The organism is Hymenobacter glacieicola (assembly GCF_014640315.1).
Lineage (GTDB): Bacteria > Bacteroidota > Bacteroidia > Cytophagales > Hymenobacteraceae > Hymenobacter > Hymenobacter glacieicola.
In genome coordinates, this window is record NZ_BMGS01000008.1 from 228,824 (window position 1) to 286,494 (window position 57,671).

46 protein-coding genes, 1 tRNA gene and 1 pseudogene (2 of these 48 running past the window's edge) are annotated in these 57,671 nt (G+C 58.0%); 29 read left to right on the plus strand and 19 right to left on the minus strand.

Going from position 1 to position 57,671, the window contains the following annotated elements; translation table 11 throughout:
• Together IEW18_RS15850 and IEW18_RS15855 are read right to left on the minus strand one after the other, a co-directional pair.
• Positions 1 to 1,253, minus strand: the 5' portion of a protein-coding gene (locus tag IEW18_RS15850) for a DUF3858 domain-containing protein (RefSeq protein ID WP_188558842.1). It extends 784 nt beyond the left edge of the window; 1,253 of the gene's 2,037 nt are visible here — the first part of the coding sequence; the start codon lies at positions 1,251 to 1,253; its stop codon lies beyond the left edge, outside the window.
• 92 nt (positions 1,254 to 1,345) lie between these two features.
• Entirely contained in the window at positions 1,346 to 2,548 is a 1,203-nt protein-coding gene (locus IEW18_RS15855) for an MFS transporter (RefSeq protein ID WP_188558843.1), read from the minus strand.
• A gap of 207 nt (positions 2,549 to 2,755) precedes the next feature.
• Between IEW18_RS15855 and IEW18_RS15860 the strand changes: the two genes are divergently transcribed.
• The gene (locus tag IEW18_RS15860; RefSeq protein WP_188558844.1) at positions 2,756 to 4,429 is read left to right on the plus strand and encodes a catalase; all 1,674 of its coding nucleotides are present in this window, start codon (positions 2,756 to 2,758) and stop codon (positions 4,427 to 4,429) included.
• Positions 4,430 to 4,529: 100 nt separating this feature from the next.
• Here the strand turns inward: IEW18_RS15860 and IEW18_RS15865 are convergent, their stop codons facing one another.
• The gene (locus IEW18_RS15865; protein WP_188558845.1) at positions 4,530 to 6,092 is read right to left on the minus strand and encodes a hypothetical protein; all 1,563 of its coding nucleotides are present in this window, start codon (positions 6,090 to 6,092) and stop codon (positions 4,530 to 4,532) included.
• Between the two features lie 197 nt (positions 6,093 to 6,289).
• Between IEW18_RS15865 and IEW18_RS15870 the strand changes: the two genes are divergently transcribed.
• From IEW18_RS15870 to IEW18_RS15890, 5 genes and pseudogenes are all read left to right on the plus strand, one after another.
• Entirely contained in the window at positions 6,290 to 6,550 is a 261-nt protein-coding gene (locus IEW18_RS15870) for a hypothetical protein (RefSeq protein ID WP_188558846.1), read from the plus strand.
• A gap of 212 nt (positions 6,551 to 6,762) precedes the next feature.
• Positions 6,763 to 8,640, plus strand: a pseudogene (locus tag IEW18_RS15875) (ABC transporter ATP-binding protein).
• A gap of 174 nt (positions 8,641 to 8,814) precedes the next feature.
• On the plus strand, positions 8,815 to 9,207 hold the full coding sequence (locus tag IEW18_RS15880; RefSeq protein WP_229728780.1) for a putative quinol monooxygenase: 393 nt from the start codon (positions 8,815 to 8,817) through the stop codon (positions 9,205 to 9,207).
• 326 nt (positions 9,208 to 9,533) lie between these two features.
• A complete protein-coding gene (locus IEW18_RS15885) occupies positions 9,534 to 10,010 on the plus strand; it encodes a GNAT family N-acetyltransferase (RefSeq protein ID WP_188558847.1) in 477 nt (158 codons plus the stop codon).
• A 108-nt stretch (positions 10,011 to 10,118) separates the two neighbouring features.
• Positions 10,119 to 10,721, plus strand: coding sequence for a DUF4136 domain-containing protein (locus tag IEW18_RS15890; protein ID WP_188558848.1), 603 nt, complete (start codon positions 10,119 to 10,121; stop codon positions 10,719 to 10,721).
• A 70-nt stretch (positions 10,722 to 10,791) separates the two neighbouring features.
• Here the strand turns inward: IEW18_RS15890 and IEW18_RS15895 are convergent, their stop codons facing one another.
• The 4 genes from IEW18_RS15895 to IEW18_RS15910 form a co-directional block, all read right to left on the minus strand.
• Positions 10,792 to 11,787: an XdhC family protein gene (locus IEW18_RS15895; protein WP_188558849.1), complete on the minus strand. Its 996-nt coding sequence runs from the start codon at positions 11,785 to 11,787 to the stop codon at positions 10,792 to 10,794.
• A gap of 48 nt (positions 11,788 to 11,835) precedes the next feature.
• Positions 11,836 to 12,333 (minus strand): hypothetical protein, encoded by a 498-nt coding sequence (locus IEW18_RS15900; RefSeq protein ID WP_188558850.1) that lies wholly within the window; start codon positions 12,331 to 12,333, stop codon positions 11,836 to 11,838.
• Positions 12,282 to 14,603, minus strand: coding sequence for a xanthine dehydrogenase molybdopterin binding subunit (locus IEW18_RS15905; RefSeq protein ID WP_188558851.1), 2,322 nt, complete (start codon positions 14,601 to 14,603; stop codon positions 12,282 to 12,284). The genes IEW18_RS15900 and IEW18_RS15905 overlap by 52 nt, the downstream gene beginning before the upstream one ends.
• 188 nt (positions 14,604 to 14,791) lie before the next feature.
• Positions 14,792 to 16,234 carry an FAD binding domain-containing protein gene (locus tag IEW18_RS15910; protein WP_188558852.1) on the minus strand — a complete coding sequence of 481 codons (1,443 nt, stop codon included), beginning with the start codon at positions 16,232 to 16,234 and terminating at the stop codon, positions 14,792 to 14,794.
• A gap of 318 nt (positions 16,235 to 16,552) precedes the next feature.
• Between IEW18_RS15910 and IEW18_RS15915 the strand changes: the two genes are divergently transcribed.
• From IEW18_RS15915 to IEW18_RS15925, 3 genes are all read left to right on the plus strand, one after another.
• The gene (locus tag IEW18_RS15915; protein WP_188558853.1) at positions 16,553 to 17,503 is read left to right on the plus strand and encodes a hypothetical protein; all 951 of its coding nucleotides are present in this window, start codon (positions 16,553 to 16,555) and stop codon (positions 17,501 to 17,503) included.
• A 127-nt stretch (positions 17,504 to 17,630) separates the two neighbouring features.
• Complete coding sequence (locus IEW18_RS15920) at positions 17,631 to 18,695, plus strand: MJ1255/VC2487 family glycosyltransferase (protein WP_188558854.1); 1,065 nt, start codon at positions 17,631 to 17,633, stop codon at positions 18,693 to 18,695.
• Between the two features lie 284 nt (positions 18,696 to 18,979).
• Entirely contained in the window at positions 18,980 to 21,667 is a 2,688-nt protein-coding gene (locus IEW18_RS15925) for a cyclic nucleotide-binding domain-containing protein (RefSeq protein ID WP_188558855.1), read from the plus strand.
• A 12-nt stretch (positions 21,668 to 21,679) separates the two neighbouring features.
• Here IEW18_RS15925 and IEW18_RS15930 read toward each other — a convergent pair whose 3' ends face one another.
• The 6 genes from IEW18_RS15930 to IEW18_RS15955 form a co-directional block, all read right to left on the minus strand.
• A complete protein-coding gene (locus IEW18_RS15930; RefSeq protein ID WP_188558856.1) occupies positions 21,680 to 22,048 on the minus strand; it encodes a hypothetical protein in 369 nt (122 codons plus the stop codon).
• 127 nt (positions 22,049 to 22,175) lie between these two features.
• On the minus strand, positions 22,176 to 22,496 hold the full coding sequence (locus IEW18_RS15935) for a hypothetical protein (protein ID WP_188558857.1): 321 nt from the start codon (positions 22,494 to 22,496) through the stop codon (positions 22,176 to 22,178).
• A 271-nt stretch (positions 22,497 to 22,767) separates the two neighbouring features.
• Positions 22,768 to 23,814 (minus strand): adenylate/guanylate cyclase domain-containing protein, encoded by a 1,047-nt coding sequence (locus IEW18_RS15940; protein ID WP_188558858.1) that lies wholly within the window; start codon positions 23,812 to 23,814, stop codon positions 22,768 to 22,770.
• Positions 23,804 to 24,202, minus strand: a complete 399-nt coding sequence (locus IEW18_RS15945; protein WP_188558859.1) for a response regulator — start codon at positions 24,200 to 24,202, stop codon at positions 23,804 to 23,806. The genes IEW18_RS15940 and IEW18_RS15945 overlap by 11 nt, the downstream gene beginning before the upstream one ends.
• Positions 24,203 to 24,255: 53 nt before the next feature.
• A complete protein-coding gene (locus IEW18_RS15950; protein WP_188558860.1) occupies positions 24,256 to 25,632 on the minus strand; it encodes an ATP-binding protein in 1,377 nt (458 codons plus the stop codon).
• A gap of 80 nt (positions 25,633 to 25,712) precedes the next feature.
• Positions 25,713 to 26,012 (minus strand): hypothetical protein, encoded by a 300-nt coding sequence (locus tag IEW18_RS15955; protein ID WP_188558861.1) that lies wholly within the window; start codon positions 26,010 to 26,012, stop codon positions 25,713 to 25,715.
• A 167-nt stretch (positions 26,013 to 26,179) separates the two neighbouring features.
• Between IEW18_RS15955 and IEW18_RS15960 the strand changes: the two genes are divergently transcribed.
• A complete protein-coding gene (locus IEW18_RS15960; protein ID WP_188558862.1) occupies positions 26,180 to 28,165 on the plus strand; it encodes a peptidylprolyl isomerase in 1,986 nt (661 codons plus the stop codon).
• 79 nt (positions 28,166 to 28,244) lie between these two features.
• Here the strand turns inward: IEW18_RS15960 and IEW18_RS15965 are convergent, their stop codons facing one another.
• Positions 28,245 to 28,586, minus strand: a complete 342-nt coding sequence (locus IEW18_RS15965) for a cupin domain-containing protein (protein WP_188558863.1) — start codon at positions 28,584 to 28,586, stop codon at positions 28,245 to 28,247.
• Positions 28,587 to 28,756: 170 nt separating this feature from the next.
• Between IEW18_RS15965 and IEW18_RS15970 the strand changes: the two genes are divergently transcribed.
• Positions 28,757 to 29,593 (plus strand): serine O-acetyltransferase, encoded by an 837-nt coding sequence (locus tag IEW18_RS15970; RefSeq protein ID WP_188558864.1) that lies wholly within the window; start codon positions 28,757 to 28,759, stop codon positions 29,591 to 29,593.
• A gap of 168 nt (positions 29,594 to 29,761) precedes the next feature.
• Complete coding sequence (gene cysK, locus IEW18_RS15975) at positions 29,762 to 30,682, plus strand: cysteine synthase A (protein WP_188558865.1); 921 nt, start codon at positions 29,762 to 29,764, stop codon at positions 30,680 to 30,682.
• Between the two features lie 136 nt (positions 30,683 to 30,818).
• Here cysK and IEW18_RS15980 read toward each other — a convergent pair.
• The 4 genes from IEW18_RS15980 to IEW18_RS15995 form a co-directional block, all read right to left on the minus strand.
• Positions 30,819 to 30,892 (minus strand) — tRNA-Ala (locus IEW18_RS15980).
• Between the two features lie 171 nt (positions 30,893 to 31,063).
• Positions 31,064 to 34,615, minus strand: a complete 3,552-nt coding sequence (locus IEW18_RS15985; RefSeq protein WP_188558866.1) for a TonB-dependent receptor — start codon at positions 34,613 to 34,615, stop codon at positions 31,064 to 31,066.
• Positions 34,616 to 34,828: 213 nt separating this feature from the next.
• On the minus strand, positions 34,829 to 38,014 hold the full coding sequence (locus IEW18_RS15990; protein WP_188558867.1) for a TonB-dependent receptor: 3,186 nt from the start codon (positions 38,012 to 38,014) through the stop codon (positions 34,829 to 34,831).
• A gap of 141 nt (positions 38,015 to 38,155) precedes the next feature.
• Positions 38,156 to 38,689 (minus strand): C40 family peptidase, encoded by a 534-nt coding sequence (locus IEW18_RS15995; RefSeq protein WP_229728781.1) that lies wholly within the window; start codon positions 38,687 to 38,689, stop codon positions 38,156 to 38,158.
• A 192-nt stretch (positions 38,690 to 38,881) separates the two neighbouring features.
• Here IEW18_RS15995 and IEW18_RS16000 point away from each other — a divergent pair, with 192 nt between their 5' ends.
• Positions 38,882 to 40,291 carry an FAD-binding oxidoreductase gene (locus tag IEW18_RS16000; protein WP_188558868.1) on the plus strand — a complete coding sequence of 470 codons (1,410 nt, stop codon included), beginning with the start codon at positions 38,882 to 38,884 and terminating at the stop codon, positions 40,289 to 40,291.
• A gap of 164 nt (positions 40,292 to 40,455) precedes the next feature.
• Here IEW18_RS16000 and IEW18_RS16005 read toward each other — a convergent pair whose 3' ends face one another.
• On the minus strand, positions 40,456 to 40,989 hold the full coding sequence (locus tag IEW18_RS16005) for an acyl-CoA-binding protein (RefSeq protein ID WP_188558869.1): 534 nt from the start codon (positions 40,987 to 40,989) through the stop codon (positions 40,456 to 40,458).
• 127 nt (positions 40,990 to 41,116) lie between these two features.
• On the opposite strand from IEW18_RS16005, the gene asnB reads away from it, so the two are divergent.
• The 16 genes from asnB to IEW18_RS16085 all read left to right on the plus strand — a co-directional run.
• Entirely contained in the window at positions 41,117 to 43,027 is a 1,911-nt protein-coding gene (gene asnB / locus IEW18_RS16010) for an asparagine synthase (glutamine-hydrolyzing) (RefSeq protein WP_188558870.1), read from the plus strand.
• A gap of 74 nt (positions 43,028 to 43,101) precedes the next feature.
• Positions 43,102 to 43,833, plus strand: coding sequence for a glycosyltransferase family 2 protein (locus IEW18_RS16015; protein WP_188558871.1), 732 nt, complete (start codon positions 43,102 to 43,104; stop codon positions 43,831 to 43,833).
• A 56-nt stretch (positions 43,834 to 43,889) separates the two neighbouring features.
• Positions 43,890 to 45,227 carry a UDP-glucose dehydrogenase family protein gene (locus IEW18_RS16020; RefSeq protein WP_188558872.1) on the plus strand — a complete coding sequence of 446 codons (1,338 nt, stop codon included), beginning with the start codon at positions 43,890 to 43,892 and terminating at the stop codon, positions 45,225 to 45,227.
• 70 nt (positions 45,228 to 45,297) lie between these two features.
• Positions 45,298 to 46,242 carry a UDP-glucuronic acid decarboxylase family protein gene (locus tag IEW18_RS16025; protein ID WP_188558873.1) on the plus strand — a complete coding sequence of 315 codons (945 nt, stop codon included), beginning with the start codon at positions 45,298 to 45,300 and terminating at the stop codon, positions 46,240 to 46,242.
• Between the two features lie 5 nt (positions 46,243 to 46,247).
• The gene (locus IEW18_RS16030) at positions 46,248 to 46,664 is read left to right on the plus strand and encodes a sugar 3,4-ketoisomerase (protein ID WP_188558874.1); all 417 of its coding nucleotides are present in this window, start codon (positions 46,248 to 46,250) and stop codon (positions 46,662 to 46,664) included.
• Positions 46,665 to 46,693: 29 nt separating this feature from the next.
• On the plus strand, positions 46,694 to 47,572 hold the full coding sequence (locus IEW18_RS16035) for a hypothetical protein (protein ID WP_188558875.1): 879 nt from the start codon (positions 46,694 to 46,696) through the stop codon (positions 47,570 to 47,572).
• Between the two features lie 387 nt (positions 47,573 to 47,959).
• Positions 47,960 to 48,907, plus strand: coding sequence for a glycosyltransferase family 2 protein (locus IEW18_RS16040; RefSeq protein WP_188558876.1), 948 nt, complete (start codon positions 47,960 to 47,962; stop codon positions 48,905 to 48,907).
• Between the two features lie 81 nt (positions 48,908 to 48,988).
• Positions 48,989 to 50,128 carry a DegT/DnrJ/EryC1/StrS family aminotransferase gene (locus IEW18_RS16045; protein ID WP_188558877.1) on the plus strand — a complete coding sequence of 380 codons (1,140 nt, stop codon included), beginning with the start codon at positions 48,989 to 48,991 and terminating at the stop codon, positions 50,126 to 50,128.
• 331 nt (positions 50,129 to 50,459) lie between these two features.
• Positions 50,460 to 52,142 (plus strand): ABC transporter ATP-binding protein, encoded by a 1,683-nt coding sequence (locus IEW18_RS16050; RefSeq protein WP_188558878.1) that lies wholly within the window; start codon positions 50,460 to 50,462, stop codon positions 52,140 to 52,142.
• A gap of 36 nt (positions 52,143 to 52,178) precedes the next feature.
• Complete coding sequence (locus IEW18_RS16055; RefSeq protein WP_188558879.1) at positions 52,179 to 53,255, plus strand: DegT/DnrJ/EryC1/StrS family aminotransferase; 1,077 nt, start codon at positions 52,179 to 52,181, stop codon at positions 53,253 to 53,255.
• Positions 53,256 to 53,410: 155 nt separating this feature from the next.
• Entirely contained in the window at positions 53,411 to 54,103 is a 693-nt protein-coding gene (locus IEW18_RS16060; RefSeq protein WP_229728783.1) for a WbqC family protein, read from the plus strand.
• A 13-nt stretch (positions 54,104 to 54,116) separates the two neighbouring features.
• Positions 54,117 to 55,112 carry an aspartate aminotransferase family protein gene (locus tag IEW18_RS16065; protein WP_188558881.1) on the plus strand — a complete coding sequence of 332 codons (996 nt, stop codon included), beginning with the start codon at positions 54,117 to 54,119 and terminating at the stop codon, positions 55,110 to 55,112.
• Positions 55,113 to 55,159: 47 nt separating this feature from the next.
• Positions 55,160 to 55,729: a GNAT family N-acetyltransferase gene (locus IEW18_RS16070; protein WP_188558882.1), complete on the plus strand. Its 570-nt coding sequence runs from the start codon at positions 55,160 to 55,162 to the stop codon at positions 55,727 to 55,729.
• Between the two features lie 10 nt (positions 55,730 to 55,739).
• Positions 55,740 to 56,651 (plus strand): glycosyltransferase, encoded by a 912-nt coding sequence (locus IEW18_RS16075; protein ID WP_188558883.1) that lies wholly within the window; start codon positions 55,740 to 55,742, stop codon positions 56,649 to 56,651.
• 117 nt (positions 56,652 to 56,768) lie between these two features.
• Positions 56,769 to 57,317 (plus strand): GNAT family N-acetyltransferase, encoded by a 549-nt coding sequence (locus IEW18_RS16080; protein WP_188558884.1) that lies wholly within the window; start codon positions 56,769 to 56,771, stop codon positions 57,315 to 57,317.
• Positions 57,318 to 57,348: 31 nt separating this feature from the next.
• Positions 57,349 to 57,671, plus strand: partial view of an SDR family NAD(P)-dependent oxidoreductase gene (locus IEW18_RS16085; protein ID WP_188558885.1) — the beginning only. The gene runs 379 nt beyond the window's last position; 323 of the gene's 702 nt are visible here — the first part of the coding sequence; it begins with the start codon at positions 57,349 to 57,351; its stop codon lies beyond the right edge, outside the window.

The window sequence follows — 57,671 nt, forward strand, 5'->3', positions numbered from 1 at the left end:
AGCACGGGCAGCTCCGTTTGAATGCGGCCGTGGTTGCGGGTGCTCAGCAGCAGGGGCTGGGCCTCCAGGCCGGCTTCGCGCAGCAGGCGCACCAGCAGCAGATTGATTTCAGCCGCGTTGCCCTGACGGGTTTCCAGCACTCGTTTGGGGGTAGCCCGCGCATAAAGTGAGGCCGAGCCGCTGTACCCCACGGCTTGCAGCACCAGTTGCCGGGCCGCGGCTGCGCGGGCCGCCGGGTCCGGGATGGAGCGCAAGGCTGCGGCAGCGGAAGCCAGCGGGGAGTTTTGCTGCAGGTACTGCCCGAACTCTTCTTTCTCCAACAGCTCCTTTTCAATCTGGGCCCAGGAGCTGACTACAAACTGCGGGTCCCGGTTGGGGTCAAACTGAATGCGTTCCAGCTCGAAGTCAACGCGGCTCAGATAATCGTGTTCGGTGGTCAGAAAGGGTTCGGGCCGGAACGCCGGAATGTCTTGCTGAACCCAGCGCCGGGTAAGGGCCTGGGTGCTGATCTGGTAGGCCTTGTCGGTGCTGCTGGCATTGGTGGCACCGTAGGAGTCCTGGGTTTTCTCGCGGTAAGTGGTGGTATACTGTGCCGCCCCGCTGGTATTTACGGCAAAAGGCCAGTAAGAGCGGGTCATTTCCTTGTAGCGGTAAAAGCTCGGAATCTGAACCCGGTATTCGCTCCAGCGCACCGGAATTGCCTGCTGAAACTGCCAGTCCTGCAAATTGAACAGAAACGGGGAGCGGATGGCGTAGGTGAATTCCAGAATAGAGCCCTCCCGCACGTTAGGCAGGGTAAAGGCATACTCATCGAGGCGGTCGTTGAGCTTGCGGCTGAACACGGCCTCCGTGCGCAGCAGGTCTTTGCTTAGCTCCTTGCCCGTGAGGTTGTAGGTGATGCCTTTTAGCTGCTGAATCTGCTCGCGGCTGCCGTTTTTAGGGTCGTGGTAGAGCACTACGCGCACGGTAGCATGCTCGTAGCCAGGCCGCCGCCGGATCAGTAGCCGGGCGGTGCGCTCAAAGCGCAATTCAAACCCATCTTGCCCGCCTTTGATGGTCGATTGCCCAAAGTCGCAGATAACTTCAGCCGCGGCCGAATCTGGGGCCGGGCGGGCCAGGAGCTGGGCCGCTTCCTGCGCATCCAGCTTACCAAAACGAACGGGAACCTCCTGGGCCCAGGCCAGGACCGGAAAACAAAGCACCAGGCCGGCCAACGCACCCCGCCAGCTGGCAGGAGCAACACGAGTAATCATGTAACTTTCGATAACTACTAAGGTGATAGAATAGCCGGGCAACCCGGTAGCGTAGTAAAACTATCGAAAAGCCGCCGAGCTGCCAACTCCGGCTATGCCTCCGTCGGAGCAGCAGTGCGGGGCTGCACCAGCAGGTAGAGCAGCGCGGCCGTTACGGTCAGGGCGCTCAGGCCGTGCACAAAGGGCAGGTGGGCGGGCTCGTTGGCGTACAGCCAGCCGGCCAGCAAGGCCCCCAGGCCAATACCGGCTTCCAGGGCAATGTACATGGTAGCCACGGCCCGGCCCCGGCGCTCCGGGTGGCTCAAGTCTACAGTCCAGGCGTAGAGGGTAGGCGAATTCAGGCCCGTGGCTAGTCCGAACAAGATGGCCGCGCCCAGAAACAGCGGCGTGGAGGTAGCCAGCGCCATCAGGGCCAAGGCCAGGGCCATCAGGGCGGAGGAGCCGATAAGCACCGGCACGCGGCCGTAGCGGTCAGAGGCCCGGCCCGCCAGCAAGCGCACTACCAGGGAGGCGCCGGTGTAGCAGGTATAGAACAGCCCTTTGCTGCCGTGCGTGAGGCCCAGCAGGCGGCTTTGGTCGGGAATGACAGTAAGCACGGCCCCGAACGGAAACAGGCACAGCAGCGTCACCAGGGCCGGTTTCAGCACCCGCGGCTCCAGCACCTCGCTCCAGTCGAGGCGCAGCAAGCCCCAGCGGAAGGGTTGGCGCTGTTCCCGGGGTAGGGTTTCCGTCATGGTGCCCTGCACCACCAGGCTTAGCAACGCCAGGCCCGAGGAGCAGTAGAACATGGTGTTCAGGGAAAACTGCTCGGCCAGGAAGGAGCCCAGCATGGGCCCGGCGGCCATGCCCAGGGAACCAGCTACCCCCAGCAACCCCATGGCCTCGCCGCGCCGGGCGTAGGGAATAATGTCGGCTATAAAGGCCGCGGTGCCGGTGGGCTTGAAGCCGGTGCTGAAGCCATGCAGCAGCCGCAGCCCCAGAAACGCCGCCACCGTAGCGGTAAAGGGGTAAAAAAAGCCGCACACAAAGCACACCAACGAGCCAAACACCATCACCGGAATGCGGCCCACGGTGTCGGCCAGCTTGCCGCTGAAGGGGCGCGAAAGACCCGCCGTGAGCGTGAATAAGGCAATGATGAAGCCCTTGTACTCGGCCCCGCCCAGGCGCGTGAGGTAGTCGGGCAGCTCGGGCAGCAGCATGTTGAAGCTCATGAAAAAGAGCAGCGACGAGAGGCACATCAGCCAGAAGCCGGGCGTGTACACGCGGGTGGGGGCGGTAGCAGAAGATACAGGCATTGGGCGGCAAAGGTAGTCCCGGGAGTTTGGCCGGGCTCTACCAACTGGGTAAATATGCTGGTAGTGGCCGAGTTGCGGGCTTTTACGGCGGGGCTAGACGAGGGGAAAGAGAGAAAGCCAAAATTCTTTCGGAGAAAAATTCTCCACTAGCACCAACCAACCATGTACCTTCGCGGTAGTACACCCATCACTTACACGTTACTAGGTATGGCACAAGAACAGCAGAATCAAGCCCAGAACGGCCTCTCCGGCGATGGTACCGGAACGGCCGTTACCGGCGCCGGCACCTCCCACGACCAGCGTACGGCCGCGGGTGAGAATGCCCAAACCCTTACCACCCGCCAGGGCCACCCGCTCACCAACAACCAAAACCTGCGCACCGTAGGCAACCGCGGGCCGGCTACGCTGGAGAACTACCAGTTCCTGGAGAAAATCAGCCACTTCGACCGGGAGCGGGTTCCCGAGCGGGTGGTACACGCCCGGGGCGCTGGAGCCCACGGCGTATTTGAAGCCTACGGCAAAGTAGGCGACGAGCCTATTGAGAAGTACACCCGCGCCAAGCTGTTTAACACGCCCGGCAAGCAAACGCCGGTGTTCGTACGCTTTAGCACGGTAGGCCACGGCGGCCACTCGCCAGAAACCCTGCGCGACCCCCGCGGCTTCGCGGTGAAATTCTACACCGAAGACGGCAACTGGGACCTGGTAGGCAACAACCTGAAGGTGTTCTTTATTCGGGACGCCATGAAGTTCCCGGACCTGATTCACTCCCAGAAGCCTGACCCGGTGCATAACCGCCAAACCGGTGAGCGTATCTTCGACTTCATCTCGAACACGCCGGAGGCCATGCACATGGTAGCCTTCCTGTTCTCGCCCTGGGGCATTCCGGCCAACTACCGCCAGATGCAAGGCTCGGGCGTAAACACCTATAAGTGGATTAATGCCCAAGGTGAGGCCGTGCTGGTAAAATACCACTGGGAGCCGCTGCAGGGCATCAAGAACCTGACAGCTCAGGAAGCCGAAGCCATTCAGGCCAAAAACTTCAACCACGCTACCCAGGATCTGTTCGACAACATCAAGGCCGGCAACTTCCCTGAGTGGGAGCTGTGCGTGCAGATTATGTCGGATGATGAGCACCCCGAGCTGGACTTCGACCCGCTGGATGACACCAAGATCTGGCCCCAGGATCAGTTCCCCTTCCTGCCCGTGGGCAAGATGACCCTGAACAAGAACCCCGAAAACTACTTCGCCGAGGTAGAACAGTCGGCGTTTGGCACCGGGGTGCTGGTCGACGGCCTGGACTTCTCCGACGACAAAATGCTGCAGGGCCGTACGTTCTCGTACTCGGATACCCAGCGCTACCGCGTGGGCACCAACTACTTGCAGCTGCCCATCAACGCGCCCAAAAAGCACGTGGCCACCAACCAGCGCGACGGTCAGATGACCTACCACGTCGATTCGGCTCCCGGCCAGAACGTGCACGTAAACTACGAGCCCAGCAGCCTGAACGGCCTGAAGGAAGCGCCGCGCACCGCTCCTGAGCATACGCCCCTGTACACGGGCCGTCTGGTGCGCCAGACCCTGGACCGCACCAACAACTTCAAGCAGGCCGGCGAGCGGTACCGTCTGCACGAAGATTGGGAACGTGACGACCTGATCAGCAACATGGTGGGTGCCCTGGCCGACGCTGACCGCAAGGTGAGCGACAAAATGGTGGAGCTGTGCACCAACTGCGACCCGGATTGGGGCCAGCGTCTGGCCGATGGCCTGCAGAAAGCCCGGAGCGGCAAAACGGCCGAAGGCGGCAACCAGTACAACGAAAGCAAAGCAGCCGACGCCGTGGCGCAAGCCGAAGCAGTAGGCCACGAAGCTAAACCGTACTAGGTAAGGCCCGTATTAAGTAGCATAAAAAAGGCTCCAACCACGGTGGTTGGAGCCTTTTTTATGGGTTTGCTACGTGCTTCAGGGATAGTAAAAGGTACGGTTACGGTAGGTCCGCGTCTGTGGAGTCAGGTACAGCAGGAACAGACGCGTCTACTGAGTCAGTTACATCTGTGTCCTCTTCAGGGGGCGTGGTGGCCACTCGGTCTAAAGAGTCAGCCATGCGTTGGGTTTCTTGGTCTTCTGTGTCCTCGTTCACCACTACCATATCGGGTTGAATGTCGGTAAGGGTAGGGGCCTGAACTTCGGAGGCTTGCTCATCGGCAGCTGAACGATCCGTGGTAGTTTGGGCAGTGCGCTCGGGCTCTGCGCGCCGGCTGGCTACGTGAACCAGGCCCCACACTCCGAGTCCACCACCCAAGACAACGGCTGCAACTATAGCCACGCGAGGCCACTGTACCCGCCAGGAAGGTCGGTCCAGCAAATTACGCCCCGTAGGCTGGGGCGCAGGCTTCGCGGGCGTAACGGAGGTAGGGGCCGGGCGAGAGGCGGCGCGAACTGCCGCAACGGGTGCCGTGGAGGCCGCAGGAGTGCTGGCCGCTACCGGAGCTGGTGGGGCAGGTTGGGTTTGCAGTTGCTGAATCAGGTGGCCCAACTGTTGGATCCGGGCGTCCATTTCCTGGTTGCGCGCCGCCGACTCCAGCTGCGCCGCCCGGATGGCTTCTTCCAGCAGGTTTTTCTCCCGGGTTTCGGTGGCTAAGCGTGCTTGCAAGGCGGCTACCTCGGCCGCCGCGTTGGGAGTCTGTGTTAGCTGGGCCCGGAGCTGCTCAATGCGCTGTTCCCGCTCGGCTTCGCGGGCTTCCATTTCCTGGCGCTGCTGGGTTAGCTCGGTGCGCACTTGCTGGCTGAGGTGCTCCAGGCGCCGCATTTCCTGCTGGCTGGCCGCCACGGCCTCGGCCGCCGAGCCATACGGCGCATCGTGCGGAATGTCCTCGGCCCCGAGCCAGCGCCACAGCTGCCGGGCCTTTTGCTCCCAGTAGTTGCCTTCGCCCGCGGGTAGCTCATTTTCCGAAGCTTCCGCCGAACCCGGAGAGATAGTCAGGGTCTGAACCCAGGTCAGCAGGTCGTCGGGCGCCAGGCTGATTTCCGGGTTGTGCAGCTGGCGCAACCGCCGCGGAAGTTGGGCCAGAGTGCTGAGCAACTGAAAGTTTTCGGCCCCGGGCTGGCGGCGCAGGTAGGTTTCGACGCCCGGCCCAAACTGCACGGAACCGGCAAACAGTACCAGCCCGGTAATTAGCTCCGGCAGCACGGCGGGCCTGGGAAGCTGCCCGTTCAGCCAAGTTGCTACGGCTTCCTGCTGACGCAAAAACTGCTCAAAGGGGTTGGCCGCGTGTTCGTCGCCCTGCAGCAGGTAGGGCCCCAGCTGCCAGGCGCTTTCCTGCGAATTGGCAATGTCCAGCAAACCGCCCTGGGGCACAAACAGCAGCACCGTCACGCTGTGCGGGCGCACCACCAGCGCATCCACTACCTCACCCTCCACCTCAAAGTTGCCGAGCAGAACGGTGGGAAAGGTGGTGGGCTCTGCTTCCAGGGCGGCCTGCACGGCCTCGTATTGCGCCTGGCGCGCCGCATCATCGAAAGAAGTAAACAGGAGGCTATGCAGCATGGCAGGTGCAACTAGGCCGCTGATAACGCAAGCCCGACCACTAAATACGCAAAGCAGGTGATTTGTGCCGTAAAGTAATGCTCCGTTGCTTCTGACGGCAACTTTGCGCTTGTCTAGTTCAGCCCGTCGGCTACCTCAACACTATACCGCTACCCAAAATTACCCGTACACTTTCCCGAAACCACCCACGCACTACCATGCCCCTCCACGAGCAACTCGACAAGAAACTAAGCAAGATCTACGAGCCCTCCGCCACCATAAATGACGTGTTCAAGGGCTATGACATCACCTTCCGGACCAACGAGAACGGTGAGCCGGTGGTGCTGTTCTTCGGCAAGCGCCGCCCCGACGGCAAAATTGTGGGCGAGCGGTTTACGCGCACCATCAAGCGGGAACCGGGCAGCATGGCCGTAAAACATAGCCACTGGGACAACCAAGGCAAAATTATGAATGCCTGAAGTCCGAGCCTGTTGAAGAAAGGCAGTTTACAGCCGCTGAGCCAGACCAGTCCCTGCGTCTACTATTCTTCATATCGACTGTCATTTTGAGCCTACCGCAGGGTAACGACCCTATTTCCGGGTTCTGATTCGCTTGCAGCAACTAAACCAAGTTGCCCTGCCAAAACGGCGGCTCTGGCACTTCGGCCCGGAGTGTGCCGTATAGCCCGCATATGGCTCGTTCTGATTCGTTTCTCTCCACTATATCGGCCAAAAAACCGCGCCCCGATGGCAAGCCCAGCCTGACGGTGAAAGAGCGGTTTTCGGCCCTCAAAAACCTGCCGGAGTTTCTGCGCCTGATTTGGCAGACCAGTCCGGCGCTTACCTTAGGCAATGTGGGGCTGCGCCTGCTGCGGGCAGCCCTGCCGGTGGCCATGCTTTACATCGGCCAGCTTATCCTCGATACGGTGGTGCAGCTGAGCCGCCAGCCGGCTACCGAGCGGGCCCTCACGCCCGTGCTGACGCTGGTGGCCCTGGAGTTTGGCCTGGCCATTCTGTCGGATGCGCTGGGGCGGGGCGTGGCCCTGCTGGATTCCTTGCTGGGCGACTTGTTTGCTAACCAAACCTCGGTGCGCCTTATGCAGCACGCCGCCGAGCTGGACCTGGACCAGTTTGAGGACAGCGCCTTTTACGACAAGCTGGAACGGGCCCGCCGCTAGACTCTGTCGCGCACGGTGCTCATGGCTCAGGTGCTCAGCCAGGCCCAGGACTTTATTACCATGGTGTTTCTGGCCGTGGGCCTCACGGCCTTCAACCCCTGGCTGCTGCTGCTGTTGCTGGTAGCGGTGGTGCCGGCCTTTCTGGGCGAGTCGCACTTTAATGAGCGCAGCTATTCCCTGGTGCACGGCTGGACGCCCGAGCGCCGCGAGCTGGACTACCTGCGCCAAACTGGCGCTTCCGATGAAACGGCCAAAGAGGTCAAGATTTTCGGCCTCTCAGGCTTTCTGATTGAGCGGTTCCGGACGTTGTCGGACCAGTTTTATCAGCAGAACAAGTCCCTGGTGATGCGGCGGGCGGGCTGGGGCGCCTTTTTTGCGGCGGTGGGCGCGGGCGGTTACTACGCCGCCTACGTCTACATCATCAGCCAAGCCGTGCGCGGGCAGATTTCCATTGGACAGCTCACGTTTCTGGCCGGCTCTTTCGGGCGGATGCGGGGGCTGCTGGAAGGCATTCTGAGCCGGTTCAGCTCGGTAGCCGAAGGGGCGCTCTACCTCCAGGACTTCTTCGACTTCTTCCACCTGCAGCCCCGCATCCGCCGCGACAAAACCCAGCCGGTGCGGCCGTTTCCGCATCCTATCCGGGAGGGATTCCGGTTTGAAAACATGGGCTTTAAGTACCGCAACGCCGAAAAATGGGCGTTACGTAACCTCAACTTCACCCTGCAAGCCGGCGAAAAGCTGGCCCTGGTAGGCGAAAACGGAGCCGGCAAAACCACCCTCGTTAAGCTGCTGTCCCGGCTCTACGACCCCACCGAAGGCCGCATCCTGCTCGATGGCTACGACCTACGCGAGTACGACCCGGCTGAGTTGCGCCAGGAAATCGGGGTGATATTTCAGGACTTTGTGCGCTTCCAGCTGCCGGCGGGCCAGAACCTGGCCGTGGGCCGCATCGAGCAGAAAGACAATCAGCCGCGCATTGAGCAAGCAGCCGCCCAGAGCCTGGCCGATTCCGTTATTGCCAAGCTACCCCAGGGCTACGACCAGATGATTGGCCGCCGCTTCAACGGCGGCGTGGACCTGAGCGGGGGCGAGTGGCAGAAAATTGCCCTGGGCCGCGCCTACATGCGCGACGCCCAACTGCTCATCCTCGACGAGCCCACCGCCGCCCTCGATGCCCGCGCCGAGTACGAGGTGTTCCAGCGCTTTAAGGACCTGACCCAGGGCAAAACGGCCGTGCTCATCAGTCACCGCTTCAGCACCGTGCGCATGGCCGACCGGATTCTGGTCATCGAGAACGGGCAATTCGTGGAAATTGGGAGCCACCAGGAACTGCTGGAGCGCGGCGGCCGCTACGCCGAGCTGTTCCAGCTGCAAGCTGCCGGATATCAATAAAAGCGGCTGCCGGAAACTGACGCAAGAAAACTAACTCCCGAGAGCATATCAGTATGCTCTCGGCCATGTTGATAGGCTCGTTTCCGACTATTTGGTTGATACCGTTTCTACTTTAAATAGCTGCTTTATTTTAGAATAGCAGGAGTTTTTAACTAAACCATAAAGCCCCATCACATGAAGAGTTGCCTAGTTACCCTAGTCGCCTTGCTGTCATGCGGCAGCGCGTTGGCCCAGAAAAGCAGCATGATAGTTCGTCTATCTGAAATAGAAATTCATCCAAATTATCTCCAGGAATATAAAGCCATTCTCAAGGATGAATCACGGGCATCGGTAAAGTTGGAGCCAGGTGTAATTTCAATTTATCCGATGTATCAGAAAAGTAATTCTACGCAGATAAGAATATTGGAAATATACGCTAATCAGGAGGCCTACCAGGCTCACTTAAAAACGCCGCATTTCCAGAAATACAAAACGACTACGCTCAAAATGGTCAAATCATTAAAGCTCGTCGATATGGAAGCGCTGGATTCAGAAACTATGGCTAACATATTTCGGAAGGTGAAATAGGTAAAGTGAATCAATTTCATTTCAACTGCATCTTAAACTATCCACATTAACCAATAAGTCCGTCATGCAGAGCGCAGCATCTTATAAGCTGATGCCTGCATAGCGTTGCAACCTCAGCACGCAAGACGTTTCGCTGCGCTTTGCCTGACAATATTTACTATATATCAATTGCTGCTGACCGTAAAGTCTATTTGTGTCCGGATAAATATGTGCGGGCTGTATTTAATGGTACTGCGAAAAAGAAAAATAGGTAGCAATAGTATTTGAATAGTAAGTAGCAACTTTTGTACGTAGCATATGAAGGTTACTGCCCTACCTTGCTGCGCATGAACCATACCTTTCGCCTGCTAGCCGATTTAGTTGCCGAATCAGACCGAGATGCGCTGGCGGAGCTACTGCACCAGATATTTCCGGATACGCTCGTTTCTGACTGGGCTGCCGAGCTGTGGTACCAGCAGCAGCGGCAACCCGTGCAGGCCTGGCTGGCCTGGGCCGATGCACAGCTGGTAGCGTGCAAGCTGGGTTACGAGCGAAAACCCGGGCACTACTATAGCTGGCTGGGCGGCGTGCATCCGGACTTCCGGCGGCGGGGGCTGGCCCAGGAACTCATGCGCCAGCAGCATGCCTGGGGCCAGCAGCAGGGCTACCGCTCAATTAGGACCCAGACGCTAAACCGCTGGCGGTCCATGCTGGTGCTCAACCTGCGGATGGGCTTCGATATTGTGGGGACGGTGCAGGGCGAGCGGGGCCTGACCCTCGTGTTGGAGAAAAGTATTCTGCCGGCTGAAAGTGCCGGATTATAACGGCTGCGGGGTTTCGAAGCCCGACCCGTAATTTTAAACTAACTAGCAGTAGGCAAGCGAACTAGGTTTCGTATTTTAGGGGTAGGATGCTTTAACCTTTCTGAGCCTATGAAACTGCTTGTTACGCTGCTGACCGGCGGCAGCCTACTACTGTCGGGGTGCCTTATGTCGCGGGAGGCGCGCGTGGAATCTGATTACAGCTATGCCGGCCAGTTTCGGCATTATCGGACCTACGAATTTATCAGCGGGGACGGAATCAACTCCGACTCCAGTCGGCTCGGCGAAGCCGTCCGCGACGCCATTCGTACGCGCATGAAAATTCAGGGCTACCGCCCCACCCGCCGCCGGCCCGACCTGCTGGTGAACTTTCGCTTGTTTGAGGGAGATATGCGCTTTCGGGGCTACAGCCAAGACGACTTCACTAAGTGGGTGCAGAACGGCGACACCGAAGACGAGGACACGCCCAAGGACGCCCGCAAAGGCTACCAGCCAGTGCGGCTGCTCTTATCAGAAGGCACCTTGCTGGTTACCCTGATTGATAACCGCACCAACCGGGCCGTGTGGAACGGCTATGCCTCGGGCGTGAGCGTGCCCTCCGGCCCCCAGGGCGAAATCGTGCTCCGGCGTTCCGTGCGCTCTATTTTCGACCAGTATCACGTCTTCACAGCCGGCTACCTGCAGGGCAACAATACGGCGGAAGAAGGTAACTAAACAACCCGGAGGCGGGACATTCGCGCTTGCTACGGCGCTGGGGTAGCGTCAGCTTCGGTAGAGGATAGTGCTACTTCAGCGGCCGGTTGCGTTCCTGAATCAGCTGGGCGGCAATGCTGATGGCAATTTCTTCGGGCGTGCGGCTGTGAATGGGCAAGCCGATGGGAGCGTGCACGCGCGCCAAAACGTCGTCTGGTACGCCTTCGGCCCGAAGTGTGGCCAGCAGCTCCTGAATTTTGGCCGCGCTGCCCATCACACCCACGTACCGCAGCCGCCGCTGCAGGAGCTGGCGCAGGGCTATCAGGTCGGTGCGGTAGCCGAAGGTCATCAGCACCACGTACTGCGCGGAGTTTTCCGGAATTTCCTGGGCCAGCTGCTCGTAGGCTACGGTGCGCTTATGATGAGCGAAGGGATTCTGCTGTTGCGTATTCAGGCCAGTTCGGTCGTCAAGAACGGTTAGCTCAAACTCCAGCGTGGCCAGCACCCTGGACAGCGCCAGACCCACGTGTCCGGCCCCCACAATAATGGCGTGGTCGCGGAAGCCGAGGCGCTCGGCGTAGTGCCAGTGGGCCCCGCGGGTAGTAAAGTCAAAGCCAGTACCGGACGTAGCCAAATTCAACTCTAACCCCCGCTCCCCTGAAAGCTGCACCTGCCCGCCCGCGTGGGTGCGCAAGGCCTGCACGATGCCTTCCAGCGTAGGTAAGTCGGCTGCCCGGAGCGGGAAAACGAGCACCCACTGCTCGCCGGAGCAGATGAGTCCGGAGCGGTCCGCGGGAGCCTCTTTTCGGTGAATCTGGTGGCGTAGTACCGGCGCAGCGTCAGGTCTGGGTAGCAGGGTACGGGCCAGCTCCACAAACTTGTGCTCCATAATGCCCCCGCCAATGGAGCCGACCAGTGTATCGGCCGTTACGGCCATTTTGAATCCCTGCCGGCCGGGGCTGCTGCCCTGGCTGTCGAGCACGCACAGCAAGGCTACCCCCACCTGCTCCCGCAAACAAGCGGCCGCGTACTCCCACACCGGCAAGTCGCGTGGAACGGAAGCAAAAGGCGAGGCAGCAGAAATCATGGAAATGAAAAGTGAACGAAACGTAAGGCGGCAACCGAAGCGGCTCCCTTACAGCCACGCGGCGCTTAGGGCATAGTACACGGCCATTACCCCCGAAAACACGGCGCTGACCACGAAGCGCCACTCCGCCGACACCCGGTTCTGAATGTAGTAGTTCACCAGCAGCGAAACCGGAATATTGAGCACGAACGAGCGGGTAGCCAGCGGCACCAGGTCCCAGGTAATTTGCTCCGGATGACCCGAGAAAAACCGCAGAAACACGTAGTGCCGGGCAATCCAGAGCGGATTGAAGTAGGCCAGCGACAAAGCCGCCCGCATCCACTTGGCACCCAGACTGGCGGTAGCGCTGGACGGAACGCGCTGGTCGAGCCAGCGGAAATAAGCGGGCACCTCCCAGGAGTAAAGCAGGCCGCCAACGAGGGCCATACCCAGCAAGCGGCCCCAGGAAAATTCGTGCAGTAAAAGCGCCGCGACGGTGTCGCCGGCGGCGTAAATCAGGAATCCACGGAAGTGGTTACGTAGTTGAGTTGAGCGGGTGAGGTCCAAGCGGTGGGGGTGGTAGGTGCGTCGGGGTACAGATTAAGCAGCACTTTCTCCGGCGTCATGGGGGCCGAGAAAGGCAGGGGAGCATCGGGGCGGAAAGCCCGCACGGCGTCGCGGAGCGCGAAATAGGTGCCAATGCCGTACATGAGCGGCGGCTCGCCCACGGCCTTGGAGCGCATAATGGCCCGCGGGTGGCCGGGTGTGTCCAGGAAATGCACGTCCAGCACCTTGGGGGCTGAGTACAGGTCCGGGATTTTATAGGAGTTCAGGGAATTGCTGAGCAGGCGGCCTTCTTCGTTGTACACCAACTCCTCCAGAGTCATCCAGCCAATGCCCTGCACGGCGCCGCCCTCAATCTGCCCCCGGTCGATGGCTGGGTTTAGGCTCTGGCCGAAATCGTGGGCAATGCGCACCGCTTCTACCTCATACGTACCGCGCAGACAATCTACGCGCACGGTGGTAAGAGCCGTGCCGTACACGTGGTAGGCAAAGGGGTAGCCCTGGTTGGTTTCGGCATCGAAATGCAGATCAGGCGTGGCATAGTGGGCGTTTTCCGAGAGGCTGATGCGCTGCCAGTACGCCGCCGAAACCAGCTTCTCCCAGGTTGAGCCGGCGGGCTTGCCGGCGGCCAGCACCTGCTCGTTTTCAATGTGCAAGCCCTCGTACTCCAGTTTCAGCTCGGTGGCCGCCAACCGGAGCAGCCGCTCGCGCAGGGCCCGGCAGGCCAGCTCCGTGGCTTTGCCGTTGAGGTCGGCGGTAGCGGAGGCGGCCGAGGGCGAGGTGTTGGCTACGCGGGTGGTATTGGTGCTTTCTACCTTGACGCGGCTAACCGAAATGCCCAGCGTTTGGGCGGCTACCTGCGCCATTTTGGTGTTCACGCCCTGGCCCATTTCCACCGCCCCGGTGCTCACGCCCACCGAGCCATCGGTATAGATGTGCACCAGCGCGCGGGCCTGGTTCATGGCCGTTTTGGTAAAGGAAATGCCAAAGCAGATGGGCATCACGGCCAGGCCCTTCTTCACCAGCTTATGCGCCTGGTTGAATTCTTCTACCTCGCGGCGCAGGGCAGGCAGGTTGTAGAGCGCGGCGGCCGTATCCCAGGCCTGCTCGGCGTGGCAGCCTTCGGTGGGCTGGCGGTATGGCAACAGGTCGCCCTCGCGCAGCAGGTTGCGGCGCTGAATCTCGCTGGCGGACAGGCCCAGCCGCTCGGCGGCGCAGGCAATGGCCGACTCTATCACGAACATGCCCTGCGGCCCGCCGAAGCCCCGGAAGGCCGTGTTGGGCGGCAGATTGGTACGGCAGCTGTAGGCCGTGGCCGTTACGTTTGGAATAAAGTAGGTATTCGTGGCGTGGAACAGGGTGCGCTCCAGCACGGCCGGGGAAAGGTCAGCGGCCGCGCCGGCATTCTGGAAGAAGGTAGCCTCATAGGCCACAATTTTCAGGTTCTCATCCAGCCCGATTTTAAAGTCGGAGGAGTAGGGGTGGCGCTTGCCGGTCATGCGCATGTCGGCCATGCGGTCCAGCACCAGCTTCACGGGGCGGCGGGTTACCAACGCCCCCAGCCCAGCCAGGGCGCCCCAGGGCGTGGCCTGGTCTTCCTTGCCGCCAAAGCCCCCGCCCAGGCGGGTAACGTCCACTTCTACTTGGTGCATGCCGACCCCCAGCACGCGCGCGGTGTGCCGCTGTACGGCCGTGGGACCTTGGGTGGAGGACACGATGCGGACCCCGCCCATTTCGGTGGGGAAGGCGTAAGCGCCCTGGGTTTCGATATATAGGTGCTCCTGCCCCCCCGATTCGGCTACTCCCTCAAACACGTGCGCGCACCCGGCCCAGGCCGCCCCTGAGTCGCCGAGACGGAAGGTACGGGGCGGGACAATCAGCTCGCCCTGGGCGGCGGCGGCGCGCGGGTCTACTGTCACGGGCAGGGGCGCAATGTCAAGCCGCACGTGAGGCAGGGCGGCCTGGGCGGCGTGCTCCGATTCGGCCAGTACCAGGGCTACCGGCTGGCCCCGGAAGTGCACGTGGCCTTCGGCCAGCAGGGGCTCATCGGGCACGATACCGCCAATCTGGTTTTCGCCGGGAATATCCTGGGCCGTGATGATGCGCACCACGCCGGGCTGCTGCAGGGCGGCCGATACATCCAGGCCCAGCAACTGTCCGTGCGCCACCGGCGACTCCACCACCGCCGCGTACAAGGTGCCGTGCTGCACCGGAATATCATCCAGGTACTGAGACTCGCCGCGCACGTGGCGGGCCGGATCGAGGTGGTTCATGCGGTGGGAAGTGGTGACTGAGTGAGGTAGTGACTGAGCGAGGCGGTAAATAAATGGTACGTCATCCTGAGCGGGAGCGAAGGCCCTTCTCACGTCAGCACGATAATCGTAACAACGACATGTTCACGCCTGATAAGGTCCTTCGGCTACCGCCTCAGGATGACAGATGATTGATTCACTTTACTTAGTTACTGATTCACTACCTCATTGAAGTGGGCCGTGAGCAGCTGCCGGAGCAGCAGGCGCTTGTATTGCTCGGTGCCACGCACATCACTAATCGGGCTGATTTCCTGCTGAGCTAGGGCTAGGGCTTGCTGCACGGTTTCGGCCGATACGGGCTGGCCCGCCAGCCACTCGCTGGTGCGGCGCAACAGCAGCGGAACGGGCCCCACCCCGCCCGCCGACAGGCGCGCCTCCTGAATCATGCCGTCTTCAATCCGCAGCCAGGCGGCGGTGTTCACGCTGGCAATATCCAAGTGGGTGCGCTTCGATACTTTTTCAAAGTTGAACACGTCGGTGGGGGTAGGGGCCACGAAGCGGATTTCCCGCACCTGCTCATCGGGGGCTTTAGCCAACTGCTTGTAGCCCCGGTACAGCTCGGCTAGCGGCAGGCTCCGGCGCTGGCCCGCGGCATCTTCCAGCTCAATTTCAGCGCCTAAAGCCAGAAAAAGAATGGTTAAGTCACCGATAGGGGAAGCGTTGATGAAGTTGCCCGCCACGGTGCCCATCTGCCGAATGGGGGTGCTGCTGACCAGCTTCAGAAAGCGGGGCAGGGCCGGCAGCACTGCCAGCATCACCTCCGATTCCAGGAGCTGCTGGGCCGTGGTGGCCGCTCCCAGCATTATCAGGCCCGCCTCCGTGCGCCGGATGCCGCGCAGGGCCGGTTGATTGTAGAGTAGCTCCACGGGCACGGCGCGCACGTGCTCCGGGCGCTGCACCAGCACATCGGTGCCGCCGCCCAGCAGCTGGAGCCGGGTTCCGGGGCCGCCCTCAGGCCCGTTGGGTGCCGGGGCGGGCGTTGCGCCGTTGCCGTTTGCGGCCAAGTCGCGCAGGGCGGCGAGCTTGCCGGGCATGTCGGCGAAGTAGGAGGGCACGAAGCCTTGCGCCGCCAACCAGGGTAGGGGAGCGGTTGCCGGGCGCTGCGTAAGCTGCTCTTGCAGGTGTTGGGCGGCCCGCTCCAGGCTTTTGTAGCCGGTGCAGCGGCAGATGTTGCCGTCCATGGCCGCCCGCACCGACTCCGGGGTGCTGGGCCTGGAGCTAAGGGCGTGGCCGGTCAGGGACATGACAAAGCCCACGGTGCAAAACCCGCACTGGGAGCCGCCTTCGGCCACAATGGCCTGCTGCACGGGCGTAAGCGCGCCACGGGCCGCATTAATGCCCTCGACTGTTACCACATGCTTGCCGTGGGCGTTGCCGAGCGGGGTCAGGCAGGAGGTCATCGACTGGTAGGTAACCGTGGCGGCGTCCGGCGTCAGCTCCCCCACCAGTACCGTGCAGGCCCCACAGTCGCCTTCGCGGCACCCGATTTTGGTACCCGTCAGGTGCTGGTGGTAGCGCACGTAATCCAGCAGGGTACTACCGGCAGGCTGGTCGGTTTGGATAAGCTGGTTATTGAGGTAAAAGTGGAGCATACGGGCGCCGAAAGTCAGAAACGGAAAGGAAAGTTACGGGATTTTTGGCCGCCGGCGTAGCATTACGGTAACCGTAAGCTCCATACTTGCGCCGCTATCAGCCACTAGGTTTTTCGCTGGTATAGACCTATTTGCTACCCTTATAATCGTGCTTAAACTAATGTAAAACACTGGAAAACAGAGGGTAAACAGGAGGCACAGGAACTCAACCATGGGCCCAAGCTGCCCTAGCCTGCATCTTGCCCCGGACTCTTTTGTCTACTTTCGGCTTGGTTTTGGCCCTGGGCCAGCTTTCGTCGCGTCTAGCCTTTCTGCTCTATGGATTTTTTCTCCACCTTCCGCTCCGCGCTCAGCTTGGCCGCTGGAGCCAGCCTGCTGTTCGCCGCCTCCTGCACCGCCCCGCGCGCCATCGTGAGCACGGGCAAGGTTACGCCCCGGGGCGAGTTTCGGGTGGGCGGCAACGTCTCGTTCAACGCTCCCACCCAAACCATTGGCAAGGTAGGATCAACCCTGAAATCGGCCGCCGAGAATCTGGCCAATAAAGCGGCTAACGATACGGTTAACTACAATCAGACGGTAGAAAAGCTGCAAGTGGCGGCTATTGCCTACGCCCTGGACCCGGTGCGGCCCTCCTCCGACCTCTACATTCGCTACGGGGTAATTGAGCGCCTTGATGTGGGCTACAAATACGCCTTTGGCTCCCACGTTTTCGACGCCATGTACCAGTTTCTGGGGCCCACGGGCACGCCCGAAAACCCCGGCAGCCGGGAGGCGGGCGCCACCTACGGCAGCATTGGCCTGCAGTACGCCACGCAGCGGGCCAAGCTGCCCAGCATCCCGTTTCTGGACGACGTGAACACGCTGCTCGGCTTTAAGGCTACCCGCCACGATGTGCTGGTGCCGCTGGTGTTTAGCCGGTCCTTGGGCGTGGAAGAGGAAATTGGGGCTATATCCTACGGGGTTATATACGCGCATACTTTCCTGCGCTACGGCCTCACGCCGGGCAACCTCTACAACGGCCCCGGCAGCGGCTACGCGACGGGTAAAGTGCCGGAGCTACCCACGGCCCGGCGCAATTTCAGCTCCTTCGGAGCCTTCTTCAACGCCAAGCTGGGCTACCGCTACGCCTACGTTATTCCTGCCCTTTCGGTGTACTACCAGAACTACGGCGAGTTCCAGCTGCTGAACAACAGAACCACCAAGCTCAGCGGCTTCACGTTTATTCCGAGCCTGGGTCTGCAGTTTCGCGTACCTTCCGGCCGCCGCTAACGGCGCCTTGCACCCACAAAAAAGCCCGGCCAACTGGTCGGGCTTTTTTGTGGGTAAACATGGGTGGTGCTTCCCTACCTCCGCCCCGGTCGCCGTACTTTCGCCGCATCATATCAGCAGCTACGCAATGAATATTCTGTACGGAGTGCCCGGCGAGGGGCTCGGCCATGCCACCCGCAGCAAAGTCGTAATTGGCCACCTGCTCAGCCAGGGCCACAACGTGTGCGTGGTAAGCAGCTCGCGGGCCTACCAGATGCTGGCGGCCAACTTCCCCGGCCGGGTCCACGAAATCAGGGGCTTTCATCTGGCGTACAAGGAGCTGACGGTGTCGAAGTCGCGCACGGCGGCGCTTACCTTGCGCTCGGCCCCCGAGAATCTGCGGGTGAACTTCCGCAAGTACCGGGAGCTGCTCTGTGATTTCGAGCCTGAGGTAGTGATTTCCGATTTCGAGTCGTTCAGCTTTCTGTTCGCCAAATGGAAGGGCCTACCCGTCATCAGCATTGATAACATGCAGATTATCAGTCGGGCCGAGCTAGACGTGCCGGTGCCGCCCCAGGAGCGCCAGAACCTGACCCTGGCCCGGCAGATTGTGCGGGCCAAGCTGCCCCGCAGCCGCCACTACCTGGTTTCCACCTTCTTCCGCCTGCCCTTGATTAAGGAGCGCACCACGCTGGTAGCGCCCATTCTGCGGCCCGAGGTGCTGGCCCTGCAGCCCACCCGCGGCGCGCACGTGCTAGTGTATCAATCCGCTACCACCCAGAAAGACCTCATTGCCCAGCTGCAGCAGCTGCCCGACCAGGAGTTTCGGGTGTACGGCTTCAACAAGGAGGAAAGCCACGGCAATGTGCAGCTCCGGGCCTTCAGCGAGCAGGGCTTCCTGGCCGATTTGGCCAGTGCCCGCGCCGTGGTAACCAACGGGGGCTTTTCCTTGATCAGCGAAGCCGTGTACTTGCACAAGCCCATTTGCGCCGTGCCCATTCCGGCCCAGTTTGAGCAGTTTCTGAACGCGGCCCAGGTGCAAAAACTGGGCTACGGCCGCCACTTCGAGGCCATTACCCCCGATAACCTGAAGGCGTTCCTCTACGATGTCAACCGCTTTGAGGCCGCGCTAAGTACCTACGTGCAACCAGGCAATGAGGAGCTATTCGAGGCGCTGGAACAGGTGCTGGCCAACGTACTGGTGGAGCCGTAAGCAAATGCGGGCCGCCGCGGGCACCCCCGGCAGTTTGCCTGGCCGCAACTCCGAAAATAACCCTGGTCAGGTTTTATCTGGCAAGTGCTTTTGTGCTGTCATGCCGAGCGGGGCGAGCAATCTGGGTCAGCTGCTTAACGATAAACCCAAATTTGCCGCGCCGCTCGGAATGAGCACTAGGCTGTTTTCGGCTGTTCCGATATAAACTGATCCACCGAAAAACCCGGGTTGTGCCGCGCCAGGGTTCTATCTTGCGGCTTCTGGTTCTTACCCTCGAATTTGGAATGACACTACTTGCACGCTGGCAGCAGCTACTGGGCATTCGTCCTGAGGAAGGCCGCACGGTGGGATTATTCTTTCTGCACAACTTCCTGCTGGGCATCGGCACCATTCTGGTGTACGTTTCGGCCAACGTCATTCTGCTGGAAAACAACCCGGAGCGCAACTTGCCCCTGGCGTACGGGGCGGCCGCCCTGCTCATGCTGGCGGCCGGCAAGCTGTACGCCCACTTTGAGCACCACCTGGGCTTGCAGCGGGTAGCGGTGCGGGTGCTGCTGGCAGTAGTGGCCCTCACGGCCGTGCTGGGCGTGCTAGTGGCGGTGGGGCATTCGGTGCTGGCTGCCGTGGTGATTATGGCCGGCTACCGGGTAATTTACCTGCTGACCAACCTGGAGTTTTGGGGCGTGTCGGCGGTGGTGTTTGATGTGCGCCAGGGCCGGCGCCTGTTCAGCGTCATCAGCTCCGGCGACATGCCTGCCAAGGCCCTCGGGGCCGTGCTGGCCATCCTGATTCACCATCATACGGAGCTGCTGTGGCTGCTGCTAACGGCCTTTGGAGCCTATATAGGCGCCCTGTTGGTGCTGCAGCAAACCAACCGCTCCCACTTGGTGGAGGCCCGCTCGGCGGCCCGCGCCCTGCGTACCCAAGCCGTGGCCCCGCGCCTGCAGCGCTGGTTCGGGAGCAGCCGCTTGGTCCTGACGATGTGCCTGAGCATGCTGGCCCTGGCGGCGGTTACCACGGGCATTGAGTACTCGTTTTTCGTGAATGTAAAGCACCGCTTCCACGACCAGGCCCTGGTGATGCGGTACGTGGGCACCGTGCTGGCCGTGGCCTACCTGCTGGCCCTGGTCGTAAAGCTGATCCTGACGGGGCAGGTGCTCAACAGGGTAGGGGTGCGCGGCGTGTTGCTGGCCCTGCCGGTGGTGCTGCTGGCCGGGCTGGGGCTGTTCGCTCTGCTGCCTGCCGCCGCGCCCGATGCGCTGGTGCTGTACTTCTGCGGCCTGTTCATCACGCTGGAAGTGCTGCGCCGCGCTGTGTTCGACCCGGTGTTTCTGGTGCTGTTTCAGCCCCTGCCCGCCGCTGAGCGCCTGGAAGCTCATACCTTGGCTAAAGGCTTATATGAGCCGCTGGGCCTGGGATTGGCGGGCGGACTACTTTTTCTGCTACCCGACCAGCGCGGCCTGACCTTTGGCTGGATGGGCTTGCTGGTGCTGGTAGCTTTGTTTTTCCTGCACCGCACCCACGGCCACTACCTCGCGGAGCTGCAACACGCCGTTGGCCGCCGGTTCGGGGCGGCGACTGATGAAGCTGAAGCCGGGGAAACAACCCATGTGAACGGGAGCGGAGAAGCAGCAAGTCCGGAGGATGTGCGGGCCCACATTGCCGCCTTAGCCGACAAAACAACCCGCGCGGCAGCCACCGATGCCCTGCTCAACTTAGGCGAGCAAGCCCTGCCTACGCTGCTGGAAACCCTGCAAACCAGTTCCGATGAGGCTATTGTTCGGCGGGTAGCGCAGCTGTGTGGCCACCTGCGCCAGCCGGCCAGTCGGCGGGGACTGGTAGCGCTGGCCCAGCAGCCGCACTTGTTTCGGCGCGAAGCGGCCTTGCGGGCGTTGCGTGGGGTTTCGCCACTAGCCGCTGATGCGCCCACGTTTCAGGCCTTAGTGCAGGAGGAATTGCGCCTAGCCCAGCTGCTGCTCCACGGCCTGGCCGCCACCCACGACAAAGCCGTGCGGGCCAGCCTGGATTACGAGGTGGCCCGGGTGCAGCAGCGGGTGTTCGGGGAGCTGCAGCAGCTCTACCCGCCTCACCTCATTGCCGATGCCCAGCGCGGCGTGGCCCACGCTACCCGGGAGCGGCAGGCCAACGCCCTGGAGGTGCTCGATAATTTGATTCCGCGGCCCGTGTACCAGGGCCTGCAAACCCTGCTCGAAGTAGACCCTGTAGCCGAAAAAGCCCGCGCCTTTGACGCCCTGTTGGGTCCGCCCGCCGCGCCGGAACCCCTGCCCGTTACCATCATCCGGCGGGGTGAGGCCGCCTTCACCGACTGGACCATCAGCCTGGCCTTGCAGCACTGGCAGCCAACCCCGGCTACAGCGGCGCTGCTGCTACCCCACTTGCACACGCCTAACTTGCTGATCCGGGAAACGGCGCTGGATGTGCTGGGCCGATTTGCCCGGCAGCAAGCGGCGGCGTACACGCACCTGCTAGCCTCCAACCCCGACCTTGCTCTTCCGCTTATGAGCCATTCCGCTACCACCACCGCGCATATTTCGGCTGCCGAGCGAGTAGCCGTGCTACAGCATACCGCCTTGTTCGCCGCCACGCCGGCCAACGTGCTCAGCAGCATTGTGCCCATCATGAAAGAGGTAGAATTTGCCGCGGGTCAGCAGATTTTTGCCAAGGGCGACCTGGGTACGTCGCTGTTTATCGTCCACGAAGGCGAGGTAGGCATCTTCACCGGCTCCCAGCAGCTGGCTACCTTCCGCAAAGGCGACTTTTTCGGGGAGCTGGCCTTGCTCGACGCCGAGCCGCGTTCCGCTTCTGCCGTCGCCCAAACGGCGGTGGTAGCCTTCCGCCTCGATCAGGAAGACTTTTACGATGTGATGGAAGAACGCGGGGAAGTGCTGCGCAACATCCTGCGCGTGCTCTGCCAGCGCCTGCGCCTGCAAAACGAGAAAGTGCAGGCTTGAGCAAGGTAGGGCCTAAGGCTTCTGCCAGAACGCGGCCGCGTTGCTGGTGGCGTAGGTGGTCAGGGTAGTCTTGTTGACTTGTATCGCCTTGAGCGACCGTGGTTTGGCACTGAGCGGCACCAACCGAATGTACTCGATGTGCTTGCCGTCGGCGCGGGTTTCAGCGTTGTACTCGCTGCTCACGGGCGTTTCTAGCTGGTAGAGGTTTTTGGCCATGTAACGGTACAGGTATTCCTCCTTGGTCGTGGTTTGCTTGTGGTTCCAGTTGGCGGTGGGGTTTAGCAGCAGGGGCTTGCCGTTGAGCAGCCGCTCACGCACTTCCTCAATGCTGAGCAGGTTGCCTTGCTCGTTCATCACGTAGGCGTCGTGGGTAGGGTCCATGTACAGCCACTTCTGCTGGCTCAGTACTCCAAATGCTTTGCATAGTCCGATACACCGATACCCGTAGCAAACCGGTGCCAACTGTCATCGGGTAGCCTACACATGAGCAATGGAAACCGATATACGTCTATGCATCCTTAATTCGATATTCAATAAGGCGTAGTGCAGTATCTTTAATACTTAGTTTTTCAAGTTTTATATATTCCTCTATTAACTCAATAGCATGCCACAACATAAATAGCTCGGTATATTCTTGTCCATCCTTTACATACAAAATGTATTCTTCAGTTTCTTCTATATCAAAGAAATGAAGTTCTGAGTCAATATCTATTTTATCCTTCATATAGATATCACTGGTTTCAATATCTAAACCAAGCTGTTCTTCAACAGATGGCCTGCCCGAATTCAGTGATTCCGCGACTATTTGCACCAGGTCTTGAAGCTGCATATTGTTCGTCAAAATATACGTTGGTTTACCAGTACTCTGCTTTAACGTAATATAGTACAGGTCGGCAAATCAAGCAGCAGAATTAAGGAGCGTTTCATACGGAATAGCTTGTAAGTGAAAGGAATAGACAGGTAAAGGATGCGTCTGTTTCGGTATCAGTTGCCTGCTGCCACCGAATATAAATACTTAGGTAATATTACACACCGATGTCGTTCTGCCAGCATTGGTAAACCTGCTGGCAGAACGACATCGGTGCAAGAGCCGGAAAAGGTTAGGCCACTACCTCGTAAATCATGACGGGTTGGGCCTTGTTCTTCAGGGTCACTTCCTTGATGGGCCGGCACTGGAACGACTCGCGCAGGTGCTGGTAGGTGGCCTCCGTCACGATTACCTGCCCGGGCTGGGCCACGGACTGCAGGCGCTGGCTGATGTTGACATTATCCCCGATAACGGTGTAATCGAGGCGCTTAAGCGAGGCCGAACCGATATTGCCCGACACCATTTCGCCGGTGTTGATGCCGATGCTGACCTCGGGCTGGTAGGCCTGGCCGTTGGGTAGGGTGTGCTGGTTGGCCTGCACCACGGCGCGCACGGCCAGAGCGGCATCCACGGCCCGGTCCAGGTGGTATTCGCCCCGGAAAACGGCCATGACGGCGTCGCCCATAAACTTATCCACGTAGCCGCCCTGGGCAATAATCTCCTTCACCATCTGGTCGAAGTAGGTGTTAAGCATGGTCACGACGGCCGAAGCAGGCAACACCTCCGAAAGCGACGTGAAGCCGCAGATGTCGATGAACACCACCGTGGCTTCTACCGTTTCGCTGGCCATGAGCGTGTTTTCAAAATCGGGGCGGCCCACGAAGTTGAGCACCGTCTCGTCCACGTACATCTTCAGGATGTTATTTTCCTGGATGGCCCGTAGGGTCTGGCGCAGCTGCTGCACGTGGTGAGCCGTTTTTTCCATGGTTACTTCCAGGTCCTGAAAGTCCACCGGCTTGGTCACAAAGTCGAAGGCGCCCCGGTTCATGGCCGTGCGGATGTTCTGCATGTCGCCGTAGGCCGATACCATGACGGTTTTCAGCACCGGGTTGGTTTCCTGCAGCTTGGTGAGCAGCGTGAGCCCGTCCATCACGGGCATGTTGATGTCGGAGAGGATAATGTCCAGATCGGGGTGGGTGCGCACGCTGTTCAGGGCTTCCTCCCCGTTGCTGGCAAACACGAATTCATACACATTCTCCCGGATTTTGCGCCGAAATTTCTGCTTGATGAGGAGCTCCAGATCGGCCTCATCATCCACGACCAGAATCTTAGTTTTCATGGCTAGCCAGTACGAGTAATTTGTCCTTGAGCGCCGCAAAATCTACGGGCTTGGTCAGGAAGTCGTTGGCCCCCAGGGCCAGGGCCTGCTCCCGGCTTTCCGTGTCGCCGTAGGCCGTAATCATCATCACCAGGGGCGAGGCGGGGGGCGGGGGCGCGGCATACTCCTGCTTGATGTGCTTGAGCAGCTCCAGGCCACTCATGCCGGGCATGTTGATGTCGGATAGAATGAGCACCACCTCCGAGGCGTGTTCGTGCAGGTAGGTCAGGGCTTCCTCGCCGGAGTAGGCAAAGGAAAAGGACAGCACCCCGCTGCGGATTTCCCGCCGGAAGCGCTGCTCAAACAGCGTGCGCACGTCGGTTTCGTCGTCTACAACCAGTATTTTCATCGGAAACAAAGCTAGCAGAATCGGGAAGGGGAAGGGAAGCCACCGCGCGGGGCCTAGGCCGGCAGCGTGATACTAAACGTAGTGCCGCTGCCCTCGGTGGTTTCTACCGTGAGCGTGCCGCCGTGGCCTTTCGTGATGATGTCGTAGCTCAAGGACAGGCCCAGGCCCGTACCTTCGCCGGTAGGTTTGGTGGTGAAAAACGGCTGGAAGATTTTGTCAACTACGGCCTGCGGAATGCCCATGCCATTGTCGCGCACCTGTACTTCTACGTCGCCGTTTGACAGGTGGCGCGTGCTCACGGTTACGATGGGGGAGTAGCCGGGCTGGTTTAACTCCTTGCGCTTCTGCACGGCATAAAAAGCGTTGGTAAATAAATTCAGTAGTACCCGCCCCACGTCCTGCGACACGGCCTCTACCGTGCCCAGGTTCGGGTCGAAGTTCGTGACGAGGGTAGCGTTAAAGCTCTTGTCCTTGGCCCGCAGGCCGTGGTAGGCCAGGCGCAGGTACTCATCGGCCAGCCCGTTCAGGTTGGTGGCTTGCCGCTCGCCGGTGCTGGCCCGGCTGTGCTCCAGCATACCGCGCACGATGCTGGCGGCGCGCTGCCCGTGGTGGGTGATTTTGAGCAGGTTTTGCTTTAGGTCACCGAGCAGCTCGGCCTCCAGCTCCGGGTCGCGGGTGGGGCGCTGCTGCTCTTCTTCCAGCTCCGTTATCAGCTCGGCGCTGACATCGGAAAAATTGGTGACGAAGTTGAGCGGGTTCTGGATTTCGTGGGCAATGCCGGCAGTCAGCTCACCCAGGGAAGCCATTTTTTCGGCCTGGATCAGCTGGGTTTGAGTGGTTTTCAACTCCGTCAGGGCCTCGCGCAGCTCCTCGGCCTGTTGGGTGAGGGTAGCGGTGCGCTCGGCTACCAGCCGCTCCAGCTCCTGGTTGTGGGCCGCAATCAGCTGGCGGGCCTTTTCCTCTTCTTCCCGCTCCAGCCGTTCTTTTTCCAGCTGCTTTTTCTGGCTGCGGGCAATCAGCAGAAAGGTAAACAGCCAGATAAAGGCAAAGCCCTTGGAGTTTTCAAACGTAGCGTCGTACTCCTCCAGAATGCTGCTGCTCAGGGCCGGCAGTAGCAGTTCCAGCACCGAATACAGCACGAAGGGGGCCACGGCCAGCAGCAGCGTACGGGCGGGCCGGTAAGAGCGCACACTACTCAGAATGACCGTTACTACCCCCAGCACGAAAAGCATGTACAGCTCATCGAGCTGGTCGGACTTCCAGTGCACGGCCCGCGCCACCACAAATAGGGCCAGGCCCGGTGCCCAGATCCAGTTGAGCAGGCGGTTGATACGGGGCAGCCGGGTGGGCAAGTCCAAAAAACGGCGCAACCCGCGCACGATAAACAACGCCACCACCACGCTCAACAACACGTCCGCATTAAGATCCATGGGCAAAATCAGTTCGGAGAGGGCCGGAAGAGGGGGGAGAGGTAGAAGTCAGACCTAAAAAAGCAAGTCGCGCGGCCGGTTTACTTCGCCTTGCGGTCGGCCCAGATTTTGGGTAGCGGAATGGTAAGCACCAGAACCGGGTTGCTGGTGCGAGGCTGCCCCCGGGTTGTCAGGGTTTTGAGCTTGCCCTTTTCCCGGGAAGAAAGAATGCCCGCGTATTCGCCAATAACGCCGACCACGGTTGGCAGCGTCACGCGCACGGTGAGTTCCTTCTGGGCGGAGCCGGCCGGCACGGGCTCCGGCGGCCGGCTCTGGGCCCAGCTGCTTCCGGCGCCCAGCAGCAGCATACAGGCAAGCAGCAGTAGTTTAGAGCCAGGCATGGATAAGGTAGTATTGCCGTAAAGATGCTACTATAAATAGGTTTCCCTACATGCAGGCAAGGAAATACTCTCGTCCCGCCGCACTAGGTCAGGTGGGCAGTTGCTAAGCAGATGCTGGTTGCCGTGGTGTAGTTGCTTGTCGTGGCAATTTCTAACTTAGGCCGACCATGACCTACTCCGCCCTGTGCCGGGCCGCTGCCGTAGCCGCGGCCAGCAGCTATTTGCTTTCTGCCTGCGCCCCCCGCCCGCTTTCCTCCGCCGCCCCGGCCGCCCCCAACCAGTTTGCCGCCGACACCGTGCTGCGCCGCATTGCTACGGCCCAGGATGAGCGCCGGGCGGCCGCGCTGCTACCCTACCTCAGCCGCCCCGAAGCCCACTACCGCCGCGCCGCCGCCGAAGCCCTGGCCTCGGTGCAGAGCAAGGAGGCTACCATGCCCCTGCTCACCCGGCTGCGCGAAGATGCGGATGCCACCGTGCGGCGGGCGGCGGCCTACGCCCTGGGGCAAACGGCTGATTCTACGGCAGAAGCTGGCCTTACCCAGCGCATTAGCGCCGAGCCCGACGGGGCAGTGCGCCGTTACGTGCTGGAGGCCCTGGGGCGCTGCACCTCCCGGGCCGGGCTAACGACCCTCGCCCGCCTACCCCCCGCGCTAGCCACCGACACGGCTGCCCTGAGTGGGCAAGCCTGGGGGTTGTACCGGGCCGGCCTGCGGGGCCTCACATCGGAGGGAGCAGTGAGCCGGTTGGTGCAACTGCTGGGGCCGGGTAACCCGGTAAGCGCCCGGCTGGCGGCGGCCAACGCCCTGGCCCGCACCCGCGGCATTAACTTAGCTTCCTATGCCGCAGCCGTTGGTGCCGTTGCCCAGCAAGATGCCCATTACGCGGTGCGCAGCGCTGCCACGGCTGCCCTCAGCAAAGCAGCAGCTGCCCCCACGGTGCCCGTTCTGCTGGCCACTCTGGCGCGGCGCGACCCGGACTATCGGGTGCGGGTCAGTGCGCTGCGGGCCATGAACGCGCAGATGTACGCCCCGGTGAAGGAAGCTGCTTGGCAAGCCCTAACCGACCCCAACGCCCAGGTTGCTCTATCGGCCGCCGAGTTCTTCCTGGCCCACGCCACCAACGAACCCGGTACGTTATTTTTGGAGAAAGCCAACCGATTGGACCAGTGGCGGGTGCGGGCCACGCTGCTGGCCGCCGCCCTGCACCAAGCCAGCCCGGAGCAAGCCGCTATTCGGGGGGCCGTGCAGGAGCGCTACGCCGCCGCCACTGACCCCTACGAGAAAGGATATCTGCTGAAAGCCCTGGGCGAAGACCCCGAGGCCTTTGACTTTGTGCAGCGGGCAACTTTCGTTCAAGGGCAGCCCCTGGTAGTAAGCACCTACGGCATGGAGGCCCTGGTGGCCATGAGCCGCCAACCTACCTTTCCTGCCAGCCGCCACCCCGACCTGGCCCTGGCCCTGCGCCGGGGCGTGCTCAGCCGGGATGTAGCCGTGATGGGTACGGCCGCCGAAGCCATCCGCGACCCGAAGCTAAACCTGCGCAAGCTCCTGCCTAGCCCTGATTTTCTGATGCAGGCCCGCGACCAGCTCACCCTGCCCCGGGATTTGGAGGCCTGGCAGTCCTTGCAGCAAACCATCGACTTTCTGCAAAACCAGCCCGCTACTACTACGCCAGTCGCCAAAGCTGCCACGCACCCCATTGATTGGGCGTTGGTAAGTACTATTCCGGCCGGGCAGCGGGTAGCGGTGCGCACCAGCAAGGGCGACGTGGTGCTGCGCCTGTTAGTGGAGCAGGCTCCGGGCTCGGTGGCCAGTTTCGTGGCCCTGACGCGCCAGGGCTTCTACAACGGCAAGAATTTCCACCGCGTTGTGCCCAACTTCGTGGCCCAGGGCGGCTGCCCCCGCGGCGACGGCTGGGGTAGCTCCGACTACAACCTGCGCTCTGAATTTGCTGACCTGCGGTACGGGGAAGGGGCCGTGGGCCTGGCCTCGGCCGGCAAGGATACGGAAAGCTGTCAGTGGTTTATCACCCATGCCCCTACGCCCCACCTCGACGGCCGCTACACTATTTTCGCGCAGGTAGTACAGGGAATGGATGTGGTCAGCCGCCTGGATATCGGCGACCGAATCGACCGGGTGGAGCTGATTAAATAGCTTACTGTGCTGGCCGTAAGGCAACGGCCCCCACTGCCTGGTGCAGTGGGGGCCGTTGCTGTAAGGGGTTTCCGGGAAATTATTCCTCGTCGCGGCCGTGGGCCTGGGCGGGTGGGGTAGTGGCTTCCACTGCGGAAAAGGCTTCCAGTATTTTGTAGGTGTGCGAGGCGCCCTTGGGCACCACCCAGGAGTTGCCGGGTTCCAGCACAACCATCTGCCCTTCAATGTGCAGCTCAGCCCGGCCCTTGAGCACGTAGCCGACGGTTTCGTAGGGGCGCGCGCTGGGTTCTTTGGCCTCGCTGGGCTGCTCGTCTTCCCACAGGCGCATGGCTACGTGCACGCCGGAGGCCAGGTATTTTTCGCCATCTGCGCCGGTGGGGGAGAAGCGGGAATCAACTTTGGTGATGGTGGTATCAGCCATGAAACAGAAAGATAAAGTGAATGAGGGGTAACTACCCTGCTAACGCGGCCAATCAAAACCGGGTTACTACCTTGCCCGAATCCTAAACTTTCGGCTTGGCCCGCGGTTGAAAAATGTCGCGGCCAGATGTTGCCCCCGCTTTGCCGACCTTTCGTAGGCTTCCGTTGCCCATGTTTTCTGCCAACCATCCGTTTATTCAGGCCCTGACCCAGGCTCACGCCCACACGGCAGTGCCCCTGCCGGCCGAGGACTTTTGCCAGCTGGCCGAACACCTGTTGCAGGTGCTGTTCCCGGAGCGCTCGGCCCGCCCCTTGCGTAACCCCGATGCTGTAGCTGCTACCCTCGACCAGCTTCAGAACGATCTGACCACTTTGCTGCGGGCCGTGCCCACGCCCGAGCCGGCGGCTGAGCTGGCTGGCAGCCTGATGAACTCCTTACCGGCCCTGCGCGCCATGCTGCTCCAGGATGCCGCCGCCATTCTGGCCGCCGACCCGGCCGCCCAGGGCCTGGCCGAAGTAGTAGCAACCTATCCGGGGTTTTATGCTATTGCCATGCACCGTTTCGCGCACGGGCTGCACCAGCGCGGCATCGCCCGCGTACCCCGCATCCTGAGCGAATACGCCCACCAGCGCACGGGCATCGATATTCACCCCGGCGCCCGCATCGGGCCTTCCTTCTGCATCGACCACGGCACCGGTCTGGTCATTGGCGAAACCTGCGTAATTGGGTCCGGCGTCAAGATTTTTCAAGGCGTAACCTTGGGCGCCTTAAGCGTAGCCAAACAGCTGCAGGGCATCAAGCGCCACCCAACCATTGAAGACGACGTGGTGATTTACGCCGGAGCTACTATTTTGGGCGGCAATACCACGGTGGGCAGCCACAGCATTATTGGCGGCAACGTGTGGCTAACCGAGAGTGTACCCTCGCACTCGCGCGTTTACCACCGGGCGCACATTCACGTCACCCGCTCCCAGGACCCCGCCGAGGACATCACCTTCTCTATCTAAAGGTTTTGGGGGGATAAGCGACAGGTGACAGGTAACAAGCGAGGCCTTTCTGCTGAGGCAAAGCCTGAAAGAATCCAGCCTCGCCCCACAACTACTACCTCCTCACCTTCTCGCTATTCACCTGTTACCTGCCACCATTTACCTTCACACTTCATCACCTCAACTCCCATGAAAGCCACTTCCATTCTGGATACCATCGGCAACACGCCGCTGCTGCGCCTCAACAAACTGTTCGCCCACCGCCCCGATGTGGAGGTATGGGTGAAGCTCGAACGCGCCAACCCCGGCGGCAGCATCAAGGACCGGATTGCGCTGAGCATGATCGAGCAAGCCGAGCGCGACGGTATCCTGACGCCTGACAGCGTAATTGTGGAGCCTACCTCCGGCAACACGGGCGTGGGCCTGGCCATGGTTGCGGCCGTAAAAGGCTACCAGCTGACGTTGGTAATGCCCGAGAGCATGAGCATTGAGCGCCGGCGCCTGATGGCAGCCTACGGCGCCAATCTGGAGCTTACCCCCCGGGAAAAGGGCATGAAGGGTGCTATTGAAAAGGCCCACGAGCTGGTTCGGGATACACCCGGCGCCTGGATGCCCATGCAGTTCAGCAACCCCGCCAACATTAAGGTGCACGCCGAAACTACCGCCCAGGAAATCCTGCGTGATGCCCCCGAAGGCTTTGATTTCCACATCACGGGGGTGGGCACCGGCGGCCATATTACGGCTGTTACGGAGGTGCTAAAGCCCCACTTTCCCCAGATGAAGACTTTCGCGGTAGAACCGGAGCTCTCCCCTGTTATCAGCGGTGGGGCTCCGGGCCCGCACCCCATCCAAGGCATTGGGGCTGGCTTCATCCCGGATAACCTGCACACCGAAGTTCTGGACGGCACCATTCAGGTAAGCCAGCAGGAGGCCTTTGATTATGCCCGGCGCGCGGCGCGCGAGGAGGGTTTGTTTATTGGGGTTTCTTCCGGCGCCTCGCTAGCTGCCGTTGCCAAGAAGCTCGATGAAGTGCCGCAGGGTGGCCGTGTGCTTACTTTCTGCTACGATACCGGCGAGCGGTACCTGTCCGTGGAAGGCCTATTCGTATAGCCACTAGGTGACATAATACACAAGGCCGCTTCCCAACAGAACAGGGAAGCGGCCTTTTGCGTTATCTAGCAGTTGTCACCGGAAGGATATACACAAAAAAAGCCTGACCGGTAAGTCAGGCTTTTCAGAACGGGAGTGGAGAATATCGGAGTCGAACCGATGACCTCTTGCATGCCATGCAAGCGCTCTAGCCAGCTGAGCTAATCCCCCGTTTGGTTGTAACCCATTCGCCGGTTGCGTTTGGTGTGACAAAAGTACGGTAGCTTTTCGGTTCTGCAAGAGGAAGGACAAAAAAAAGCAAACTTTTTTTGCTCACTACCACCAAAAAAAGTGGGCTGACGGTATCGTCAGCCCACTTTTGAGTAGGTAAGTAGTTGAGGCTTAGTTAAACAGGTAGCGTATGCCTACCTGTGCCTGCCAGCGTGAACCAATACCACCGGTGTCGTCGCGGAAGGTTCTCGACAGCGGAGTTCCGGGTGTTACGGTCGTCGTACCATTAACGGTCGTCGAGGTAGGATTGGTCAGGTAGCGGTATTCGAATACCGGTTGGCCTTGGGCGTTATACCCAGCCCAAGTCAGAGGGTTTACCCGGTTGGCGGTCTGGAAAGTACCCCAGTCAGAGTTAATCAGGTTGCCAACGTTGAAAATATCAACGCTTATTTGCAACGCATTACGGTTCTGGCCAATGTTGGTGAAGATGTCTTGCAACAGCCGCACGTCCAAACGGTTTTGCCACGGACGCGAGGCTCCATTACGCTCAGCATACTGACCGCGGTTTTTGCTCAGATACTTGTCTTGGCTGATGTAAGCATCTAGGTCAGCCCACTGCTGCGCTGCGCTATATGTTACCCCGTTAGTCGTGATCGGGCGAAGATTGATTTCGCTCTGGTTCCGTGGGATGTACATCAGATCGTTGGCATTCTGACCGTCACCGTTCATATCACCCGAGTACACATAGCTAAATCGACCAGCTGGAGCAGCTTCGTAGAACAACGAAATGGTAGTGCCCAAATGGTTCAGATACTCCCGGCGGTATGAAGCAGAAGCTACTACCCGATGCTGCTGCAGGAAGTTGGAATAGCTCAGTACATTGGCATTGGGGTCACCTGATACTTGGCGGTCACGCCAGATAGACTGTGCGATTGAGCCACCGTCATTTACCGAGCGAGCATCCGAATAAGTGTATGCAGCGCTAGCATAGAAGCCACCGGCAAATGATTTCTGCAATTGACCGGTCACGAAGTACGAATAGCCCTTGTTTGTATTCTTCATCAGAATAGCATCGGTGATATTCGGACGGGCAGCCGTGTTGCCGCCTTGCGCTGTTGGAACAGCACCGTAAATGCGGTTATTGGCTGTTGAGGTAACTACACCGTTCGTTTGGCTGCCGCTAAAGGTGTAGAAGATCGGACGCATATCAGCCCCGTTGGCACGAGCGAAAGGAGCGGCCTCGGTACCGGGCAGGTTTACGTTCTGTTGGTAGACAGCATTGAGGTCTTTCGTGTAAAGAGCCTCAATTGTACCGATAATACCACCTGGTAATTCCTGGTCAATGGCAATGTTGGAGCGCCATACTTGCGGGAATTTAAAATCACGGTCAGTAACAGCCAAGTTATACTGAGTGTTAGCAGCGCCACCAACCGGACGGTAAGCATCTACGTTTAGGTCGAAGGGGAAAACGGAGTTGTTTGGGTTGGTTGTTGTACCTGTAGTGGTAGCTACAGCACCGCGGCGGTCAAAAGAGCCGAATTGTACACCGTTGTTACCTGCCTGGTTAGACAGCCATACGAATGGGATTCGGCCAGTGAAAATGCCTGTTCCACCACGCACTTGAGTTTTCTTATCATCGTTCGGGTCCCAGTTGAAGCCAACCCGAGGCGAGAACAATACCGTACGTTTGGGTAATTTATCCGTTTCTAAACGAACTCCGTCCCGGAAAGTCAGATTAGCCGCGTTTTCATTGCGGGCAATATCAGAGTAGATAACAGGTAGGTCACCACGAATACCGATAGTTATCTTCAGGTTATTTAGCGGCGACCATTCATCCTGTGCATAGAGGCCGAGCTGGGCCGCTTTCGTAACCGCGAACGGGAAAGAACCATCAGCGCTGGTAGCGTACTGCAGCTGGTAGCGCTGTGGACCTTGCAAAGGAGGTGCACCTGCACCGGTAGCGCGCGGGGTAGGTACGCCGTTCACTAGGGTGTAGCCGTTCGGGGCCTCCGCTGTACGAGCCGAGGCATAGAAGTCGTCGAGTGAGTTGAACTGGTAGTTACCGTAATAGTTCGGGGCAAAACCGTTGCTGAACTTGTACAACTCATTATAGGTGCCCACCGTCACGTTGTGCTTACCTAAGTAAGCGGTGAAGTTGTCACCAAACTGGTACACATCGGAATTCAGAATGTTAAAAGCCGAAAAAGGCTCATAACCAAACGAGGTAAGTGTGTTGCTAGCAGTAATAGCGGCTAAGTTATTACCCGTACTTAGGCCGGTGCCGTTGCCGATATCAACTAAGGGAAAAATACCCCCGGAACTCTCACGGAAGTCACGGAATCGAGAGTAACCAGCCGTGAAGTTATTAGAGTACCGGCTCCCAAACGTGCTGTTCAATTCAGCAATGTATGAGTCAAGGTTGTTGTTAATGGTGTAGTATGACGAGAAGAAGGGCAAACCAAACTGAGTTTGAGCCCGAACCCCACCAATAGCATTGGATGGGCTAGGGGGAACATCTGACAACGAGCGGAGGTAGTTGTACTTGATGTTCAAACGGTGGTTGTTGGAAATATTCCAATCCAAACGCGCCGTTGCTTTTTCGCTGTTCGAGCGTTGCTTATACCCCTCATATCCCCCCGCATCGAAGCCATACTTATCCTGCAAGAAGGTGCTGAGCGTATTGAGGTCAGAAGCCAGAGCGCGGGAAGTCTGCGAGTTGCCACCAGGAGCTGCCGTTTCGCCGGGACGGTTGGCAATAAAGTTGCCGCTTGGTGGGTCATTACGGGTTTCTTTCTCCGCGTTTAGGAAGAAGAAGAGTTTGTCTTTAATGATAGGGCCACCAACCCGAAAGCCATAGTTCTTAAGATCAAACTTGGGGTAATCTGACTCCACGTCGCCTACTTTGCTGCCTACCAGGTTCTGGTCGCGGTAGAAACCATAGATAGACGCCTGTACTTTGTTGGTGCCTGAGCGGGTTACGGCGTTAATGCCAGCTCCCGTGAAGGAACCCTGACGAACGTCAAACGGCGCGATGCTTACCTGGATCTGGTCGATAGCATCCAGCGAGATAGGCTGTGCACCGGCTTGGCCACCTACCGTAGAAGAAAGGCCAAATGAGTTGTTGAAAATTGCCCCGTCAATGGTGATGTTGTTGAACGCACCACTACGACCACCAAAGCTCTGACCATTGGCCGAAGGAGTAAGGCGAGTGAAGTCATTAAACGAACGGTTCAGAGTAGGCAGGCGCTCAATCTGCTCACGCTGCACAGTAGTAGCTGCACCCGTGCGGCCTGCATTAATCACGGGGTTCTGGCGGCCCGTTACCACAACCTCGCCTAGGGTTTGTTCCGCCTCGCTCAGGTTGATGTCGATGCGCTGGTTCTGACCCAAAGTCAGAAAAATGTTCTCGCGTACCGTTTCCTTATACCCTACAAAAGAAACCCGCACTGTATAAGGTCCGCCTACGCGCATGTTCTGCAGGTTGAAGCGACCTTCCGAGTTGGTGGGGGCTACGTACTGCGTGTTGGTGGGCGTGTGCACGGCAATGACCGTCGCCCCGGGCAGGCCCTCTCCCGACTTGTCGGTGATGATACCGTTCATGGCCGAGGTAGTCGTGCCTTGCGCCCAGCTCAGGTGCGCCGACAAGATGGCCAGCGGCACCATAGCTACAGAGGCGTAAAGAGTGTTTTTCATACAAGGGGGATTGGTGAAAATCGACTGCAAAAGTAGAGGGTCTAATCTGGTGGTGATATTATTAAAATGTTATTAAAAATAACAACAGTAAGATGAATGTTTATATGTAACTATTATTATATAAATCGAAAGTCTGAGCTACAATTAAGGCTCGCAAGTACCAGATATTTAAAATAAAAGCGGGCGGAGAATATCTCCGCCCGCTTTAAGGGTAATATAACTAAAGTAGGTTAGCTCAGTAGCTTAGTTAAAGCTATAGCGCACCCCGAGCTGACCCTGCCACCGCGAACCGAAGGCGGAAATATCGTAGCCGCGGTTGCCGTTAGCTGCGAAGGTGGAAGGGAAGGAGTAAGTTGGGCGGGTGTTGATGCCCGTCGTTTCCACGCGCAGCAACTCAACTGCGTTGTTGTTCACAAAATACTGACGGCCCCAGTCTTTGTTGATCAGGTTGCCCACGTTCTGAACGTCGAAAGTAACCTGAATCGTGTTCTTCTTACCACCTGCCTGGAAGTTGAAGTCCTGGGCTACCCGCACGTCGAACTGGTGAGTCCAGGGCGTACGAGCTGCAAAGCGCTCCGCATACTGACCGCGGCGGCTACGCAGGTAAGGATCGTTCTCGATGAAAGCTTCCAGCTGATCCTGAATTTGCGCTACCGTACGATTGTCCACTACGTTGTTCGAGGTAGGCGTGCGAACCAGCACGATTTCGTTTGCATCCCGGGCGTTGCGCGGAATGTAAATCAGGTCGTTGCTGAAGGCACCGTCATTGTTCAGGTCACGGCCGCCGGCGCCATACACGTAGGCAATCGGTGAGCCAGCTAGGCCTTCATAGATAACCGAGAAGTTGGTAGCCAGACGGTCGCCGGCATAGCGCAAGGTGTAACCACCCGTTGCCAAAACGCGGTGACGACGGTCGTTAGCCGAGAAGCCCAGCTCTGGGTTGTTCGGATCAGCCTGTACTTGGTTGAACTGCCAGTTGGAAAGAGCCGTGCTGCTAGCACCGCTGTTGACTTCCTTCGACATCCCGTAGGTGTAAGCCACGCTGGTGTTCAAGCCATTGGTGAACTGCTTCTGCAGCTGCGCCGTGGCGTTGTAGCGGTAGCCCTTGTTAGTGTTGTCGAGTTGCAGAACGTTGGTGTAGTTCCGGTTGATCTGACGGGTAGCGGGGTACACGGGGCGCTGGTCGGGGCCGGCGAGGCGGCCGGTGGGCGCTACCAGGTTGATGTTCTTGTAGTAGATGTCGTTGAGCGTCTTCGAGTAGATGCCTTCCAAGGTGGCTACGATGTCGCCGGGCAAGCGGAAGTCAACGGCCAAGTTCGAGCGCCACACCTGAGGCAGCTTGAAGTTCTTGTCAATTACGTTGATTTCAGCCGTGGGCAGGGCTGCAAACGAAGAGCGAATCTGCGAAGGATCCGTTACGATAGGTGGGTAGGTCGTCGTCTGGTTAGGTGCAGTGCCGGTTGTTACCGGGCGGGCATCCACGGCGCCCTGAATCAGGCCGCTGTTGGTGAAGCCGTTGGAAACCCATACGAAGGGTACCCGGCCGGTAAACACACCGGTACCACCACGTACCTGCACTTTCTGGTCGTTGTTCACGTCCCAGTTAAAGCCCAGGCGTGGAGCCCACAGCAGCTGGCCGTTCGGGGTATTTTCGGTGCTAATGTTGCTACCGAAGGTATCCGTAACCCCTTTGTTGAAGCCAGGCTTGTCAAAGAAGAAAGGCACGTCCAAACGTACACCCAGGGTCAGGCGCAGGTTTTCCAACGGCGAGTATTCGTCCTGAGCATATACGCCCGCCTGCATGGCGCTGAAGCTAGCTTCGCCGTTGTTGTTGGTAGCATAAGCCGCCTGGAAACGGTTGGCCCGCTCGTTCAGGAAATCAGCCAGCGTGTTAAACTGGTAATAGCCTACCCCGTTGTTGATGAACAGGTTACGGAACTTGAAGAACTCGTTGTGCGTGCCCAGCGTGAAGGTGTGCTTGCCTACTGCGCGAGTTACGTTGTCGGTAAACTCAAAGATGTCCTGGTCCAACTCGTTGAAACCGGAGCTACGCTCGGTACCGAATGTGTAGCGGTTGCCAGCTTCGTTGATTTCAAACGTCGGAAACAGACGGCCCGGCGTCGTGCGATTATCGCGGATGCGGGTGTAGCTCACCAGCAGCTTATTGGAGAAGTTGCCCAAACGGCTGTTAAGCTCCGCTACGCTGCTGTTAGTAGTGTTGTTGTTCTGAAAAATGTTGTTGCCAAAGCGCATCTGCGAAGAGGAGCGCGAGATGTTATCATCGAACGCCTTAACGTAGTTGTGGCGGAGCGTCAGCTGGTGGTTTTGCGACAAGTTAAAGTCCAGACGACCAAAAAGACGGTTGCTTTCCGTGCGGCGGTCAACCTCCGTGGAGCCTACTTCATAACCGTAGCGTTCCGCGGCGCGAGTGGCAATCTGGTTGATAACGTTCACATCCAGACGCGAGGCCGAAGTGCCGGGTACGAAGGCCAGGGGCTCATTCCGACGAGCGACTTCGCCGTTCAGGAAGAAGAACACTTTGTCCTTTACAACAGCGCCGCCTACCCGGACACCCGTCTGGTAGTTGTAGAACTCAGCGGCCTTGGTACGGGGCTCGGTTACGCTTTTGCCAATGGTGTTCTGGTTACGGCCGAAGCCGTAAATAGAAGCCGACAAGTCGTTGGTGCCGGAACGGGTCACAGCGTTGATGCCGCCGCCAGTGAAGTTACCGAGCGTTACATCGTAAGGAGCAACTACAATCTGTAGTTCCTGCACAGCATCCAACGAAATTGGCTGAGCGCCAGCGTTGCCGCCGGGCGTGCCGCTGCCGGACAAGCCGAAGATGTCGTTGTTTACCGCGCCGTCAATGGTAATGTTGTTGTAGCGGTTGTTGGCACCCCCGATGGAGCTGCTGCCACCACCGTTGGCTTGGGGCGAAACCCGCACGAAATCCTGCAGGCTACGGTTTAGCGTGGGCAGGCGCTGAATTTGCTCCCGTGAAACGGAAGTAGCAGCACCGGTGCGGCCCGAGTTGATAACTTGGTCCCGACGGCCGCTTACCACAACCTCGCCTAGGGTTTGTTCCGCCTCGCTCAGGTTGATGTCGATGCGCTGGTTCTGACCCAAAGTCAGAAAAACATTCTCACGCACAGCCTCTTTGTAGCCTACGAAGGATACACGGATGGTGTAGGGTCCCCCTACACGCATATTCTGCAAGTTGAAGCGACCTTCCGAGTTGGTGGGGGCTACGTACTGCGTGTTGGTGGGCGTGTGCACGGCAATAACCGTTGCCCCGGGCAGGCCCTCCCCCGACTTGTCGGTGATGGTACCGTTTATTGCCGAAGTAGTGGCACCCTGCGCCCAGCCTACGTGCGCCGACAGGATGGCCAGCGGCACCATAGCTACGGAGGCGTAAAGATTGCGTCTCATAAAGAGGGATTGGTAAAAAAGAGGTGTGCTGAGAAAAACGAATTACAAACGTCTGGCTTCACGCCCAGACCAAGTTGTGTCAATGTTATCGAACAGTAAGAGAACTGCTGCCACTTTCCGCCGCAAAGGTAAGGGGGAAATTCACAATATTGGTCGTACTGCCTTAATGAATCTGCTTAGGTAGTAATCAGTTTCCAGAGCATTCTCTACGACACCTAAAGAGCTGGAAGAGTGAATGAACTGAACACTTTCCGGCGAGGCTTCGGTAACTAATCCCACGTGGGTAATCACCATGCTGCCAGGTGAAGCTCCGAAAAATACCAAATCGCCGGCCCGCAGTTCTTGCGGCCTGATGGGCTCCCCCCACACGGCCTGCTCGTTGCTGGAACGGGGAATGGCCACGTTAATGGCTGCAAATGACTCGTGCAAGAGCCCCGAGCAATCCATGCCCAGCCGGGTAGTGCCGCCAAACTTATATGGGGTGCCCTGAAAGGAGCGGGCCGTTTCAATAACCATGGCCATCTGGCGAGGTACGTTAGCGGGCAGGGGCCGGGTAGGGGTAGGGCGCCGGGCCACCACTTTACTTTTTCCAGCTGCCGTTGACGTTTTTACCTTTGATTTAACCAGCGAAGGGCTGGTACCCCGGCGGCGGTCCGCCGCTTTCATGCGCGCCATATCGCGGGCCGAATAATAGCGCCCGTTTCGGTAATTCACTTTGCTGCTGCTACAAGCCGCCAGCCAACTCCCTAAGATCAACCATAAGGCGACTAGAAGTGGCCGCTGCCACTGCGCCGAATGCCGTACCTTCGTAACGTGTTCCCGCATCGGGGCAAAGATAAGCGAAGTGGTCATTTCACCCTTGTATATATGAAATATCAAGTTTTGACTCCGGCCTTGTTGGCTGAGCTGGAAGCAGTTGTAGGCGCTCAGCACCTGCTGACGGCTCAGCGAGTGGAAGCCGAAGTATACGCCGACTACGGCCGCGACCATACGGAAGACCTGCACTTTGCCCCCGATGTAGTAGTGCGCCCCGCTAACGCCGAGCAGATCAGCGCTATTATGCGCCTGTGCCACGAAAACCACATTCCAGTTACGCCGCGTGGGGCCGGTACGGGGCTTAGCGGTGGGGCGCTGCCCATCCATAATGGGGTAGTGCTGAGCACGGAGCGGCTAAACCGCATCATTGAAATTGATGAGCGCAACCTACAGGCTACGGTGGAGCCAGGCGTGGTTAATGAGGCGTTTCAGAATGCAGTTAAGGAAGTCGGGCTGTTCTACCCTCCGGATCCGGCCAGTAAGGGCAGCTGCTTTCTAGGAGGTAACCTGGCCCATAGCAGTGGCGGCCCCAAAGCCGTAAAGTATGGCACCACGCGCGACTACGTGCTGAACCTGCAGGTGGTGCTACCCACCGGCGACATCATTTGGACCGCTGCCAACACCCTGAAAAACTCCACCGGCTACAACCTTACTCAGCTAATGATCGGCTCAGAAGGAACGCTGGGAATCATTACCAAAGTTGTGTTTCGGCTCTTGCCCTACCCTCAGCACACAATTCTGATGCTGGTGCCCTTCCGACAGGAGGCCCAGGCCGCGGAAGCCGTGTCGGCAGTGTTTCGGGCAGGCATCATTCCCTCCGGCATGGAGTTTATGGAACGGGAAGCCATTGCCTGGTCGTCGGATTACCTAAAGATTCCACTCACCTTGCCCGAGGATATTTCAGCTCACCTGCTTATTGAGCTAGATGGGCAGGATCTGGAGCAACTCTACAAGGAGGCGGAGCAGGTGTACACGGTGTTGGAACGCTACGATGTAGGAGAAATTCTGCTGGCTGATAATGCTACCCAGAAAGATGAACTCTGGAAGATTCGGCGCAACATCGGCAATTCTGTGCGCTATAATTCAGTGTACAAGGAAGAAGATACCGTGGTGCCCCGCGCCGAGTTACCTACCCTGCTCAGAGGGGTAAAGGAAATCGGGGCCCGTTACGGGTTCAAAAGCGTGTGCTACGGCCACGCCGGCGACGGCAACCTGCACGTGAACATCATTCGCGGCGAACTGACGGATGAGCAATGGAACGTAGGCCTGCGCCAACCAATCAGAGAGATTTTTGAGCTATGCGTGAAGTTGGGCGGCACTATCAGCGGGGAGCATGGTATTGGATTGGTGCAGAAACAATTCGTCGGTATTGCCCTCAAAGAAGCTAATCTGAACCTGATGCGAGGTATCAAGCAGGTGTTTGATCCGCATGGCATCATGAATCCTGGTAAAATATTTTAACCAAGGACGTAGCCGGATTACCGGATACACACGGTTGCACGGTTGCCGCTGGTCTTAGATTAGCTCTGTTTTGCTAACTACTAACAACAAAGGCCACTTCCGCAAGGAAGTGGCCTTTGTTAATTGAAGCCGTACAATCCGAATAATTCGGCGAAATCCGTGATTTAGGATTGGTCGCCTTTCAGCTTGTCTTCGCCGCCGTAGGGCGCGCCGGCCGTAATGTCGCCGCGCAGGCCGCCCTGCGAAACGCCGGGGCCGGAGGTGGGCTGTTGGGCCAGGGTTGTATTGTCGTTGGCTTGCACCTCGGGGCCGGAGGCGGCGTCCGCGCCGCCTACCTGCGAGCCGGTAACGGGCTGGCCGCTACCCGTAATAATGGTGGCCTGTTCGCCAACGGGGCCGGCTACTTCATTTACTTTTTGGATATACTGCCGACGAGCATCGTCTTGGCTGACGCCTTTAAACTTGCTCCAGGCATCCCATTGCGCCTGCGACATGCCAGGCTTGCCGCTCGGGTCGTCCGGCGTGTCGTCGCCTACATTCTGCGGATCCAATGTGTCATGGTCACCCTGGGTGGCTTGCTTGTACAGGCCGTACAGGTCGGTCATGTGGGCGGCTGCTTGGTCGCCAGGCATATTGTCAACGCGGGACACGGCGGCTTCAAATTCTTGCTGAAGACTTAGCTGATCTTGTAGATTCATGGTGGGGCAAGGTTGGGGAAATAACTATTCCTGCCTTGTGTACTAACGTGGCACGGCTTTGGTTGCGGGCGCGCCCTTGTAGTTTTTAGAAACTCAAGTCCCGATAGTTCGTACTTTTGCCCGCCTTATGTGTGGAATCTCCGGAGTATTTGCTTTTACTGATGCAGGCCGCAGCTCGCTGGCCTCCCTGCGCGCCTCAACCGACGCCATCGTTAGCCGTGGTCCCGATTCACAGGGACACTTCGCCTATGAGCGGTGCGGATTGGGCTTTCGGCGCCTCGCCATCCTTGACCTGACCGCCGATGGGAACCAGCCCATGACGGACGAATCGGGCCGCTACACGATTGTCTTTAACGGCGAAATCTTCAACTTTAAGGAGTTGCGCCAAAAGCTGGTCAGCCGCGGCCACCGCTTCCACTCCCAGACCGATACGGAAGTAGTGCTGCACCTCTACATAGCCGAGGGACGCAACTTTTTGAAAAAGCTCAACGGCTTCTTCGATTTCGCCATTTACGATAAGGAAGAGGATTCCATCTTCCTGGCCCGTGACCGGATGGGGGAGAAGCCCCTGCTGATTTACCGCGACGAAGACAAGCTGCTGTTTGCCTCCGAAATGAAGTCGTTGCTGGCGTTGGGTGTACCGCGCAAGCTGGATTATGCGTCCTTGAGCCACTACCTGCAGCTGAACTACATTCCGGGGCCTGCTACTATTTTTAAAGGAGTCAAGAAATTGCTGCCCGGCCACTACCTGTATGTGAAGGGTAAGAAGGTCGTGCGCAAGCGGTGGTACAAAATTCCGTACGACGCCAAAAAAGCCGAGAGGAACAAGCTCAGTTATGAGCAGCAGCAAGCCAAGCTGGTAGAGCTGCTCGACGACGCCACGGCCCGGCGCCTGGTGGCCGACGTGCCGGTGGGCGCTTTCCTTAGCGGCGGCATCGACTCCTCGGTGATTGTGGCCCTGGCCACGCGCCACACCCAGCACCTGAACACGTTCAGCATCGGGTACCGCGACGAGCCGTTCTTCGACGAAACCAAGTACGCCAAGCTCGTAGCCGACAAGTACAAGACCAATCACACGGTCTTCTCCCTAACCAACCAGGACCTCTACGACCATATTTTCGATGTACTAAATTACATCGATGAGCCCTTTGCTGACTCCTCAGCTTTGGCTGTGTATATCCTCAGCAAGCGGACCCGCGAAAAAGCCACGGTAGCCTTATCGGGCGACGGAGCCGATGAACTATTTGGGGGATATAATAAGCACATGGGCGAGTTTCAGGTACGCCAGGGCGGCTTTAAGGCCGAGGCCGTAACGGGCCTGAACCTGCTGTGGGATGTGCTGCCCAAGTCGCGCAACTCGTTTTTCGGTAACAAGGTGCGGCAGTTCCAGCGTTTCTCGCGCGGCATGCTTTCCGGCCCCAAAGACCGGTATTGGGACTGGGCGTCATTTGCTTCCGAGAAAGATGCCCGTGCCCTGCTAAGCCCGGCGGCCAAGCGCAAGGTAGGCAAGAAGCTGGCCGAGAAGCGCCGCAAAGACATTCTCGAAGACCTGCACGCCGACGGCGACCTGAACGAGGTGCTGCTCACGGATACCAAGCTGGTGTTACCCTACGACATGCTCACTAAGGTAGACCTGATGAGCATGGCCAATTCCCTGGAAGTGCGCCCGCCCTTCCTCGACCCGAACGTGGTGCGCTTTGCCTTCTCCATTCCCGTTTCCAGCAAAATTGACGGGAAGATGAAAAAGAAGATTGTGCAGGATGCTTTCCGGCCCATGCTGCCTGAGGAGTTGTACAAACGGCCTAAGCACGGCTTTGAGGTACCTCTGCTGAAGTGGTTCCGCGGCGAGCTACGCCCCTTGATTGAAGACGATCTGCTTTCCGACGGTTTCATTGAGGCCCAAGGAGTGTTTGATGTCGAAGCCATTCGCGGACTGAAGCGCCAGCTTTTCTCCTCCAACCCCGGCGACGTGCACGCCCGCATCTGGGCCCTGATTGTGTTTCAGTGGTGGTGGAAAAAGCACATGATGGCCTCCTAGACACTGTAATATTCTGTACTTAGTTTCGTCCCACAGCGTCCCTCTATTGCCCTACGTTTCTCTTGTTTGTGAGCATGGCCCCAACAGTTTCCGCGCGTAAGCTTTCCATTATTATTCCGGCGTACAACGAGGGAGCAACCATTCACCTTATTCTGGACCAGATAAAGGAGGTACAGCTGCTGGGAGGCTTCACGAAGGAGGTGCTGATTGTAAACGACTGTTCCCGCGACAATACGGAAGAAGCAATTCACCGCTACATAGCGGCCAACCCCGAGCTGGCAATTCAGTACTACAAGCACGAAGTAAACCAAGGCAAAGGCGCGGCACTGCACACCGGCATCCAGAAAGCCACCGGCGACTACATCATCATCCAGGACGCCGATTTAGAATACGACCCCGAGGAATACAACGTGCTGCTTCATCCCATTCTGCGGGGCGTAGCGGATGTGGTGTATGGTTCTCGCTTTATTGGCGGAAAGCCGCACCGGATTCTATTCTTTTGGCACAGCATCGGCAACCACTGGCTAACCATGCTCAGCAATGCCTTCTCCAACCTGAACCTAACTGATATGGAAACCTGCTACAAGCTATTTCGGCGGGATATTGTGCAGGGTCTGCAGCTGGAGGAGAAGCGCTTTGGCTTTGAACCGGAAGTAACCATCAAAATGGCACGCGTGCCCAACGTACGCATCTACGAGGTAGGCATCAGCTACTACGGCCGGACTTACGCCGAAGGTAAAAAAATAGGGTGGCGCGACGGTTTTCGTGCCATCTACTGCATTCTCAAATACGGACTGCTCGCGTAAGCTTAGGCCTTGTCCTTCTGACCGAGTAGTATTTCGAAAAATATACACTTCTCCATATGAAAATTGCAGTAGTAGGCACCGGCTACGTAGGTCTCGTGACGGGTACCTGTTTCGCCGAAGTGGGCATCGATGTAACCTGCATCGACATTGACCAGCGCAAGATTGATAACCTGCACAAAGGCATTTTGCCCATCTATGAGCCCGGTCTGGAAGAGATGGTGTCGCGCAATATGGCAGCGGGTCGCCTGCACTTCTCCACCAACATCAGCGAAGCAATTAAAGGCTGCGACGTGGCCTTTATTGCGGTGGGAACGCCTCCCGGCGAAGATGGCTCGGCCGACCTGAAGTACGTGCTGGCCGTGGCCCGCAGCATCGGCGAGAACATGAACAGCTACGGGGTAATCGTAACCAAGAGCACGGTGCCGGTAGGTACCGCCGCCAAGGTGCGCAAGGAAATTGAAGATGCCCTGGCCAAGCGCGGCGAAAACATCGAGTTTGATGTAGCTTCGAACCCGGAATTTCTGAAGGAAGGGGCCGCTATTGACGATTTCCTCAAGCCCGACCGCATTGTGGTAGGCGTTTCTTCTGAGCGTGCCGAAGAAGTAATGAGCCGCTTGTACAAGCCCTTCCTGCTCAATGGCCATCCGATTATCTTCATGGATATTCCGTCGGCTGAAATGACGAAATACGCGGCCAACTCCATGCTGGCCACTAAGATTTCGTTTATGAACGACATTGCCAACCTGTGCGAAATCATGGGCGCTGATGTGAACATGGTGCGTAAAGGCATTGGCTCCGATGCCCGCATCGGCACGAAGTTTATTTACCCCGGTATTGGGTACGGCGGCTCCTGCTTCCCTAAGGACGTAAAGGCCCTGATCAAGACGGCCGCTGAAAATGGCTACCAGATGCAGGTTCTACAGGCAGTAGAAGGAGTAAATGAAGCCCAGAAAGAGGTATTGTTCAACAAAGTAAAGAAGCACTTTGGGGGCGACCTGAAAGGCAAGAAAATAGCCATCTGGGGCTTGTCGTTTAAGCCCAAAACCGACGACATGCGCGAGGCGCCGTCGCTGGTCATCATCGACAAATTGCTGGCGGAAGGCTGTACCGTAACGGCGTATGACCCCGTGGCCATGGAGGAAGCCAAGCATTCTCTCGGCGAGCGGATAACCTACGCGAAAGACCAGATGGAAGCCCTGATTGACGCCGATGCCTTGCTGGTAGTAACGGAGTGGCCCGAGTTCCGGGTGCCGAACTTTGAGGTGATGAGCCGGCTGTTGAAGCAGAAGGTTATCTTCGACGGTCGTAACATCTACGACGCTGCGGAGTTGCAGGCAGCAGGCTACGCCTACCACTGTATTGGCATCCGTACCGCCCATCAAGAGCCAGCCTAAGTAGGGCGCCGCTCTGAGTTTGATTTTCACTGGCTAACAGCCTTGAGCTAGCAGCTACCAGCTCACACATATGTCTGATAAGAAACGCATTTTAATTACCGGCGGAGCGGGCTTTCTGGGCTCTCACCTCTGCGACCGGTTTCTGGCGGAGGGCTACCACGTCATTGCCATGGACAACCTGGTGACGGGTGACCTGAAAAACATTGAGCATCTGTTTGGCAAGGAAGACTTTGAATTTCATCACCATGATGTATCGAAGTTTGTGTTTGTGCCCGGCAAGCTGGACTATATCCTGCACTTTGCTTCCCCGGCCTCGCCTATCGATTACCTGAAAATTCCGATTCAGACGCTGAAGGTAGGCTCGCTCGGTACGCACAATCTGCTGGGCCTGGCCCGCGTGAAAGGCGCCCGGGTTCTTATTGCCAGCACCTCGGAAGTGTACGGCGACCCGGAGATTCATCCCCAGGTAGAGGAGTACTTCGGCAACGTGAACCCCGTGGGGCCCCGCGGCTGCTACGACGAAGCCAAGCGTTTCCAGGAAGCTATTACCATGGCTTACCATAACCACCACGGTCTGGAAACCCGCATTATCCGCATTTTCAATACCTACGGCCCCCGTATGCGCCTCGACGACGGCCGCGTGCTGCCGGCATTCCTGTCGCAGGCCCTGCGCGGCGAAAACCTGACGGTATTCGGCGACGGTTCCCAGACCCGCTCGTTCTGCTACGTGGACGACCTAGTAGAAGGCATTTACCGGCTGCTGCTGAGCGATTATCACCTGCCCGTGAACATCGGCAATCCGTCGGAAATCACCATCAAGGAGTTCGGGGAGGAAATTGCCCGCCTCACCGGCGTCGAGTTCAAGCCCGACTACCGGCCCCTACCCGAAAACGACCCGATGAAGCGTCGGCCGGACATTACCAAGGCCAAGGAAATCCTGGGCTGGGAACCGAAGGTAGACCGGGCCGAGGGCCTGCGCCGGACGCTGGAGTATTTCAAGGAGCACGTAAAGTAAGGCCTTTGTCCAAGCAGCCCTACCTGATCGAGTTTCCGCAACTGGGCGACCCGGCCATAGGTTATATTTCCGTGGCAGAGCCCCAGCAGCCGCTTCCCTTTCAGATAGCCCGCGCCTTCTGGACCTACACTACGCCCGAAACCATCGTACGCGGCCGGCACGCTCATCACCGCACTGAACAGGTGCTGGTGGCAGCGGCCGGCCGCATTTTGGTTTCTACGGAAATGCCCACCGGGGCAATACAGGTATACGCCTTGGAATCGCCGCATGTGGGGCTTTATATCCCGCCCTACGTCTGGCACACGATGCAGTACTCAGCCGGGGCCGTGCAGCTGACTTTCGCGTCCACTCCCTATGAGGAAGCAGACTATATCCGGGATTACGCTGAATTTCGTCGGGTATGGGGGGTGACGAACAAATAGAAGCGCGCCGGCTTGCTCTGTTGGGTACAGTGCCGTACGCTGCTATTCCAGCCCTGCCAGCGGAAGTAGTGTTTCAGCGTTTTGTGTTGGAGCGCCTGCACCAGTTTCCGCAGCTCCCGCAGCATTTCATCTGGCAAGTAGCTGTAGGGGAGGAGCAAGTTCAGTTCTTTTACAAATACTTGCCCTGGGACACTGCCTTTTTCGGCCGGGCCATGGCCCGCCTGCACGCGGTGCTGTTTTCTTCCCGGGTAAGCCTGGCTCAGCTGACGGCAGCCGTTCAACAATTCGCGCAACATCTGACAAAAACCAGGCAGCAACACTGCTATTGCGAAGTAGCAACTGCTGACCCTCTGCTCCTGACGGCGCTGGGCCGTGCTGGCTGGGCCACGATAGAAACGAGGCTGCAGTATTACCACCCGTTAACTCAGCTGCCTGCGACCCGCTACGCCGTGCGGGCGGCCACTTCCGCAGATAGCAACGCCGTGCAGAGGGTAGGCGCCACCAACCGGAATCCATTCGACCGTTTCCACGCGGATCCTTTCTTTAGCCCGGAAGAAGGGGATGTTTTTCTGGGAGAGTACGCGGCCGCAACCGTGCGTGGTTACGCCGACGTTGTGCTGGTGCCAGCCCAGGAAGTGGTCGACAGTTTTCTGGCCGTTAGCTACCTCACCCCTGATGCCCACTTGCTGGGTCTGCCGTTGGGGCGAGTGTTGCTCACGGCCGTTGGCAGCCGAAACCAGGGCTGGCACCGCCAATTGCTTTCCGAAACGTTGTGGCACCTGAAAGAGCGGGGGAGCACCTGGGCCCTGCTTACTACCCAGGCTACCAATCGGGCTGTTGTGCACAATTGCGAACTACTGGGCTTCCGGTTGGGCGGAGTCACCCAGATCGTGAGCTGGCAGGCCTGAAATGGACTTATCCTCCGTTCTGTAACAATTCAAGAAAGTCTTGATAAAAAAGACACAGGGTGTTGTATCTTTTTTATCAAGACTTTCTTGAATTGTTACAGGTCTTTGCCGATCAGTTGCTATTGGCTTTGAAAGGTGTTCAGTCGGTAATCGGGGCCGCAAAAACGGGTAGTCGTTTTTTGAACAAGTGACAGACGGCAGGCTGAGCGTATAGCTTGCTGCGGCGCATAAATACTATTTTCTGAAACTATGGGCGGGCCCTGGAGTGGTTGCCGCTGGAAAGCAAACCGCCTGGTTCTGTCGGCCGGGACAAGGTAGTACCACTTTTACGCCGCACTTTTACCGCCTTGTTCTGGTACACCGACGTTTGTTTCAGTTCCTCCCTTTATGCCGAAGCTGTCTATAATCATCCCGTGTTATTTCAACGAGGCAAATATTCCTGTAACTATGCGGGCGCTGGTCGCCAACGAGGCGCTTTTCCCACCGGAAGTGGAGGTAGAGTATGTACTGGTAGATGACGCCTCGGCTGATGGAACGGCGGCGGCTTTGCACCGCTTTCGGCGTCAGTATCCAGACCGGGTGCGCGTTGTAGAGCTGGCTGGCAATGTGGGGTCGTACAACGCTATTGTGGCGGGCATGGCCCACGCAACCGGCGACTGTAACGTCATTATTACCGCCGATATGCAGGACCCGCCCGAGCTGATGGTCACGATGTACGCGTATTGGCGGCAGGGCTTCCAGCTAGTCATCGGGAACCGGCAGGACCGGCAGGAAGGGCTGCTGACTACCTGGTTCTCGCGCTTGTTTCACAGCCTGATGCGGCGCTTTGCCCTGCGTAACATTCCGCCCGGAGGCTTTGACTACGTTCTTTTCGACCGGCAAGTACGCGAGCAGGTAGTGCAGCTGCAGGAGCGGAACAGCAACGTGTTCTACCTGATGACGTGGCTGGGGTATGCTTACGTGAACATCCCGTACTCCCGCCGACGCCGCGAAATCGGTACTTCCCGGTGGACTTTGTCAAAGAAGGTGAAGCTGTTTCTGGATTCGTTTCTGTCCTTTTCTTTTTTCCCGATCCGTGCTATTTCCGCTACCGGCATTAGTTTAGGGGTAGTGGCTATGCTTTACGGCCTGTACCTGGTTGCGCTCCGACTAAGCGGCACGCAGCAGCCCGCCGGCTGGACGATGCTCATGGTTGTGGTATTGTTTGTTTCGGCTTTTCAGATGATGGCGCTTGGCATCATTGGGGAGTACGTGTGGCGCGGATTGGATGCTGCCCGCAACAGGCCGCTGTACATAGTAAAGGACGTGAGTGAGCCAGTCAAAAGCAGCCAGTAATCGAGGTGATTCAATTGCCAGTTCCACTTCCGGCAGGTGCTTCACCGTATTAGTCCGCAGCGCTTACTTTCGCCCTTCCTTATGCCGGCCCCTGACGCCATGATTATCCCTTTTCTTTCCTTCGGGCCTCAGCATACGCCCATTCGGGAGGAAATACTTGCTGCAGTGGCTGAAGTGTACGATTCGCAGTGGTACGTGCTGGGCCAGCAGGTGCTGAACTTCGAAGCCGCCTACAGCCTTCTTGCCGGAACGCGCTACTGCGTGGGGGTCGGAAACGGGCTCGATGCGTTGCACCTGTCGTTGCGGGTCCTGGGTATAGGGCCCGGCGACGAAGTGCTGGTACCATCCAACACGTACATTGCTACCTGGCTGGCCGTGTCCTACGTGGGCGCGACTCCGGTACCCGTTGAGCCGGATCCTGCTACGTATAACCTTGACCCCGCCCGAATAGAGGCGGCCATAACCTCCCGGACCCGTGCCATCATGCCAGTGCATCTGTATGGGCAGGCCTGCGAGATGGAGGCGATTATGGCGTTGGCCCGGCAGCACAAGCTGATGGTAGTAGAAGATAATGCCCAAGCCCACGGTGCAACGGCCAGCGGCCAGCCCACCGGGAGCTTCGGCCAAGCCAATGCCACCAGCTTCTATCCGGGTAAAAACTTGGGGGCCCTGGGTGATGCCGGCGCCATCACCACCGACAGTGAAGACCTTGCCCGGGAGCTGCAACTGCTGCGCAACTACGGCTCCCCGCGGAAATACTACAACGAAGTCATTGGCTATAATTCTCGCCTCGACGAGTTGCAGGCCGCGGTCCTGCTGGTAAAGTTGCGCCACCTTGCGGAATGGACCCGGCAGCGGCAGCAGATTGCGCGCTGGTATGGAGAGCAGCTGCAGGGCATTGAGCTGCTCACGCTCCCGCAAACGGCTCCTGGCAGCACGCATGTGTATCATCTCTACGTGGTACGAACGGCCCGGCGCGACGCCCTGCAGCAGCACCTGACCGCCGCCGGCATTGGCAGCCTGATTCACTACCCCGTGCCCCCGCATCAACAGCAGGCGTACGCCTGCTTAGCGTATCCGGCGGGCACTTTTCCGCTGGCGGAAGAACTTGCCGCTACCTGCCTGAGCCTACCACTGTGGCCCGGCATGACCGAGTTGCAGGTGGAGCAAGTGGCCAGGGAAATAAGACGGTTTTTCCGGCTGCTTCCACAGGGCAGCTAATACGGGGCCCGCGGAGGAAGTGCCGGCTGATACGGCGCTATTCCCTATCTTTGCCAGCCAATGCCCTTGGCTTAGTGATGCTGCGTGCGTGGCAAAAAGGGTATTTCATCAGAAAGCTCACGTGGGTGCTGACGCGTTAAGCTGAAGTGTTTTGCCTTGAAAATACAGGCCGAACGTTCAGGCAGAAGCTCCCATCTGAGCAATACAGTTACCAAGTACACAGCTGATCGGAAGGTCAGGTTAACTCAGCATGGCACAAGGGGTAGTATTACGTTCTCTCAATAGCATACGGTACTATTTAACCCCCCAGGAAAAGCGAAAATCCATCGGCATGCTGCTGCTGCTGCTGCTGGCTTCCATTCTTGACGTATTTGGCTTGGCGTCCCTGGTACCGGTGATTATGGCCGCCTCCCGGCCCGGCTCCGTGCTGCAGAACAAGTACAGCCTCTGGCTGTACCAAGCGCTGGGCTTCTCGACTGAGAAAAGCTTTCTGGTCTTTCTGATCGTCGCGGTTTTCTTCCTGTTTCTGTTCAAGAATCTGTTCTCGACCCTGATCAGCTATCAGCAGGTTAAGTTCACCGCGCGCATTGCCCTGACGGTTATTGCCAGTCAGTTTCAGAAGCATATTAACCTGCCCTACCTGCGGTTTAACGAGGTCGGCTCACCGAACCTGATGAACAGCACGCTTAACGTGCCCAATGCCTTCGTCAATGGCATCATCCGGCAGCTGTTTATCTTTTTCTCCGAGCTGATTATCGTGGCTCTGGTCATTACCGGCATGCTCATCTATCAGCCCATCCTGTTCGTGATTTTGGGGGTAGTGCTGGTGCCCAGTATGATGCTGATTTATCGCCTGCTGCGCAACCGCTCGCAACGGGTAGGCGTTGCCATCTCGGAGTTGCGGCCCTTCTCGTACGGGGCGCTGGTAGAGTCTTTTATTGGCTTCGTTGAACTACGCCTAGCTGGCAAGCAGCGCAAGTTCAAGCAGCGCCTGCTCGATAACCAGGAGGAGATTCAGGACTTGGAGGCGGATGCCTACCTCTACTCCCTGATTCCGCAACGCCTGATTGAGATGGTTGCCATTGCGGCCGTTGTCACCATTTTCTTGTACTCCCTGCTGTTTGCCGACAATCCGGCCAGCCTGATTACGATTATTGGCTTGTTTGCGGCGGCTGCCTACCGCCTGATGCCTTCCATGAACCGCCTGTTGACGGCCTTGGTGACCCTCAAGCAGAACCAATACGTCATTGACGATCTGTTCTCAATGCGGGAGTATCTGCAAATTCCGGAGCCAGTTCAACAGCCCCTCGAATTTGAGAAGTCAATTTCCTTCGACCACGTTTCGTTTACGTTTCCCGGCAGCGAAAAGCCGGTGCTGGACAATATCTCCTTCACGGTTAATAAGGGGGAGAAAATAGGTTTCATTGGCAGTTCCGGTTCCGGTAAAACTACTCTGATGAACCTGCTGCTCCGCTTCTACGCCGAAGGAAAGGGTAGCATAAAAGTAGATGGAACGGCCCTTTCGCCGGCCAACCTGGCGGCCTGGTATCAGCTGGTTGGTTACGTTAAGCAGGATACCTTCCTGATGGAGGCGTCCATCGGCGAAAATATCACCCTGCGCGATGAGCAGATGGATGCGGAGCGAATGCGGTATGCCCTGGAGCAAGCCTCACTCACGGACTTCGTGGCCAAGCTCCCCGAAGGACTAAATACCTCTATCGGGGAGCGGGGGTCGCGGCTGTCCGGTGGGCAGCGTCAGCGCATTGGTATTGCCCGGGCCTTGTACAAGCAGGCCGAAGTCTTGGTGCTGGATGAAGCAACCAGTGCCCTGGACAACGAAACCGAGCGGGAAGTAAGTGAAGCCATCAGCAAGCTCTCGCACACGAACATTACCCTTTTCATCATTGCTCACCGGCTTACTACCCTGCGGGAGTGCGACCGGATTTATGAGCTGCGCGACGGTCAGATCGTGGCCGAACACCAGTACGAAAACCTGATGCGGACCCTTTCCTAGCCGCATTGGAATCCGCTTCAAATCTATTTTACCTACATGAGCATCAACGTCACGAAGCCGTATTTACCGCCCCTGCAAGAATACATTGGCTACTTGGAGGGGATATGGGAGCGGGGCTGGCTGACCAATAATGGGCCGTTGGTACAGCAGCTCGAAACCGAGTTGAGTGCCGCGCTCAGCGGGGGCCTCGTGCAGTTCATGTCCAATGGCACCATTGCCTTGCAAGTGGCCATCAAAGCTCTGGAGCTGACGGGTGAAATTATTACCACGCCTTTTTCCTACGTAGCCACTACCACCGCTATTTTATGGGAAGGCTGCGAGCCGGTTTTCGTGGACATTGAAGAGCAGAGCTTCTGCATTGACGCCACCAAGATCGAGGCCGCTATTACGCCACGCACTTCAGCAATTCTCGCCACGCACGTATACGGCTACCCCTGCGACGTATTGGCTATTGAGGACATTGCCCGGCGGCATAACTTGAAGGTAATCTATGATGGGGCCCATGCTTTTGGCGTAACAGTGCACGGCCGCTCGCTGCTTACCTACGGCGACATTACCACCTGCAGCTTTCACGCCACCAAGTTGTTTCATACCAGCGAAGGGGGAGCCATTATTACGACCAGTGAGGAGCTGGCCAAAAAGGTATGGCTCTACAAATCGTTTGGCCACATTGGCGACGAATACTTTTCGCTGGGCGTAAACGGCAAGAATTCCGAGTTTCATGCTGCCATGGGCCTGTGCAACCTGCCGCGGGTACCTGAGTTTATTGCGGCCCGCCGGCAGGTGGCTGAGCTGTACCAGGCGGAACTGGCTTCCCTGAACCTGCGCTACCCAGTAACCCCACCGGCTACGGAGTATAATTACTCTTACTTCCCCATCATTCTTGAGAGTGAGGAGCAGATGCAGCTGGTAAAGGATACGCTGGCCGCGCATGATGTTAACACGCGCCGCTACTTCTTTCCGTCGCTCAACAAGCTGCCCTATCACACGGGTGCCGACTGCCCGGTTTCGGAGGATATTTCCCTGCGTGTACTGTGCCTGCCGTTCTACCAGCAACTGGAGCACGATGAGGTGCGGCGCATCAGCCAGCTGATCAAAGAGGCACTAGCGTAGACCTCCGCTTTGCTGACGCAGCCAAGAGCTGCCATTTACGCGTGCCCGGAACGATATAGAGTTGCTAGGTTGCGCCAATAGTCTGTTCTTCCACACTTCTTATGTCCACTCTTCCAACCACACAAGGAACTGCACCCCGGCGTACAGTTGCTATCATGCAGCCGTATATTTTTCCCTACCTGGGCTATTTTCAGTTGATGGCGGCGGCTGACCAGTTTGTGGTGTACGACGATGTGCAGTTTATTAAAGGAGGTTGGATTAGTCGTAACCGAATGCTGGTTAATGGCCAGCCTTGCCTCTTTACCATTCCACTAGATGCGCCCAGCCCCAACCGGCTGATCTGCGACATTGCCCTCAATGCGAAAACCCCCTGGCGGCCAAAGCTGCTGCAGACTATTGCCCAGAGCTACCGGCGCGCCCCCCAGTTCGAGCCGGTTTACGGTCTGATTGAGCGCGTTCTTGCTCCTGTGGAGGGGCAAACCATTGCGGACCTAGTGCGGGTGAGCTTCAGCGAGATTATTGCGTACCTGCACCTACCCGTTGAATTAATTCCAACCTCCACCCGCTACGAAAATCAGCACTTGCGCAGCCAGGAGCGGGTGCTTGATATTTGCCGTCAGGAGGAGGCCACCGACTACGTGAATGCCCAGGGTGGCCGGGAGCTATACGACCACGAAACTTTTGCGGCTCGTGGGATGCGGCTGCATTTTCTGCAGCCGGAGTTGCGGCCTTACCGGCAGCTTAGCAAGGGCGAGTTTGTGCCTGGCCTTTCCATAATCGACGTTCTGATGAACAACTCGGTAGCTGAGACGGCGGAGTTATTGCGTAGCTACCATCTCACGCGGTAATAATCTAGCTGAAATGAGTAACCCAACTGCTGCGGCATCCATTGGAGGCTTTTTTGAGGTAGAGCTGCCTATTGGCCCGGCCAGGCCCCACGCGCGGGCTTGGGCTGCTCTGGCCAGCGGACGAGCCTGCCTGGCCGTACTGGCCAGCCAGTTGCAGCCTTCTAGGGTGTGGGTACCATTTTACATCTGCGACTCGGTGCTGCACGCTCTGGAACAGGCGCAAGTATCCTACAGCTTCTACGCCCTCACGGAAGAGTTGGAGCTGGAGGTTCCGGTGGAGCTATCCGACGGTGAGTATATTCTCTACGTAAACTATTTCGGCTTAAAAACCAGCTATACCGCCACGTTAGCGCGGCGCTATGGGGCCCGGTTGCTGCTGGATTTAACCCAGGCTTTTTTTGAGGAGCCCGCCCCGGGGTTGTGGGGTTTTAACTCCGCCCGCAAGTTTTTTGGCGTTCCAGATGGGGCGTATCTGTACGCTCCGGAGCCAATGCCCCCTGTTACGCTACCCTCAAACCAAGCCATTAGCCTAACGCACCTTGTGGAACGGCAGGCTGGTCGCCAGACCGCCGCCTACGCCGCCTACAGCCAGTACGAAGAGCAGCTTAGCTATGCCCCCCAGGAAATGTCGGCGGTAAGCCAGAGCTGGCTTTCCTGGTTGGATTACGCTGGTATTGCCCGAAAGCGGCAAGCCAACTTTGCTTTGTACCAGCAGTTGCTGGCACCCGTGCTGCAAAGCGGCGCGGCCCGCGAGTGGCTGCCGCTGGAGGCGGGCACCGTCCCGTTCTCTTATCCTCTCCGGTTAACTAAGCCAGTAGAGGATCGGCGGCAGCTTTTTGAACAGCAGATCTTTGTGCCCTGGCTGTGGCCGGAGATGCGCCAGCGCCCCGGTGATTTTGCTCGGGAAAGGACTTTTGTGGACAGCGTGCTGGCTCTGCCTCTTGACCACCGTTATGGTCCGGAGCATATAGCGCGGGTAGCCCAAGCTATAGTTGCTCTGCTAACCTGAGCATTTACCACCATTCTCTGATACTTCGAACGAGTACTCCCAAAGCAATGAATATTCACGGCAAGAAAGTAATCCTGCGTGCCATCGAGGAAACGGACCTGCCCTTGCTACACCAGTGGGCAAATGATCCGGAAATCTGGAAAATGTTGGGTGGCTGGCATTTCCCCAGCTCATTCGAGTACCAGAAGAAATGGTTTGCTGCTCTGGGGACCGACCAACTCAATCAGCGCTTTGCTGTTGAGGCTCCGGGGGTAGGCCTGATTGGCACGACCAATCTAGTAGATGTAGACTGGAAAAATAACAATGCCTTTCACGGCGTAATGCTCGGCGCCAAAGACATCCGTGGCAAGGGCTATGGTATCGACACAATTATGAGTGTGATGCGCTTCGCCTTTGAAGAATTGCATCTGGAGCGGCTCGATACTACCATTATTGAGTATAATACCATTTCATTGAATATCTACACCAACAAATGTGGCTGGAAGCACGAGGGCACGCGCCGCAATTGGTACTTCCGCAACAACCGCTATTGGGACCGATTAGAAATGGGTATCACCCGTGCCGACTACTTTGCGTTAGTGGAGGAAAGCAACTACTGGGCGGATGATCAAGGTTAGTGTATTCACCATGACTTATAACCACGAGCGGTTCGTGGCCCAGGCAATTGAGGGAGTTTTGGCACAGCGCTGCAACTTCCCCATCGAAATGATTATCGGCGACGACTGTTCTACCGATGGTACCCGCCACATCATTGCTGAATACGCGGCCAGTTATCCGCATATCATCAAGCCCATCTATCATGAAAAAAATGTGGGTGCGGCCGTTAACCAGCGGGAGTGCATGGCAGCCTGCACCGGTGAATTTGTGGCTGTGCTTGAGGGTGACGATTATTGGATTGACCCCGATAAACTGCGCCTACAGGTGGAAGCTCTGGAAGCCCGTCCCGACTATGCCCTTTGCATTCACGACGCGGAAACCTTCAACGACGCTGACAATAGCAAGGAGTGGACGTTTGGCGAAGAGTTTTCGCACATTCTACCCTCAGAGGGCGATGCGCCCCGCACCTTCACCCAACTTGATATTGCCCGCTACGGCTGGTTTATCCCTACTGCCTCGATGCTAATGCGGGCTACGAGCATTCCGCGGCCCTTACCTACTTGGTTTGACGGTATCTATAGCGGTGACTTTGCCTTGCAGTTAATGAGCACCCGACAGGGGCCATCCCTGTATCTGCCCCGGGTAATGGCTCGCTACCGTATTCATACTCAAAGCAAGGGCAGCACTATGGCTCAATCGGAGGATAAGTTCAAACGCCGAATTTTTGAAGCCAAGATGTTTCAGCAGCATGTATTCAGGCCCAAGGACCGGAAGCATGCTGACATCTACCTAGCGCTGCAGTATCAAGGCTATGCGCGTTTTCTAGGCAGCCACGGGCGGTACTGGGAGCAACTCAAATACCAAGCTAGTAGCTGGCTCTATAACTGGCAGCGGGTGCCCCTGTATTTTGAGCGCCGGCTCAAGCTAGCCTTCACTGCTTGATCAGTGGCAGCAGATAAATTAGTTTGTCGTTTGCTATCTGAGCGCTTCCAGACTTTATGAGTAAGGCTTAATGTTAGTACCTTTGATGGTTTCCCATTACTAATACGTACCGACTTTATGGAATTTCGGATTGATTTCAGGCCCTTCCGGTTGGAGGACGCCCGGTTCATAAATAATCTGCGCCAACTCGAAAGCATGGAAAGCATGTTGATGGGCAATAAGCGACCTGTGTCTTTTGAACGTGACGTAAAGTGGGTGCAGGATGTAATGATGAACGATTCTCAAACCACTATTTACTTTGCTGTTACTGAGCAAGGTAAAGACGATATCGTAGGCTATACATCAATTTCAGAGATTGATTATCGTAATGGGACTTGCTTCTGGAGCGGCATTAAGCTTGATACCCGTATTGCTGGCAAAGGCTGGGGTACAGAGGTAGGGTTAAAAATCCTCAAGTTTGTATTCGAGGAGTTGCGCATGGAGCGCTGTAAAGGTGAGTGTCTGGAAGAGCACGAAGCTGGTAAACGCCTAATGTTAAAGATTGGTTTTCAGGTAGATGGCTTGATGCGCAGCGCCGTGTACAAGAACGGCAAACAACACAACCAGTACATCATGAGCGTCATCAAAAGCGATTACCTTCACATTAAAAACGAACGCAGCTTATAGGCTTCATAGCCCATTGCTTAAACCCATTTCCATGCAAGACGCTTCCGCGCCCATGTACATTATTACCGGTGCTTCCCGAGGTATCGGCCAGTACCTGATGAGCCACTTTGCCGCAAAAGGACACAAGGTTATCGGCATTTACAATAGCACCAAGCCGGCTACTTTGGAAGAGCACTGCCACCAAATCGATCTAACCGATGAGGCAGCTATTATGGCATTTTTCCAGACCATTGAGCCTGAACTCAAAAATGTGGTATTGCTGAACGCGGCTGGTATTACTTACAACGCGCTAGCACACAAGGCTGAGTTGACTGCATGGCGACAAGTTATCGACACTAACGTAGTAGCTCTGTT

What these genes read in the sequence shown, in the direction of transcription:
- IEW18_RS15855 (WP_188558843.1), bottom strand. Translation starts at nt 2,548, where the DNA reads ATGCCTGTATCTTCTGCTACCGCCCCCACCCGCGTGTACACGCCCGGC.
- IEW18_RS15860 (WP_188558844.1), top strand. Translation starts at nt 2,756, where the DNA reads ATGGCACAAGAACAGCAGAATCAAGCCCAGAACGGCCTCTCCGGCGAT.
- IEW18_RS15865 (WP_188558845.1), bottom strand. Translation starts at nt 6,092, where the DNA reads ATGCTGCATAGCCTCCTGTTTACTTCTTTCGATGATGCGGCGCGCCAG.
- IEW18_RS15870 (WP_188558846.1), top strand. Translation starts at nt 6,290, where the DNA reads ATGCCCCTCCACGAGCAACTCGACAAGAAACTAAGCAAGATCTACGAG.
- IEW18_RS15880 (WP_229728780.1), top strand. Translation starts at nt 8,815, where the DNA reads ATGAAGAGTTGCCTAGTTACCCTAGTCGCCTTGCTGTCATGCGGCAGC.
- IEW18_RS15885 (WP_188558847.1), top strand. Translation starts at nt 9,534, where the DNA reads ATGAACCATACCTTTCGCCTGCTAGCCGATTTAGTTGCCGAATCAGAC.
- IEW18_RS15890 (WP_188558848.1), top strand. Translation starts at nt 10,119, where the DNA reads ATGAAACTGCTTGTTACGCTGCTGACCGGCGGCAGCCTACTACTGTCG.
- IEW18_RS15895 (WP_188558849.1), bottom strand. Translation starts at nt 11,787, where the DNA reads ATGATTTCTGCTGCCTCGCCTTTTGCTTCCGTTCCACGCGACTTGCCG.
- IEW18_RS15905 (WP_188558851.1), bottom strand. Translation starts at nt 14,603, where the DNA reads ATGAACCACCTCGATCCGGCCCGCCACGTGCGCGGCGAGTCTCAGTAC.
- IEW18_RS15910 (WP_188558852.1), bottom strand. Translation starts at nt 16,234, where the DNA reads ATGCTCCACTTTTACCTCAATAACCAGCTTATCCAAACCGACCAGCCT.
- IEW18_RS15915 (WP_188558853.1), top strand. Translation starts at nt 16,553, where the DNA reads ATGGATTTTTTCTCCACCTTCCGCTCCGCGCTCAGCTTGGCCGCTGGA.
- IEW18_RS15920 (WP_188558854.1), top strand. Translation starts at nt 17,631, where the DNA reads ATGAATATTCTGTACGGAGTGCCCGGCGAGGGGCTCGGCCATGCCACC.
- IEW18_RS15925 (WP_188558855.1), top strand. Translation starts at nt 18,980, where the DNA reads ATGACACTACTTGCACGCTGGCAGCAGCTACTGGGCATTCGTCCTGAG.
- IEW18_RS15930 (WP_188558856.1), bottom strand. Translation starts at nt 22,048, where the DNA reads ATGGACCCTACCCACGACGCCTACGTGATGAACGAGCAAGGCAACCTG.
- IEW18_RS15935 (WP_188558857.1), bottom strand. Translation starts at nt 22,496, where the DNA reads ATGCAGCTTCAAGACCTGGTGCAAATAGTCGCGGAATCACTGAATTCG.
- IEW18_RS15940 (WP_188558858.1), bottom strand. Translation starts at nt 23,814, where the DNA reads ATGAAAACTAAGATTCTGGTCGTGGATGATGAGGCCGATCTGGAGCTC.
- IEW18_RS15945 (WP_188558859.1), bottom strand. Translation starts at nt 24,202, where the DNA reads ATGAAAATACTGGTTGTAGACGACGAAACCGACGTGCGCACGCTGTTT.
- IEW18_RS15950 (WP_188558860.1), bottom strand. Translation starts at nt 25,632, where the DNA reads ATGGATCTTAATGCGGACGTGTTGTTGAGCGTGGTGGTGGCGTTGTTT.
- IEW18_RS15955 (WP_188558861.1), bottom strand. Translation starts at nt 26,012, where the DNA reads ATGCCTGGCTCTAAACTACTGCTGCTTGCCTGTATGCTGCTGCTGGGC.
- IEW18_RS15960 (WP_188558862.1), top strand. Translation starts at nt 26,180, where the DNA reads ATGACCTACTCCGCCCTGTGCCGGGCCGCTGCCGTAGCCGCGGCCAGC.
- IEW18_RS15965 (WP_188558863.1), bottom strand. Translation starts at nt 28,586, where the DNA reads ATGGCTGATACCACCATCACCAAAGTTGATTCCCGCTTCTCCCCCACC.
- IEW18_RS15970 (WP_188558864.1), top strand. Translation starts at nt 28,757, where the DNA reads ATGTTTTCTGCCAACCATCCGTTTATTCAGGCCCTGACCCAGGCTCAC.
- cysK (WP_188558865.1), top strand. Translation starts at nt 29,762, where the DNA reads ATGAAAGCCACTTCCATTCTGGATACCATCGGCAACACGCCGCTGCTG.
- IEW18_RS15990 (WP_188558867.1), bottom strand. Translation starts at nt 38,014, where the DNA reads ATGAGACGCAATCTTTACGCCTCCGTAGCTATGGTGCCGCTGGCCATC.
- IEW18_RS15995 (WP_229728781.1), bottom strand. Translation starts at nt 38,689, where the DNA reads ATGGCGCGCATGAAAGCGGCGGACCGCCGCCGGGGTACCAGCCCTTCG.
- IEW18_RS16000 (WP_188558868.1), top strand. Translation starts at nt 38,882, where the DNA reads ATGAAATATCAAGTTTTGACTCCGGCCTTGTTGGCTGAGCTGGAAGCA.
- IEW18_RS16005 (WP_188558869.1), bottom strand. Translation starts at nt 40,989, where the DNA reads ATGAATCTACAAGATCAGCTAAGTCTTCAGCAAGAATTTGAAGCCGCC.
- asnB (WP_188558870.1), top strand. Translation starts at nt 41,117, where the DNA reads ATGTGTGGAATCTCCGGAGTATTTGCTTTTACTGATGCAGGCCGCAGC.
- IEW18_RS16015 (WP_188558871.1), top strand. Translation starts at nt 43,102, where the DNA reads ATGGCCCCAACAGTTTCCGCGCGTAAGCTTTCCATTATTATTCCGGCG.
- IEW18_RS16020 (WP_188558872.1), top strand. Translation starts at nt 43,890, where the DNA reads ATGAAAATTGCAGTAGTAGGCACCGGCTACGTAGGTCTCGTGACGGGT.
- IEW18_RS16025 (WP_188558873.1), top strand. Translation starts at nt 45,298, where the DNA reads ATGTCTGATAAGAAACGCATTTTAATTACCGGCGGAGCGGGCTTTCTG.
- IEW18_RS16040 (WP_188558876.1), top strand. Translation starts at nt 47,960, where the DNA reads ATGCCGAAGCTGTCTATAATCATCCCGTGTTATTTCAACGAGGCAAAT.
- IEW18_RS16045 (WP_188558877.1), top strand. Translation starts at nt 48,989, where the DNA reads ATGCCGGCCCCTGACGCCATGATTATCCCTTTTCTTTCCTTCGGGCCT.
- IEW18_RS16050 (WP_188558878.1), top strand. Translation starts at nt 50,460, where the DNA reads ATGCTGCTGCTGCTGCTGCTGGCTTCCATTCTTGACGTATTTGGCTTG.
- IEW18_RS16055 (WP_188558879.1), top strand. Translation starts at nt 52,179, where the DNA reads ATGAGCATCAACGTCACGAAGCCGTATTTACCGCCCCTGCAAGAATAC.
- IEW18_RS16060 (WP_229728783.1), top strand. Translation starts at nt 53,411, where the DNA reads ATGCAGCCGTATATTTTTCCCTACCTGGGCTATTTTCAGTTGATGGCG.
- IEW18_RS16065 (WP_188558881.1), top strand. Translation starts at nt 54,117, where the DNA reads ATGAGTAACCCAACTGCTGCGGCATCCATTGGAGGCTTTTTTGAGGTA.
- IEW18_RS16070 (WP_188558882.1), top strand. Translation starts at nt 55,160, where the DNA reads ATGAATATTCACGGCAAGAAAGTAATCCTGCGTGCCATCGAGGAAACG.
- IEW18_RS16075 (WP_188558883.1), top strand. Translation starts at nt 55,740, where the DNA reads ATGACTTATAACCACGAGCGGTTCGTGGCCCAGGCAATTGAGGGAGTT.
- IEW18_RS16080 (WP_188558884.1), top strand. Translation starts at nt 56,769, where the DNA reads ATGGAATTTCGGATTGATTTCAGGCCCTTCCGGTTGGAGGACGCCCGG.